This window comes from Jiella pacifica (assembly GCF_010500815.1).
Lineage (GTDB): Bacteria > Pseudomonadota > Alphaproteobacteria > Rhizobiales > Rhizobiaceae > Jiella > Jiella pacifica.
The window spans coordinates 55,407-109,825 of record NZ_JAAAMG010000016.1; the positions used below are offsets into that span (position 1 = coordinate 55,407).

At 67.7% G+C, this 54,419-nt stretch carries 62 protein-coding genes and 2 pseudogenes (2 of these 64 cut by a window edge); 46 read left to right on the forward strand and 18 right to left on the reverse strand.

What is annotated here, in order from left to right; all coding sequences use genetic code 11:
• Together lspA and GTK09_RS18095 are read right to left on the reverse strand one after the other, a co-directional pair.
• Window positions 1-30 carry the start of a signal peptidase II gene (lspA, locus tag GTK09_RS18090; protein ID WP_123194466.1) on the reverse strand. Its footprint begins 471 nt before the window's first position, so the window shows 30 of its 501 coding nt (coding positions 1-30); the start codon lies at window positions 28-30; the stop codon falls past the left edge of the window.
• The gene (locus GTK09_RS18095) at window positions 27-719 is read right to left on the reverse strand and encodes a cation efflux transmembrane domain-containing protein (protein ID WP_246217984.1); all 693 of its coding nucleotides are present in this window, start codon (window positions 717-719) and stop codon (window positions 27-29) included. The genes lspA and GTK09_RS18095 overlap by 4 nt, the downstream gene beginning before the upstream one ends.
• A 218-nt stretch (window positions 720-937) precedes the next feature.
• Here GTK09_RS18095 and GTK09_RS18100 point away from each other — a divergent pair, with 218 nt between their 5' ends.
• From GTK09_RS18100 to GTK09_RS18110, 4 genes and pseudogenes are all read left to right on the forward strand, one after another.
• A complete protein-coding gene (locus tag GTK09_RS18100) occupies window positions 938-1,282 on the forward strand; it encodes an ArsR/SmtB family transcription factor (RefSeq protein ID WP_123194468.1) in 345 nt (114 codons plus the stop codon).
• 213 nt (window positions 1,283-1,495) lie between these two features.
• Window positions 1,496-1,660: pseudogene (locus GTK09_RS28165) on the forward strand (rhodanese-like domain-containing protein); the annotation flags it as partial.
• A 29-nt stretch (window positions 1,661-1,689) separates the two neighbouring features.
• Window positions 1,690-1,869, forward strand: coding sequence for a rhodanese-like domain-containing protein (locus GTK09_RS27535; RefSeq protein WP_197717489.1), 180 nt, complete (start codon window positions 1,690-1,692; stop codon window positions 1,867-1,869).
• A 193-nt stretch (window positions 1,870-2,062) separates the two neighbouring features.
• Entirely contained in the window at window positions 2,063-3,493 is a 1,431-nt protein-coding gene (locus GTK09_RS18110; protein WP_246217985.1) for a multicopper oxidase family protein, read from the forward strand.
• A 243-nt stretch (window positions 3,494-3,736) separates the two neighbouring features.
• On the opposite strand, the gene GTK09_RS18115 is transcribed toward GTK09_RS18110, so the two are convergent.
• The 3 genes from GTK09_RS18115 to GTK09_RS18125 are packed head-to-tail and all read right to left on the reverse strand — an operon-like array spanning window position 3,737 to window position 5,894.
• A complete protein-coding gene (locus GTK09_RS18115; RefSeq protein WP_163464876.1) occupies window positions 3,737-4,120 on the reverse strand; it encodes a ParB/RepB/Spo0J family partition protein in 384 nt (127 codons plus the stop codon).
• Window positions 4,117-5,442 carry a recombinase family protein gene (locus GTK09_RS18120; protein ID WP_163464877.1) on the reverse strand — a complete coding sequence of 442 codons (1,326 nt, stop codon included), beginning with the start codon at window positions 5,440-5,442 and terminating at the stop codon, window positions 4,117-4,119. The genes GTK09_RS18115 and GTK09_RS18120 overlap by 4 nt, the downstream gene beginning before the upstream one ends.
• A complete protein-coding gene (locus GTK09_RS18125; RefSeq protein WP_163464878.1) occupies window positions 5,439-5,894 on the reverse strand; it encodes a DUF2924 domain-containing protein in 456 nt (151 codons plus the stop codon). The genes GTK09_RS18120 and GTK09_RS18125 overlap by 4 nt, the downstream gene beginning before the upstream one ends.
• 394 nt (window positions 5,895-6,288) lie before the next feature.
• Here GTK09_RS18125 and GTK09_RS18130 point away from each other — a divergent pair, with 394 nt between their 5' ends.
• From GTK09_RS18130 to GTK09_RS18215, 19 genes and pseudogenes are all read left to right on the forward strand, one after another.
• Window positions 6,289-8,463 carry a hypothetical protein gene (locus GTK09_RS18130; protein WP_163464879.1) on the forward strand — a complete coding sequence of 725 codons (2,175 nt, stop codon included), beginning with the start codon at window positions 6,289-6,291 and terminating at the stop codon, window positions 8,461-8,463.
• A gap of 76 nt (window positions 8,464-8,539) precedes the next feature.
• Complete coding sequence (locus GTK09_RS18135; RefSeq protein WP_163464880.1) at window positions 8,540-8,785, forward strand: hypothetical protein; 246 nt, start codon at window positions 8,540-8,542, stop codon at window positions 8,783-8,785.
• 99 nt (window positions 8,786-8,884) lie between these two features.
• The gene (locus GTK09_RS18140) at window positions 8,885-9,595 is read left to right on the forward strand and encodes an RNA polymerase sigma factor (RefSeq protein ID WP_163464881.1); all 711 of its coding nucleotides are present in this window, start codon (window positions 8,885-8,887) and stop codon (window positions 9,593-9,595) included.
• A gap of 96 nt (window positions 9,596-9,691) precedes the next feature.
• Entirely contained in the window at window positions 9,692-9,886 is a 195-nt protein-coding gene (locus GTK09_RS18145) for a hypothetical protein (protein ID WP_163464882.1), read from the forward strand.
• 38 nt (window positions 9,887-9,924) lie between these two features.
• Entirely contained in the window at window positions 9,925-10,221 is a 297-nt protein-coding gene (locus tag GTK09_RS18150) for a hypothetical protein (protein WP_163464883.1), read from the forward strand.
• The gene (locus tag GTK09_RS18155) at window positions 10,221-11,096 is read left to right on the forward strand and encodes an ATP-binding protein (protein ID WP_163464884.1); all 876 of its coding nucleotides are present in this window, start codon (window positions 10,221-10,223) and stop codon (window positions 11,094-11,096) included. The genes GTK09_RS18150 and GTK09_RS18155 overlap by 1 nt, the downstream gene beginning before the upstream one ends.
• 101 nt (window positions 11,097-11,197) lie before the next feature.
• Window positions 11,198-11,821: a hypothetical protein gene (locus tag GTK09_RS18160; protein ID WP_163464885.1), complete on the forward strand. Its 624-nt coding sequence runs from the start codon at window positions 11,198-11,200 to the stop codon at window positions 11,819-11,821.
• A 14-nt stretch (window positions 11,822-11,835) separates the two neighbouring features.
• Entirely contained in the window at window positions 11,836-13,524 is a 1,689-nt protein-coding gene (locus GTK09_RS18165) for a DEAD/DEAH box helicase (protein ID WP_163464886.1), read from the forward strand.
• A gap of 207 nt (window positions 13,525-13,731) precedes the next feature.
• Window positions 13,732-13,938: a DUF6511 domain-containing protein gene (locus GTK09_RS18170; RefSeq protein WP_050474573.1), complete on the forward strand. Its 207-nt coding sequence runs from the start codon at window positions 13,732-13,734 to the stop codon at window positions 13,936-13,938.
• A complete protein-coding gene (locus GTK09_RS18175) occupies window positions 13,935-14,336 on the forward strand; it encodes a hypothetical protein (RefSeq protein WP_163464887.1) in 402 nt (133 codons plus the stop codon). The genes GTK09_RS18170 and GTK09_RS18175 overlap by 4 nt, the downstream gene beginning before the upstream one ends.
• The gene (locus GTK09_RS18180; RefSeq protein WP_163464888.1) at window positions 14,323-15,090 is read left to right on the forward strand and encodes a hypothetical protein; all 768 of its coding nucleotides are present in this window, start codon (window positions 14,323-14,325) and stop codon (window positions 15,088-15,090) included. The genes GTK09_RS18175 and GTK09_RS18180 overlap by 14 nt, the downstream gene beginning before the upstream one ends.
• A complete protein-coding gene (locus tag GTK09_RS18185) occupies window positions 15,087-17,408 on the forward strand; it encodes an AAA family ATPase (RefSeq protein ID WP_203561090.1) in 2,322 nt (773 codons plus the stop codon). Before GTK09_RS18180 ends, GTK09_RS18185 begins: the two co-directional genes overlap by 4 nt.
• 340 nt (window positions 17,409-17,748) lie before the next feature.
• Window positions 17,749-18,288: a crossover junction endodeoxyribonuclease RuvC gene (locus tag GTK09_RS18190; RefSeq protein ID WP_246217986.1), complete on the forward strand. Its 540-nt coding sequence runs from the start codon at window positions 17,749-17,751 to the stop codon at window positions 18,286-18,288.
• Window positions 18,285-18,485, forward strand: coding sequence for a hypothetical protein (locus GTK09_RS18195; protein ID WP_028720215.1), 201 nt, complete (start codon window positions 18,285-18,287; stop codon window positions 18,483-18,485). Before GTK09_RS18190 ends, GTK09_RS18195 begins: the two co-directional genes overlap by 4 nt.
• Window positions 18,478-18,858 carry a DUF6362 family protein gene (locus GTK09_RS18200; protein WP_018303644.1) on the forward strand — a complete coding sequence of 127 codons (381 nt, stop codon included), beginning with the start codon at window positions 18,478-18,480 and terminating at the stop codon, window positions 18,856-18,858. Before GTK09_RS18195 ends, GTK09_RS18200 begins: the two co-directional genes overlap by 8 nt.
• A gap of 193 nt (window positions 18,859-19,051) precedes the next feature.
• Entirely contained in the window at window positions 19,052-20,638 is a 1,587-nt protein-coding gene (locus tag GTK09_RS18205; RefSeq protein ID WP_246217987.1) for a site-specific DNA-methyltransferase, read from the forward strand.
• 1 nt (window position 20,639) lies between these two features.
• Window positions 20,640-21,149, forward strand: a pseudogene (locus GTK09_RS27540) (DNA cytosine methyltransferase); the annotation flags it as partial.
• A 202-nt stretch (window positions 21,150-21,351) separates the two neighbouring features.
• Window positions 21,352-21,834, forward strand: a complete 483-nt coding sequence (locus GTK09_RS27545; RefSeq protein WP_177208252.1) for a hypothetical protein — start codon at window positions 21,352-21,354, stop codon at window positions 21,832-21,834.
• Window positions 21,831-22,055, forward strand: coding sequence for a DUF7220 family protein (locus GTK09_RS18215; protein WP_028720220.1), 225 nt, complete (start codon window positions 21,831-21,833; stop codon window positions 22,053-22,055). The genes GTK09_RS27545 and GTK09_RS18215 overlap by 4 nt, the downstream gene beginning before the upstream one ends.
• Window positions 22,056-22,108: 53 nt before the next feature.
• Here GTK09_RS18215 and GTK09_RS18220 read toward each other — a convergent pair whose 3' ends face one another.
• Entirely contained in the window at window positions 22,109-22,681 is a 573-nt protein-coding gene (locus GTK09_RS18220; RefSeq protein ID WP_028720221.1) for a DUF3489 domain-containing protein, read from the reverse strand.
• Between the two features lie 95 nt (window positions 22,682-22,776).
• Window positions 22,777-23,049, reverse strand: a complete 273-nt coding sequence (locus GTK09_RS18225) for a hypothetical protein (protein ID WP_028720222.1) — start codon at window positions 23,047-23,049, stop codon at window positions 22,777-22,779.
• A gap of 111 nt (window positions 23,050-23,160) precedes the next feature.
• Between GTK09_RS18225 and GTK09_RS18230 the strand changes: the two genes are divergently transcribed.
• The 8 genes from GTK09_RS18230 to GTK09_RS18265 all read left to right on the forward strand — a co-directional run bounded on the left by GTK09_RS18230 (window position 23,161) and on the right by GTK09_RS18265 (window position 30,895).
• Window positions 23,161-23,757, forward strand: a complete 597-nt coding sequence (locus GTK09_RS18230) for a hypothetical protein (RefSeq protein WP_028720223.1) — start codon at window positions 23,161-23,163, stop codon at window positions 23,755-23,757.
• A complete protein-coding gene (locus GTK09_RS18235; RefSeq protein ID WP_083548831.1) occupies window positions 23,705-25,708 on the forward strand; it encodes a phage terminase large subunit family protein in 2,004 nt (667 codons plus the stop codon). Before GTK09_RS18230 ends, GTK09_RS18235 begins: the two co-directional genes overlap by 53 nt.
• Window positions 25,709-25,710: 2 nt before the next feature.
• On the forward strand, window positions 25,711-25,920 hold the full coding sequence (locus GTK09_RS18240) for a phage head-tail joining protein (protein ID WP_177208251.1): 210 nt from the start codon (window positions 25,711-25,713) through the stop codon (window positions 25,918-25,920).
• A complete protein-coding gene (locus GTK09_RS18245) occupies window positions 25,920-27,488 on the forward strand; it encodes a phage portal protein (protein ID WP_123644170.1) in 1,569 nt (522 codons plus the stop codon). The genes GTK09_RS18240 and GTK09_RS18245 overlap by 1 nt, the downstream gene beginning before the upstream one ends.
• Before the next feature lie 5 nt (window positions 27,489-27,493).
• Window positions 27,494-29,548: a prohead protease/major capsid protein fusion protein gene (locus GTK09_RS18250; RefSeq protein WP_062563542.1), complete on the forward strand. Its 2,055-nt coding sequence runs from the start codon at window positions 27,494-27,496 to the stop codon at window positions 29,546-29,548.
• Window positions 29,549-29,622: 74 nt separating this feature from the next.
• Window positions 29,623-29,958, forward strand: a complete 336-nt coding sequence (locus GTK09_RS18255) for a DUF2190 family protein (RefSeq protein ID WP_062563543.1) — start codon at window positions 29,623-29,625, stop codon at window positions 29,956-29,958.
• The gene (locus GTK09_RS18260; RefSeq protein ID WP_062563544.1) at window positions 29,958-30,269 is read left to right on the forward strand and encodes a head-tail joining protein; all 312 of its coding nucleotides are present in this window, start codon (window positions 29,958-29,960) and stop codon (window positions 30,267-30,269) included. Before GTK09_RS18255 ends, GTK09_RS18260 begins: the two co-directional genes overlap by 1 nt.
• A complete protein-coding gene (locus tag GTK09_RS18265; RefSeq protein WP_062563545.1) occupies window positions 30,266-30,895 on the forward strand; it encodes a DUF6441 family protein in 630 nt (209 codons plus the stop codon). Before GTK09_RS18260 ends, GTK09_RS18265 begins: the two co-directional genes overlap by 4 nt.
• Window positions 30,896-30,945: 50 nt before the next feature.
• On the opposite strand, the gene merA is transcribed toward GTK09_RS18265, so the two are convergent.
• The 4 genes from merA to GTK09_RS18285 are packed head-to-tail and all read right to left on the reverse strand — an operon-like array spanning window position 30,946 to window position 33,326.
• Entirely contained in the window at window positions 30,946-32,370 is a 1,425-nt protein-coding gene (gene merA / locus GTK09_RS18270; protein ID WP_228189482.1) for a mercury(II) reductase, read from the reverse strand.
• 4 nt (window positions 32,371-32,374) lie between these two features.
• Window positions 32,375-32,608 carry a mercury resistance system transport protein MerF gene (gene merF / locus GTK09_RS18275; RefSeq protein WP_123644184.1) on the reverse strand — a complete coding sequence of 78 codons (234 nt, stop codon included), beginning with the start codon at window positions 32,606-32,608 and terminating at the stop codon, window positions 32,375-32,377.
• 4 nt (window positions 32,609-32,612) lie between these two features.
• A complete protein-coding gene (locus GTK09_RS18280; protein WP_062563548.1) occupies window positions 32,613-32,918 on the reverse strand; it encodes a heavy-metal-associated domain-containing protein in 306 nt (101 codons plus the stop codon).
• 18 nt (window positions 32,919-32,936) lie between these two features.
• On the reverse strand, window positions 32,937-33,326 hold the full coding sequence (locus GTK09_RS18285) for a mercuric transporter MerT family protein (protein WP_062563549.1): 390 nt from the start codon (window positions 33,324-33,326) through the stop codon (window positions 32,937-32,939).
• 76 nt (window positions 33,327-33,402) lie between these two features.
• Between GTK09_RS18285 and GTK09_RS18290 the strand changes: the two genes are divergently transcribed.
• The 14 genes from GTK09_RS18290 to GTK09_RS18355 all read left to right on the forward strand — a co-directional run bounded on the left by GTK09_RS18290 (window position 33,403) and on the right by GTK09_RS18355 (window position 46,601).
• Complete coding sequence (locus GTK09_RS18290; protein ID WP_163464890.1) at window positions 33,403-33,828, forward strand: MerR family transcriptional regulator; 426 nt, start codon at window positions 33,403-33,405, stop codon at window positions 33,826-33,828.
• A complete protein-coding gene (locus GTK09_RS18295; protein WP_083548833.1) occupies window positions 33,825-34,241 on the forward strand; it encodes an acyl-CoA transferase in 417 nt (138 codons plus the stop codon). The genes GTK09_RS18290 and GTK09_RS18295 overlap by 4 nt, the downstream gene beginning before the upstream one ends.
• A 24-nt stretch (window positions 34,242-34,265) precedes the next feature.
• Window positions 34,266-35,207 carry a phage tail tube protein gene (locus tag GTK09_RS18300; RefSeq protein WP_083548834.1) on the forward strand — a complete coding sequence of 314 codons (942 nt, stop codon included), beginning with the start codon at window positions 34,266-34,268 and terminating at the stop codon, window positions 35,205-35,207.
• Window positions 35,207-35,644: a phage-derived protein YdaY family protein gene (locus GTK09_RS18305; protein ID WP_083548835.1), complete on the forward strand. Its 438-nt coding sequence runs from the start codon at window positions 35,207-35,209 to the stop codon at window positions 35,642-35,644. Before GTK09_RS18300 ends, GTK09_RS18305 begins: the two co-directional genes overlap by 1 nt.
• A gap of 68 nt (window positions 35,645-35,712) precedes the next feature.
• A complete protein-coding gene (locus tag GTK09_RS18310; protein WP_419181863.1) occupies window positions 35,713-35,871 on the forward strand; it encodes a DUF7697 family protein in 159 nt (52 codons plus the stop codon).
• On the forward strand, window positions 35,864-38,278 hold the full coding sequence (locus tag GTK09_RS18315; protein WP_163464891.1) for a phage tail tape measure C-terminal domain-containing protein: 2,415 nt from the start codon (window positions 35,864-35,866) through the stop codon (window positions 38,276-38,278). Before GTK09_RS18310 ends, GTK09_RS18315 begins: the two co-directional genes overlap by 8 nt.
• Entirely contained in the window at window positions 38,278-38,904 is a 627-nt protein-coding gene (locus tag GTK09_RS18320; RefSeq protein WP_163464892.1) for a DUF2460 domain-containing protein, read from the forward strand. The genes GTK09_RS18315 and GTK09_RS18320 overlap by 1 nt, the downstream gene beginning before the upstream one ends.
• Window positions 38,901-39,785 (forward strand): phage/gene transfer agent baseplate hub protein, encoded by an 885-nt coding sequence (locus GTK09_RS18325; protein WP_163464893.1) that lies wholly within the window; start codon window positions 38,901-38,903, stop codon window positions 39,783-39,785. The genes GTK09_RS18320 and GTK09_RS18325 overlap by 4 nt, the downstream gene beginning before the upstream one ends.
• A complete protein-coding gene (locus GTK09_RS18330; protein ID WP_093359544.1) occupies window positions 39,782-40,228 on the forward strand; it encodes an NlpC/P60 family protein in 447 nt (148 codons plus the stop codon). The genes GTK09_RS18325 and GTK09_RS18330 overlap by 4 nt, the downstream gene beginning before the upstream one ends.
• A gap of 9 nt (window positions 40,229-40,237) precedes the next feature.
• The gene (locus tag GTK09_RS18335) at window positions 40,238-44,203 is read left to right on the forward strand and encodes a baseplate multidomain protein megatron (protein ID WP_163464894.1); all 3,966 of its coding nucleotides are present in this window, start codon (window positions 40,238-40,240) and stop codon (window positions 44,201-44,203) included.
• A gap of 10 nt (window positions 44,204-44,213) precedes the next feature.
• Complete coding sequence (locus GTK09_RS18340) at window positions 44,214-45,290, forward strand: DUF2793 domain-containing protein (protein ID WP_093359542.1); 1,077 nt, start codon at window positions 44,214-44,216, stop codon at window positions 45,288-45,290.
• A gap of 19 nt (window positions 45,291-45,309) precedes the next feature.
• A complete protein-coding gene (locus GTK09_RS18345) occupies window positions 45,310-45,597 on the forward strand; it encodes a DUF6127 family protein (RefSeq protein ID WP_075784372.1) in 288 nt (95 codons plus the stop codon).
• A gap of 75 nt (window positions 45,598-45,672) precedes the next feature.
• Window positions 45,673-46,347, forward strand: a complete 675-nt coding sequence (locus GTK09_RS18350) for a YcbK family protein (protein ID WP_062563563.1) — start codon at window positions 45,673-45,675, stop codon at window positions 46,345-46,347.
• A complete protein-coding gene (locus GTK09_RS18355; protein ID WP_203561091.1) occupies window positions 46,347-46,601 on the forward strand; it encodes a hypothetical protein in 255 nt (84 codons plus the stop codon). The genes GTK09_RS18350 and GTK09_RS18355 overlap by 1 nt, the downstream gene beginning before the upstream one ends.
• Window positions 46,602-46,793: 192 nt before the next feature.
• On the opposite strand, the gene GTK09_RS18360 is transcribed toward GTK09_RS18355, so the two are convergent.
• From GTK09_RS18360 to GTK09_RS18390, 7 genes are all read right to left on the reverse strand, one after another.
• Window positions 46,794-47,273, reverse strand: coding sequence for a DUF411 domain-containing protein (locus GTK09_RS18360; protein WP_045685040.1), 480 nt, complete (start codon window positions 47,271-47,273; stop codon window positions 46,794-46,796).
• A gap of 39 nt (window positions 47,274-47,312) precedes the next feature.
• Window positions 47,313-49,646, reverse strand: a complete 2,334-nt coding sequence (locus tag GTK09_RS18365) for a heavy metal translocating P-type ATPase (RefSeq protein ID WP_163464895.1) — start codon at window positions 49,644-49,646, stop codon at window positions 47,313-47,315.
• 66 nt (window positions 49,647-49,712) lie between these two features.
• Entirely contained in the window at window positions 49,713-51,023 is a 1,311-nt protein-coding gene (locus tag GTK09_RS18370; RefSeq protein WP_163464896.1) for an APC family permease, read from the reverse strand.
• On the reverse strand, window positions 51,020-51,565 hold the full coding sequence (locus GTK09_RS18375) for a TVP38/TMEM64 family protein (RefSeq protein ID WP_203561092.1): 546 nt from the start codon (window positions 51,563-51,565) through the stop codon (window positions 51,020-51,022). The genes GTK09_RS18370 and GTK09_RS18375 overlap by 4 nt, the downstream gene beginning before the upstream one ends.
• Before the next feature lies 1 nt (window position 51,566).
• Complete coding sequence (locus GTK09_RS18380; RefSeq protein ID WP_163464897.1) at window positions 51,567-51,953, reverse strand: DUF302 domain-containing protein; 387 nt, start codon at window positions 51,951-51,953, stop codon at window positions 51,567-51,569.
• A 266-nt stretch (window positions 51,954-52,219) separates the two neighbouring features.
• On the reverse strand, window positions 52,220-53,734 hold the full coding sequence (locus tag GTK09_RS18385) for a multicopper oxidase family protein (RefSeq protein WP_163464898.1): 1,515 nt from the start codon (window positions 53,732-53,734) through the stop codon (window positions 52,220-52,222).
• A gap of 75 nt (window positions 53,735-53,809) precedes the next feature.
• Entirely contained in the window at window positions 53,810-54,190 is a 381-nt protein-coding gene (locus tag GTK09_RS18390; protein ID WP_203561093.1) for a hypothetical protein, read from the reverse strand.
• Window positions 54,191-54,341: 151 nt separating this feature from the next.
• On the opposite strand from GTK09_RS18390, the gene GTK09_RS18395 reads away from it, so the two are divergent.
• Window positions 54,342-54,419, forward strand: the 5' end (the start) of a protein-coding gene (locus GTK09_RS18395; protein WP_163464899.1) for a c-type cytochrome. It continues 324 nt past the right edge of the window; only the first 78 of its 402 coding nucleotides appear in the window; the start codon lies at window positions 54,342-54,344; its stop codon lies off the right edge, out of view.

The window sequence follows — 54,419 nt, forward strand, 5'->3', positions numbered from 1 at the left end:
GCAGAGCCCGCCCAGAACGCGGCTATTCATGCCGCCGCCTTCAGATCGGCCCGCGCATCGCGAATGATCGCCCAAGCGGAGTGCAGGAACAGTCCGGCGATACCGAAGGCGACGATAAGGTCGGGCCACGCGCTGCCCAGCCACGCTACGAGACCGGCGGCGATGACGACCGCCGCATTGCCGATGGCGTCGTTGCGCGAGAATAGCCAGACGGCCCGCATGTTCGCGTCGCCCTTGCGGAACCGCAGCAGCGGCAGAACGGAGACGACATTGACGACAAGGGCGATCATGCCGAGCAGGCCCATGAGACCTGCATCCGGCGTCGTCCGTTCGAAGACCCGGACGATCGTCGTGCCGAGGACGCCAAGACCGAGGAGCCCGAGGAAAATGCCCTGGATCAGGGCCGACCGAGCCCGCCAGGCGAGGCTCCAGCCAATGGCCAGCAGGCCGAGGAAGGTGATCGCGCCATCGCCGATGAAATCGAGCGCATCGGCCTTCACGGCCTGTGATCCGGCGATGAATCCGCCGATCATTTCAAGGACGCCGTAACCCACGTTCAGGATCACGACGATCCAGAGAGCGCGTCGGTAGGCCGGATCCTGATGAGCCGGATTCGGCGGAATATCTCCATCGCCCTCGATCCGGTCGAAGCCGTAACCGGTCACCGCAACGGCCTTTTCGATATCTGGCAGGCGCGCCTCGGAGGCGTTCAGTGTCATGATGTGCGTTGCGGCCGACACCTTCACATCGTCGGGCGCTACTCCGGCCGACTGCGCCGCCCGTTCAATCTGCGCGGCATCCTTTGCGCAATCCATACCGGAAACCCGGTAACGGAAGGGCGGGGCATCAGCCGTCGATCCGGCTCTTTCGGTGTTGGCCATGGTCGCGCTATTCCTGCTAGGATGAATCGAAGAACAACATATCAGCGAGGAGTGATATGGTGCAAATCGTCGATGACCGCAAGAGCGCGACCATCGAGCGACGGGCGAAATTGTTCCGCGGCTTCGCGGACCCGAGCCGCCTGGCCATTCTCGGTGCACTTTGCAATGAGCCATTGGCCGTTCACGAGATCGTCGAGCGGACGGAACTATCGCAACCCAACGTCTCCAACCACCTGAGGTGCCTGCTGGACTGCGGGCTTGTCGCCAGCGACCGCGATGGGCGCTTCATCCGCTACCGTATCAGCAGCCCGCGCATCACGGTCCTTCTGAGCGATGTGGACGCACTTCTCGACGTGGTCGCGGAAGGCGTTGAGGCGTGTGACAATTATCGTGGGGCGTAAAAGGTCGAATTTTGACCGGCACACGCAGCATCGCGAACCTTAGCGCTTTGTCGGCACAGCTTGCCGACAAGTAGAACAGTCGGTTCGCGATCGCCACGCCAGTCCGATCCTTGAGCCTCATAACCCGACTAGAATACCGCCCCCTAGCAACACATAGGCGATCATGGCGAGCCAGAATAGCACCTTCTCGACAGCGCCGCCGGTCGAAAATCAATGAGAGACCTCGTCGCGGACGCAAGACTGCGCGTCGATGGGATCAATCCCACTGACGCTCATCGGGCGATGGGGCGTGGCGATGTCATTTTCGACGTGCGCGAACCGGCAGAGCTGGAGAGCGAAGGCGCAATTGAAGGCGCGGTTCACATTCCGCGCGGCCTGGTCGAAGCGCAGGCCGATCCGACACCTGCGTGGCGAACGAGGCTCTGGCCGCGCAGCGCGATGGCGAGGGCCGTGTTCACGCTCTCTGTGCGTCCGGCGCGAGCGCGGCCCTTGCCGCCGACAGCCTGCGCCAGATGGGCTATGGCACCACCGTGATCGAAGGCGGTCTGGCGGGCTGGAAAAAGGCGGACCTGCCGCTTCGCGCCTGACACTGATACAAACGCTGAAGCGATGTTTTCCGGGCCTCGGCTGGGAACGACGCAACCCTTTTAATGACGGAGTATCACTATGAGACGCCGAAAGTTTCTTACCCTCGCCGCAGCCTCCCTCGCGACCCCTGCACTTAATATCAGCCGGGCGTGGGCCGCCGAGCCCGGCGCGCCCTTGCGGATACCGGAGGTCATGGAGATCGGCCCCGGCGCAGGCAACACACTCGATGCGATACGCGGAACACGCGACTTCATCGCAGGCGCGGCGTCGGAAACCTGGGGCTACTCGCAGGATTACCTCGGGCCGCTGCTGAGGTTCCGGCGCGGGCGCACCGCAAACATAAGTGTCACGAACCGTCTCGATGAACCGATCACGGCTCACTGGCACGGCATGCACGTGCCGGGCTATCTCGACGGTGGGCCGCAACTTGCTTTCGGCCCGGGCGAGACTTGGGCGCCGGAATTACCGGTCGATCACCCGGCGGCAACGCTGTTTTACCACAGTCATGTTCACGGGCGAACAGGCCCGCAGGTCTATCGCGGGCTGGCGGGCATGATTGTCATCGACGACCCCGAGATCGACGATCCGCTGCCGCACGACTATGGCGTCAACGATTTTCCACTCATCGTGCAGGATCGACGCTTCGACCGGTCAGGCCGCGTGACCTATAGTCTTGGCATGATGGACCGGATGCACGGGTTCCAAGCGGACCAGATCCTCGTCAACGGTGTGATCCGTCCCAAGCTTACAGTTCCGGCGGGTCTGGTACGCCTGCGTATCCTGAACGCGTCGAATGCGCGCGTGTACGATTTCCGTTTCACCGATGGCAGGCAATTCCACCAGGTCGCGAGCGATGGCGGCCTACTAGATCGCCCGCTGGCCATGGCCAGCCTCCAACTCAACGGCGCCGAACGGGCCGAGATCGTGGCCGATTTTTCGGACCGGTCACCTGTCTCTCTCGCCTCGCGCGACATCGGGATGGGTGGCATGATGAACGAGGGCACGATGGGTGACAGGGGCGGCTCCATGATGATGGGCGATAGAGGCATGATGGGAGATCGCGGTAGGATGGGCGACCGCGGTATGATGGGGATGGGTGGAAACAGTGGTGCGCCGATCGAGATCATGTCGTTTGATGTGGGCGCAGCTGCGCCCGCCGGCCCCACCCGCCTACCCACCTCGCTGCCTTCGGATGCGCCCGCACTCGGCGATCCAGTCCGCAGGCGCAATTTCACCCTCAACATGCACACCGGGGGTATGATGCGCGGCGGCATGATGGGTGGCGACGGTCAGACGATGGGGATCAACGGCGAACCTTACGTCATGGATCGCATTGATGAGACCATCCGCGCAGGCGAAACCGAGCTTTGGCGCATTAGTACCGACATGATGATGCGGCACACGTTCCACGTTCACGGGACTTCTTTTCGGGTCGTGAGTCAGAACGGACGACCGGTCGACTCAGCGCGGATCGGTTGGAAAGACGTTGTTCGTGTGCAGGGCTCGACCGAAATCCTGCTGAGGTTCGACAAGCTGGCTTCGGAAGAGACGCCATTCATGTATCACTGCCACATCCTCGAACACGAGGATGCGGGCATGATGGGACAGTTTACGGTCACATAACAGGACCCCACCCGCTCGACACCGGGTGTCGTCAAGAGCTTACGTCTTCTTGCGGCGTTCTATCAGGTGTCGGTGTCGCCTTGTTGAAACGCATTACGGAGTATGTCTAGACCCGAACGGAGAACACCTCGCTAAGCTGCGGGTCCGCCGAAGCGGCCGTTCAGTCGCTCGGCAGCATTCGTCAAAAAGGGGCTCAGGTGCAGTCGATTGCCGCACAGATCACGAACGGCCGTTCTCGCTGTTTCAACCAAGGTGTTCGGTCTGGATCGCCCACTCCACTGGAAATGGCTCGAGCACTCGCGCCAGCGTGACCTCCGGCCCCTGCTTCCCGTTTAGTATCGCTTCGACGATGTCGGGGGCGAGCAAGGTCAGGCGCAGGACGCGTGTCATGTAGGAGGGCGCGATCCCCTCGCGTTCGGCAAGTTCGGCGATGGTGGCATACTCACCAGACTCCAGCATCCGCTTCCAACGAAAAGCGCGGGCCAGCGCCTTGACCAGTGAGCTGTCGGCCCTGTGCGGCTGGGTGGCGCCCTCCGGCAACTGCATTTCCTTCCGGCCGCCGCGCTTCACAATGCGGAACGGCACGTGGAGCGTCACCGTCTCAGGGATCGGCGTCGCGCGGGTCATGCTGCTGCGCCCATATCGCCGGCCAGCATCTCGCGCGCGAGGTAGCCGAGGCCGTCAATGCGCAGACGAACGTTCAGCCCGCCCTCTCCAATATCCACACGCTCGACCAGCAGCGCCACGATGCGCGTCTGCTCTGCGGGGAAGAGTTCGTCCCACAGCGGATCGAAGTGCTGCAGGGCCGCGCGGGCGTCTTCCTCGGTGATGTCGTCGGCATTGGCGCGTGCCGCCTTCCGTGTCCCGGCCACGATCTCGGGTTGGCGGAACACTGCGCGGAGCTGATCAATGACGGCGGTTTCGATCTCACCAGCCGAGACACGGCCCACGGGACACGATCCGGCGCCGTGCTTCAGCACCGTCTGGCTGACATAGTAGCGGTACAGTCGGTCGCCCTTCCGGGTGTGCGTCGGCGAGAACGCGGCGCCATCGGGCCCGAACAGCAGCCCCTTCAGCAACGCCGGGGTCTCGGCGCGGGTGCGCGCGGCGCGCTTGCGCGGGCTCTCCCGCAGGATGGAATGCACCCGGTCCCATGTCTCGCGGTCGATGATCGCATCGTGCTCGCCGGGGTAGCTCTCGCCCTTGTGGACCGCCTCGCCGATGTAGGCGCGGTTGTTCAGCATCCGGTAGAGGTACTTCTTGTCGATCCGGTTGCCGCGCGGCGTGCGGATGCCGCGCTTGGCCACCCCGCGCGCCAGTTCCGTCCCCGAGCCAATCTCGAGGAAGCGCGCGAAGATCCAGCGGACGTGTTCGGCCCGTTCCTCGTCGATGACCAGCTTCCGGCTCTCGACGCGGTAGCCATAGGGCGGCACCCCGCCCATCCACATGCCCTTCTTTCGGCTGGCGGCGACCTTGTCGCGGATGCGCTCGGCCGTCACCTCCCGCTCGAACTGCGCGAACGAGAGCAGGATGTTCAGCGTCAACCGGCCCATGGACGTAGTCGTGTTGAAGGACTGGGTGACCGAGACGAAGGTCACGCCGTTCCTGTCGAACACCTCGACCAGCTTGGCGAAGTCGGCAAGCGACCTGCTGAGGCGGTCGATCTTGTAGACCACCACCACGTCGACCAATCCGTCCTCGATATCCTCCTGCAGCCGCTTCAATCCGGGCCTGTCGAGCGTCCCGCCCGAGATCCCGCCGTCATCATACTGATCGCGGACCAGCACCCAACCCTCGGAGCGCTGGCTGGCGATGTACGCCTCGCAGGCCTCGCGCTGTGCATGCAGGCTGTTGAACTCCTGCTCCAGCCCTTCCTCGGAGGATTTCCGGGTGTAGACCGCACAGCGCAGCTTGCGGACGACCTTCGATTTTTCCGGCGGCTTCGTCATGTCCGCCCCCTGTGGTTCTTCAGGCCAAAGAAGGTCCATCCGTTCCAGCGCGTGCCGGTGATGGCGCGGGCGATGGCGGACAGCGACTTGTAGGGCCGCCCCTGCCACTCGAAGCCATCGGCGGTGACTGTGACGATCTGCTCGACACCCTGCCACTCGCGCAGCAGCCGTGTGCCGGTGATCGGGCGGTCGCGATCGGCGCGGATACCGCGCTTCTTCCGGTCGCCGCCGTCGAGTTCCTCGCCCAGCCGTTCAAGCCGCCGGATCGTCTCGGGTTTCAGCCCGCCATAGGCGAGTTCTTGGATGCGATACGCGATGCGGCTTTCGAGATAGCGGCGATTGAAGGGCGGCGGCTCGCTATCGAACAGGTCGCGCCACTGTTGCTTCAAGTCGGGCGTCGGCGTGGTCTTGAGCGCGGCCAGGCGCACGGGGATGGGATCGGGCTTGTTCATGCATTTCTCCGGTGAGTTGGAGTTGCATGACGGCATTGGTCGGGCGGATAGTGTAGGCAACGTTCTCCAGTATCGTCAGATACTTCGCCCTTCTCCCGCATGCGCAACCGAACCAGCCCGAGCGCCAGCAGGCCGCACAGCTCAGTGCGGCGTTCTGCGGGCGTCATCTGGTCGGGCGGCAGCGGATTGGGGCGTTTCATGCGGGGCGGGTCCGGGCTGCAGGGGCTTCATCCGTAAAAAGCCACCTGCCGCGCGGGATCGGGACAGCGCTCCAGAAACGATCATGATGGATACCACTGCCGCTTCAGGTTGCGCTTCGGTCTTGTTTTGTTCGGTTGAATCGTCAGACTGGCGTTCCGCAAAGTCTAGTGAGGGCAGCAAGTAGGAGGGCCAGGTGGCTAGGTCATTGTTTCGCGGGGCGCCGGAGCTTTCGCGCCTGTTTATTGAATCTCCAATCCAATTGATCAGCGAATTTCTTTCGCACTCGCAGTTTTCGGTATTCCTAAGCGATGCAATGGCCGCTGTGCCCGCCGATGCTGAAGATCAGATCCGCACCGAAAGAATGGCGGAAGCTCTGAAGGCTCTGAAGAGTGACAGAATTAACCTGATCGAGATCGAGGCCCGTCGCGTCATGCTGATGACCGACACGACGCCTGATGCGATGCTCCGTCGGCTCGCCGAAGACCCGCGCTTCGCTGCGAAGGAAGGGTTGAAGGGGCAGCGCGACGCGGTCGCCAGAAGCCTTTGGGCTTACCTCCATGCCATAGCACTGTTCGAAGCCGCTGAGCGTGCGATGCAGGTGCGGGTCTACCGCGAGCATGGAACGCTATACGAGGCGTGGTCGATAGATGCCTCAATTCCCCTAGCGGCAGCGGGTGTCGACCATGATGCGCTCTCGAAAGAGATCGCCGAGCGCCTGCAGCATGACGATGGCTGTAAAGTGGAGGCTGTCGACCTACCCGCCGAAAACGGTGAGAGTCAGGACGTCTTGCTGGCTGTGACCTTCTTCGGCGCCTATGCGAGCCAGAAAACCGTCCAGCCGGACAAGTCGACGAAGCTGCTCTATTTCCGCCCACCTGATGAGATGCTGCTGGTCTATTCGCATGCCCGGCGACGGATCGAGGTGTGTTCGCGCGACAGGGTGGAACGCAAGATCGTCGCCAATCTGTTCGCCGCAGATACTCTGAAGCACGACATTTCGAACAAGCCCCTGACCCAGAAGACTTACAACCTCTCTCGCTTCCGAAACTCGCTCAAGCTGCCGATACCCGATGAAGAAGCGCATCGGGTCAAGAAGGCAGGCATCATCGAAGTTCAGGTCGCGCTGGGCGACTGGTCTCGGAAGGTGACCCTCAGTGTCGCGCCGGAGGACGACATCGACGCGATCGCGAGGAGCGTCTTCGGGGCGATCATCCCGAAAGCGGGCGGCGGCTATGTCACGAAGGTCCGCTTCCGGATCGAGCATGTGGACGGGCGCGGGCGAAAAGGTGTCCTTCAGTTCGACGTCTTCGGAAGGAACAAGTCGAACATCCAGAGCGAACGGGACCCCGCCAAGCGAGAGCTGGGCTACGATCTCCTCGAAGCCTGGGGTGTGCTTGAACGCATAGGCGACCTTTCGAAGCCGCAGCGCAAGGAGAAGCTTCCGCAGCTGTTGACGCTCTACGACCTCGCTTCCGAGAAGGCGTCCGGCCAGAACCTCGATGAACTTGGTGTTGCCGCCGACGAGTTGACCGGCGCCGGTTTCCTGACACGCAAGGGATGGTCGGATGTCATCCTGTTCGAGGACGATGAGCTTGGTGAAGTCGTTCACAACGTCGAGCGGGACGGCACGAGCGACGAGGCCACGCTGACGCTGGTCGAAGGCGGAACGGGGTCGACGGTCCCGGCAGAGGATGTCTCCGAGTACGAGATCCGTTTCGATTACCTGCGAGATGCGCTGCGTGACTTGCTCAAGCCGATGGGCCTGAAAGGTCGCGTGCGGGAACTCGCCGATCATCTCCATCAGTTGGGTGTCGCGACCATCGGCCTGGCCGAGGCGCCGATCTACCTCGCACGGGCGACATCGGTCGACAAAGTGCTTGATGCGTCCGACCGCCTCGCCCGGGGCGAAGGCAACCGAATTCGCGGGATCGTCTTCGTGCCACAGGACGTGCGGTTTCCCTATTTCGGTTGCCATGTCGTCCTGAGCCTCAGAGATCATGTCGATGCCGATACCGGCATGATCGACGCGGATGCGGTCCGCTCCTCCTATGAGGCTGCGATCGATCCGGCTGCGCGCGGAGCCGCTGTGCACTTCCGCAGGCAAGACGATGGCGCCGCTCAGATCACCGTTCCCGGTCAGGATCCGTGGATCGTCACTGGCGCGAAAAAAGTGAAGCTGTTCGAGCGTCTCTACATGGCTCACCGTGATCGGGAAGGCGGTGTGAAGCTCGCGGTTTTGAAGACGTACGCCGGGTTTTCTCAGCTGCCTCAGTTGTTTGGCGATGAATGGGATGAGGTGAACAACCGGTACCTGTATTCGCCCCGGCATGGCCACTGGGCCCTTTGCGAGGAACCCATCTCCGTTTGATCTCCGTTTGGGGGGTCTGACCATCTCCGATTCGGGCCGTCACTAGGGGTGCTCACTCAGTCAGAGGAGCACCCCGATGCCGACTCCCTTCCCCTCGCGCCAGGCGGCCCAGACGAGCTGGTCCGGCGCCGCGAACACCAAGCTCACCACCTCCAATGCGGAATGGCGCTGCACGCGCTGTGACAAGCTGCTCGGCGTCAGCCGGGACGGCCGCATGCACCTGCGCTTCGCGCGGGGGCACGAGTATCTCGTGGGCTTCCCGGTTCAGGCGACCTGCCGGGGCTGCGGCACGCTGAACCACGCGACCGCACCCGCGCGCTGACGCGCGCATCCACCCAACCCCCTGAAATCGCAGAGACGCGCGACGTCCTGACCTGGCCACGAGAAGGCGCCGGACGCCTGGCCGCAAGGCAGGCGTCCGATGTCCTTCGCGTGGCACGAGATCCGTGATCACCTCATGCATTCATCCTCCAACCTTCACTTTCAGCGCAGTTTCGACGCCATCCGGCGTGCGCAGGCCGCCCTCGCGCCGTTCCGCGATCCGGCGGCCCTGCTGGACGGGCTGCACCGCACGCCCGGCGATCAGGGCCAGAAGAACGTGATCCTCTCCGCGCTCGTCAGGGCGGCGCAGGGCGACGGGCCCGCGTCCGACTGCGCTCTGACGCTGCTGTTGCTGGCACTCTGGCCCGGCCTCGACGCCATCCGCCGCCGGTCGATCTGGCGCAGGATCGGCACCGCCGACGAGATCGCGTCCGACGTGCTGGCGCGCACCACCGAGGCGGTCCGCGGCCTCGACCTCGGGCGCGTCAACTGGATCGCGGCCACGGTGCTTCGGAACGTCGAGCGCGACATGATCCGCGTGCGCCAGCGCGACACGGCGCGCGAACATCTCGCCAGCAGCGCCGATCCCGATGAAGTGGCGGACAGCGGCGACAGCGGGATCGGCGCGGCCGGATACGCGCGGCTCAACGGCGCCGTGCGGAAGCTGCTCGGCGACGACGCCCTGCTGGTGATCCGCGTGGCGATCGAGGGCTTCTCCCAGGCCGAGGTCGCCGTCGAACTGGGCCTGACCGAGGCCGCCGCCCGCAAGCGGTACCAGCGCGCGATGCGCCGGCTGCACGCCGCCCTCTAGGAAATCCCCTGAACGGATGTCCCGATCCGGTCCCGCCATTGGCTTTTCCCATTCGAGCGCCCCGAGCGCCTTCCCTCCAACCGAAAGCAGACACGCATGAACCGCACTGCCGATCTGTCGCTCGAGGATTTCAGGCGTCTTCCGGGGCTCTATCGCCGCTGGGAGCTGACCGAGGTCTGCGAGCCCAACCGCAACTATCAGATCGAGGACGCCGGCATGCACGCCGACGGGACGCCGCTGCTGGCGATCTACGTCGCCGAGCCCGCGCCCGACGTCCGCGAGGCCGCGTGATGCGCCTCCTCGATCACATCATCTCACGGAGAACCGCCATGCCGGACCAGCCGGACGACATCACCCGTCTTCGCAAGGCGAGCTACGCGCTCGAAGACCTCCCCGAAACCATCGCCTTCCCGCAGCGCGCGGGTGACGAGCCGCGCGAGCCGCTACCGGTCGTCGAGGCGACCGTCGACGAGATCGCCTTCGCGATCGTGGAGGCGGAGCGCGAGAGCTCGGCCGCCTACCGCCGCGCCGATGCGCTGAAGCGGCTCTACAAGCTCGCCCGCGAGGCGGGGTGCATCGGCGCAGATCGCGCCGCCACGGCGGTGATGAAGAAGGAGGGCCAGTGATGGCCCTTCCCATCATCGGCGCCGACGAACGGCTCGCGCAGCGCAAGGGCATCAAGGGCGTCATCTTCGGCCGGTCCGGCATCGGCAAGACCAGCCTGCTCTGGACGCTGAACGCCTCGACCACGCTCTTCCTCGATCTCGAGGCTGGCGACCTGGCTGTCGAGGGGCTGGAGATCGACACGCTCCGGCCCCGCACCTGGAAGGAATGCCGCGACTTCGCGGTGTTCATCGGCGGGCCGAACCCGGCGCTGCGCGAGGACCAGCCCTACAGCCAGGCGCATTTCGACGAGGTCTGCGGGCGCTACGGCGATCCGGCGGTGATCGAGAAGTACGAGACGGTTTTCATCGATTCGATCACCGTGGCCGGGCGGCTCTGCTTCCAGTGGTGTCGCGGCCAGCCCGAGGCTTTCTCGGAGAAGACCGGCAAGCCCGACATCCGCGGCGCCTACGGGCTGCACGGCCGCGAGATGATCGGGTGGCTGACCCATCTGCAGCACACGCGCGGCAAGCATGTCTGGTTCGTGGGCATCCTCGACGAGCGGCTCGACGACTTCAATCGCAAGGTCTTCCAGCCGCAGATCGATGGCTCGAAGACCGGGCTCGAACTGCCGGGCATCGTCGATCAGGTCATCACCATGGCCGACATCCCGGACCCGGGCGGCCAGCCGCAGCGCGCCTTCGTCTGCCAGACGCTGAACCCTTGGGGCTATCCGGCCAAGGACCGCTCGGGCCGTCTCGACATGGTCGAGGCCCCGCATCTCGGCCGGCTGATGGAGAAGATCCAGCGCCCCGCGGCGCCTGCCTCCGAACGCCTGACCTGGCCGCCGGTGACGCCCGCCGATCCCGCGCCCGCGCAGGAGCCCGGCCATGGCTGAGCGCCTCTCGCCACGCCCGGTGTCCCGATCCGGTCGCCGGGGTGGCTTTTCCCTTCTGACGCCGCTGCGCGTCCCATCCTCCAACTGAAAGGAGCCGCGCAATGTCCGGACCCTGGAACGACTTCAACTCCGCCCAATCGAACACCAACGTCATCCCGAAAGGCACGCTCGCCAAGGTGCGGCTCACCCTGCGCCCGGGCGGCTTCGACGACCCCTCGCAGGGCTGGACCGGTGGCTGGGCGCGCCGCGCCGCCACCGGCGCCGTCTATCTCGACGCCGAATACACGGTGCTGGAAGGGCCCTATGCCCGCCGCAAGGTCTGGTCGCTGATCGGCCTCTACAGCCCCAAGGGTCCGGACTGGGCCAACATGGGGCGCGGCCTGATCCGCGGCATCCTCAACTCGGCGCGCGGCGTGTCGGACAAGGACAACTCGCCCGAGGCGCAGGCCCGCCGCCGCATCAACGGCTTCGGTGATCTCGACGGCGTCGAGTTCGTCGCCCGCATCGACATCGGCACCGACACCAACGGCGAGGACAAGAACGAGATCCGCGCTGCCGTCACGCCCGATCACCGCGACTACGCAGCGCTGATGGGCGCGGTCGCGCCGCAGTTCACCGCCGCCCCGGCCCAAGGCCATTCCCCGCAGCAGCCCTCCACGGCCACCCAGCCCAGCCAGCCCGCGTCCGCCCCCGGTGCCGCCGGTCGGCCGAGCTGGGCGCAGTAAAGGGGAGATCGGCCATGCGCCTGCGCCCCCGCCAGAAGACCTTCGTCGAGCGCAGCGTGGCTGCGCTCGCTTCCCGCGGCAACACGCTGGGCGTGGCGCCCACCGGTGCGGGCAAGACCATCATGCTCTCGGCGGTCACCGGCGAGATGATCGCAGACGGCGCGAAGGCCTGCGTGCTCGCCCATCGCGACGAGCTGACCGCGCAGAACCGCTCCAAGTTCCAGCGCGTGGTGCCGGGCGTCGCCACCTCGGTGATCGACGCCACGGAGAAGTCCTGGGGCGGCCAGGTCGCCTTCGCCATGGTGCCGACGCTGGCGCGCGCCTCGAACCTCGCCGACATGCCGCGTCTCGACCTGCTCGTCGTAGACGAGGCGCACCATGCCGTCGCCGACAGTTATCGCCGCATCATCAACCGGGTGCGCGAGGTCAATCCCGACGCCCGCATCTTCGGGGTCACGGCGACGCCGAACCGTGGCGACAAGAAGGGCCTGCGCGAGGTCTTCGACAACGTGGCCGACCAGGTGCGGCTGGGCGAGTTGATCGCCTCGGGCCACCTCGTCCCGCCGCGCACCTTCGTCATCGACGTGGGCGTGCAGGACGAGCTGCGTTCGGTCCGCAAGACCATGGCGGATTTCGACATGGCGGAGGTGGCGGGCATCATGGATCGCGCCCCCGTCACCGACGAGGTGATCCGCCACTGGAAGGAGAAGGCGGGCGACCGGCAGACCGTGGTGTTCTGCTCCACCGTCGCCCATGCCGAGCACGTCACCGACGCCTTCAGGGCGGCGGGCGTTTCCGCCGCGCTGATCCACGGGGATCTGGCGGCCGAGACCCGAAAGGCGATCCTCGCCGACTACGCGGCGGGCGACATCCGCGTCATCGTCAACGTGGCGGTGCTGACGGAGGGCTGGGACCATCCGCCCACTTCCTGCGTCGTGCTGCTGCGCCCCAGCTCCTACAAGTCCACCATGATCCAGATGGTCGGGCGCGGCCTGCGCACCGTCGACCCCGAGGAACACCCCGGCATCGTCAAGACCGACTGCGTCGTGCTGGATTTCGGCACCTCAAGCCTGATCCACGGCACGCTGGAACAGGATGTCGATCTCGACGGCAAGACCGAAACCGGCGAGGCGCCGACCAAGACCTGTCCGGCCTGCGAGGCGGAAATCCCGCTGGCCGCCACCGAATGCCCGCTCTGCGGCGAGGCTTTCCCGCGCGAGGATGAAGGCGCTGGTGAAGGTGGTGGCACCGCGCCGCTGTCGGGCTTCATGATGACGGAAATCGACCTGCTGAAGCGGTCCAGCTTCGCGTGGGTCGACCTCTACGGCACGGACGACGCGCTGATGGCCACGGGCTTCGCGGCCTGGGGCGGCATCTTCTGGCTGGACGGGGTCTGGTACGCCATCGGCGGCGCGAAGGGCGAACGCCCGCATCTGCTGGGCGTGGGCGAGCGCACCGTCTGCCTCGCGCAGGCTGACGACTGGCTGAACACGCACGAGACCGACGAGAGCGCCTTCAAGACCCGTTCCTGGCTCCGCCAGCCGCCGACCGAGAAGCAGCTCCAGTACCTGCCGCCCGAGTGCCGCCATGACTTCGGCCTGACGCGCTACCGCGCCTCCGCGCTGATGACCTTCGGCTTCAACAAGCGCGCCATCCGCCAGCTGATCGACACGGCGGCCTCTCCCGAACGGAGGGCTGCATGACCCATGCCCACATCCACCCCCATCACCGCCGAGGACCGACGGCCGCTCTGGCATCCGCGTGGAACGCTCTGTGCTGTCTGCCGGCAACCCACCCGTGGTTTTGGCTGGTTCGATCCGCACCGGTCGAAGCGGCCCCGGCCCTCGGTCTGGTTCTGCTCAATGCCCTGCCAGTCCTTCTGGACGCGCTTGGCGCGGGAGCGTTTCGCCATGGTTGACCTGACCGAGGAGGAGCGCGCCGCGATCACCGCCACCATGAAGCGCGTCGCCCTGCTGATGGACGAGATCGGCTGGGCCACCCCGCTCGCCGATCTGACCGAGCCGCAGGTGCGCGCGCTGATCGAGGAAGCCGTCGAGGGCTTCCGCGAGGCCATGTCCGACATCGCCCGGGCGCAGACGCCGGAGGTGCCGTTTTGACCAAGCTCTGCACGAAATGCGGCGTCGAGAAGGACGTCTGCGAGTTCGGACGCCGCCGGCTCAGTCCCGATGGTCGGCAGACCTGGTGCCGCGACTGCCGCCGGGAATACCAGCGCGCCTACGCGCAGAAATTCAGGAACCCCGAGAAGCATCGGGAGGCGCAGCGTCGCTATCGCCTGCGCCACGCCGAGAAATATCGGGCCCACAGCATCGTCCGGCATGCCGTCAAGGCTTGTCGGATCGTCGTGCCGGTCTGGTGTCAGCGATGTGGCTGCGTGACCGACCTCGAAGCGCATCACCACGACTATGACGCGCCGCTCTCGGTCGAATGGCTCTGCTCGACCTGCCACGGGCTCGCCCACCGCAGCTACGAGGGAGGCCAGCATGCTGGACTATAACCGCCGCCCCAGCTTTGCCGACAAGGTCAACGCCGCCGTCGATCGGGCGCTCACGGCCGATCAGGCGACGCGGCCGCCCCGCGACTATCTCGGCGGCTCGCGCCTCGGCCATGCCTGCGAGCGCGCCCTTCAGTTCGAGTTCACGGCGACGCCGAAGGACGAGGGCCAAGACTTCAGCGGCCAATCGCTGCGCATCTTCGCCATCGGCCATGCGCTCGAGGATCTGGCCGTCGCCTGGCTGCGCGGCGCGGGCTTCGACCTCTACACCCGGAAAGGCAACCGGCCCGATGGCGGCCAGTTCGGTTTCTCGGTCGCTGGCGGGCGCATCCGCGGTCATGTCGACGGCATCATTGCCGCCGGGCCCGAGGGCTTCGGTCTGGCCGTTCCCGCACTCTGGGAATGCAAGACGATGAACGCGAAGAACTGGCGCGCCTGCGTCAAGGACGGCGTGACGAAATCCAAGCCGGTCTACGCCGCCCAGATCGCGCTCTACCAAGCCTACATGGAAGGGACGGTCCCCGGCATCTCGGCCGCGCCCGCGCTCTTCACCGCGATCAACAAGGACACCGCCGAGCTTCATCATGAGCTGGTGCCTTTCGACGCCGATCTCGCGCAGCGCATGTCGGACCGCGGGGTGCGGATCCTTCAGGCGACCGATGCGGGCGAGCTTCTGCCGCGCGTCGCCACCACGCCCGACTTCTTCGAATGCCGCTTCTGCCCCTGGTCCGAGCGCTGCTGGGGGCTTCCCGCATGAGCGACGACGGCATCCTGCACTTCAACCCGTGGATGGACTTCAACGACGGGCCACCGTCCGAGAACCCGTTCGGCTGCGACCCTGATCCCGAGCAGATCGCCGTGTTCCTCGACACCGTGTTCAGCTGGTGCGAGGGGCTGATCCCGCTACGCGGCTTCGTCGACAAGGGTCAGGGCCGGGACGGCAAGCCGCACAACATCTGGATCCCGGCCGACGACACTGCGCCCGAGAAACTCACAACCTTCGCCGGATGGGCGAACCGCGAAGGTGCCGCCGTCTATGTCATTCCCGGCACGGTCGAGGAACAGGGCCAGGCCCGCGCCGCCGATGTGCTGCAGATGCAGGCCATCGTCGTCGATCTGGACGCGGGTGACATCCCGGCCAAGCTGGACCATGTCACCCGCCACCTCGGAACGCCGACGCTGATCATCGAAAGCGGCGGGCGCACGCCCGAGGGTGCCGCGAAGCTCCATGTCTGGTGGAAACTGACCGAACCCGCCGAGGGCGAGGATCTGGCCACCCTCTGCCGCCTGCGCGGCGAGATCGCCGTGAAGGTCGGCGGCGACACGCATTTCCGCTCGGCGCACCAGCCGATCCGGGTGCCCGGCACGGTCTATCACAAGCATGGCCATCAACGCCTCGTGCAGATCCGCGAACATCGCGACGTCGAGGTGGATCTTGCGGATTTCGCCGAAAAGGTCGGCGAGATGCCGCCGCTGCCCGGTGTGGGCTTTGCCAGCGACGTTGCCGCGCCGACCGCGAAGCCCGGCATCGACGCCGTGCTCACCACGCCGGTGCGCGAAGGCGCGGTGGACGACTGGTCCCGCTTCCAGGGGGCAAGCGCCGCCATCGGCCATTACGTACGCCTGGTGCACGAGGGCCGCCTCGACCCCTTCGCGGGCTGGGAGGCGATCTGCGGCTACAACGCCGCCATGTTGCGACCGTCCTGGCCGCTCGATCGGCTGATGGCCGAGTCCGAACGGCTCTGGGCGTTGCATGTGAAGCGCAACGGTCCGCCGCTCCTGCGCGCGGCCCACGCCGGTGCCCCGGCCAGCCCGCTGCCGACATTCAGCCTCGGCGCGCTGCTCGACGACACGAGCCCGATGCCCGAGGACATCATCGGTCCGCGCGTGCTGACGCCGGGCGGTCTCCTGGTGCTGGGGGGCGCGCCCAAGGTCGGCAAGAGTGACTTCCTGATCTCCTGGCTCGTGCACATGGCGGCGGGCGTGCCGTTCCTCGGCTTCACGCCGCCCCGGCCGCTGCGCGTGTTCTACCTGCAGGCCGAGATCCAGTATCACTACCTGCGCGAGCGCATGCAGCAGATCGCTCTGGCCGCCGCCGTGATCGCCGCCGCGCGCGACACCTTCATCGCCACGCCCAAGCTGAAGCTGCTGCTCGACGCGGAGGGCGTCGCCCGCGTGGCCGAGGCGATGCGGGCCGCATTCGCCGACGCGCCGCCCGACATCATCGTCATCGACCCGATCCGCAATCTCTTCGACGGCGGACCTGAGGGGGGCGGCGAGAACGACAACACCGCCATGATGTTCTTCCTGAAGGACCGCGTGGAGCTCCTGCGCGAGGCGGTCAATCCGGATGCGGGCGTCATCCTCGCTCACCACACCCGCAAGGCCAGCAAGCACCAGGTCAAGGACGATCCCTTCCTCGCGCTCTCCGGCGCCAGCGCGCTGCGCGGCTTCTACACCTCAGGTCTGCTCATGCACCGACCAGACGAGGATAGCACCGTCCGCAGGCTGGAGATCGAGCTTCGGAACGGCCCTGCGCTGCCGGGCAAGCTCATCGACAAGGTGAAGGGCGAGTGGGTCGAGCTGAATCCGATGAACGAGCGCCTGGTGCGCAAGGAGGTCGGCGCCAAACTCGATGCCGAACGGCTGCGCAAGCACGATGTCATCCTCGGCATGTTGCTGGATGAGGCGGCGAGCGAGCGCCTCTACACCGCGATGCAGTTCGCCGAGACCTTCGAGAACCGGGGAGGTCTGGGCAGCAAGCACACGATCCGCGAGCGCCTCAGCGTGCTGGCGACCAAGGGCTTCGTGAAGTTCCTGCGCGACGCCTCGGGGTTCGGCTTCCCCGTCACCCGGTCGCGGTTCGGCTATCTCTGCGTCGAGGGCATGCAGTTCGGCGCGCCCGTCGAGCATGTCGATCCGGACACCGGCGAGGTCGCCACAACCGCCCGTCCGGTCCTGCCCAGCCACTTCAAATGCCCCCAGTCCGGACTCTGCCTGCAGGTCGAAAACCCCGCCGTCTGGGTCTACCCGGAGGGGCTCGAGGACGACCTAACTCATATGAGTGAGGCCTGACTCATATGACAGCGCCAACTGTGCACTCAACGAAATCAACGGGTTACGGGCAAATAAGAGTTAGGTCCCTAACTCATGCCCGAAGACTTCATGAAGTCTTATTCCGCAATGATTCCAGCCACTTGAACGCCCCGGAACAGTTAGGTGTCAAACCCCCATACTACGTATGGGAGGGCCACCCCACAGGGTTGGCCACTCCTCCCATACGTCCGGGTCAGCCGCGCGCGCCGCCGTGACGCTCCCTTGTGCTCTCCGATCCGACGACGGCGGGCCCGTACCGCCAAGCACCAGACCGCCGTCGTCTTCCACCACCACAGGCCACCGGCAAAGGAGACCCATCATGGCTCAGCCGACTCTGATCCCGAATTGCGACGGCGCAAGGTTTGAATCGCTGCCGCTCGACACCTCCCGCAACCGCTGCATCCTCGCCCTCGACCTCGGCACCACGACTGGCTGGGCGATCCGCGGCCATGACGGTCTGATCACCAGCGGCACCGTCTCGCTCCGCCCCGGCCGCTTCGATGGCGGCGGCATGCGCTACCTGCGCTTCACCAACTGGCTGACCGAGATCGACCGGCTGTCCGGTCCTGTCGCCGCCATCTGGTTCGAGGAAGTCCGCCGCCACGCGGGCACCGACGCGAGCCATATCTACGGCGGGCTTATGGCCACGCTGACCGCATGGGCGGAACTTCGCGGCGTGCCGTACGAGGGCGTGCCGGTCGGCACGATCAAGCGCCACGCCTCGGGCAAGGGCAACGCCGACAAGGCCACCATGGTCGCCGCCGTCCGCGCCCGCGGCTTCAGCCCGGCCGACGACAACGAGGCCGACGCCATCGCCATCCTGCTCTGGGCGATCGAGACGAAAGGGGGTGTCGCATGAGGTGGCACCCCCATGGCTACGGCGGTCGGCGCCGGGATCCCGAACAGGTCAAGCGCGAGGGCTGGCAGGAACAGGGCGTCCTCGCGGTCTCCGCTGATGACGACCGCCTCACCTGGCCCGAGCGTGAACTGGTCCGCCAGCTGGGCGAGAAGCTCTACGGCCCGCGCCCTTCCGACAGGGAGGCGCGGCATGGCTGATCGCGAATGGACCGCCGACTGCGTCGCCGATCATTTCGAGGAGGCATTCCGCACCCTGCGCAAGCTGCCGCCGGTGAAGGCACAGGGCTACTTCAACACCTGGCCCGACATCGTGCGGACCAGCCGCGAGATCGCCGCGATGGAGCCGCAGCCGATGCGGGTCTGGCCCTCTGCCGCCGCGATCACCCGGCTTGAGCAGACCTTCGACTGGGTGCTCTGGATCGAGGAGGCGGAGCGCAAGCTGGTCTGGTCGCGTGCGGCCCGGGTGCCGTGGAAGCAGATCAGCGGCGAGCTGGGGTGCGACCGCACGACCGCCTGGCGGCGCTGGCAACTGGCGCTGACCAAGATCGCCGCGCGGCTGAATGCACAGTGACTCCAATGTGTTGCAACACTTTTTCCTTCGACATCTGCAACATGATCGTGCTATTCCGAAGGCAAGATGGGGAGAGTGCGCTGGAAGCTCGCTCTCCCTTTTGCGTTGACGGGGGCCTTCTGGACCCCGGTATCCAGCGAGGGTCCGGCCGGGGTCCAGCCCACGGCAGTTTCTGGTTCCTTCCTGGCGACATTTGTATGCTGGCGGGCGAAGCGCGGAACATCGCCAGCGACAGGGCCGGATTTTTGGGAAGCCACCCGGAAGCCGGAGCCACGCGCGCCCCGCGCAAACACCAATGAACGCTGGCCTTCCGACCGGACACCGCTGGTGGCCGCTGGACCCCGTGTGGAGTCCGGCCCGGCATCCGGAGTCCGGAAGCCACCGGCATCCACCCGACCGAGGAACCGTGCCCATCATGACGTTGAGCTTCGCCCCGGACGCGATCGAGACGTGGCCGCTGTCGCGCCTCCAGCCCTACGCGAAGAACGCGAAGGCGCATGGCGCGGATCAGGTCGCGAAGATCGCCGCCAGCATGGCCGAGTTCGGCTGGACCGTGCCCTGCCTCGTCGGCGAGGACGGCGAACTGATAGCAGGCCACGGGCGCGTGCTGGCCGCGACGCAGCTCGGGCTGACCGAGGCGCCGGTGATCGTGCTCGGGCACCTGACCGAAGCGCAGCGCCGGGCGTACCGGATTGCGGACAACAAGCTGACGGAACTCGGCACCTGGGACGAGGCGCTGCTGTCGGCGGAACTGAACGACCTGCTGGCCGAAGACTTCGACCTGTCGCTGGTCGGGTTTTCCGATGGCGAACTCGACAAGCTGCTGGCCTTCGATCTCGACGGTGGCGGCGAGGAAGAGGGCGCCGGGGGCTCCGTGCCGCCGGTGACCATCCCCGAACCCCCACGCAATCCGGCGTCGCGGACGGGCGATCTCTGGATCCTCGGCGATCACCGGCTGCTCTGCGGCGACAGCACCAGCGCGGCCGATGTGCGCCGCCTGATGAACGGTGAGCGCGCGATCCTTTTCGCGACCGATCCACCGTATCTCGTCGACTACGACGGCTCGAACCATCCGACCCGCAACAAGGACTGGTCGGCGTCCTACGGCACGACTTGGGACGACAGTTCGCAGGGCGCGGAACTCTATGACGGGTTCATCGCTGCAGCCGTGGCGGAAGCCATCGCCGAGGATGCTGCCTGGTACTGCTGGCACGCCTCGCGCCGCCAGGCGATGCTGGAAGCCTGCTGGGAGAAGGCAGGCGCCTTTGTGCATCAGCAAATCATCTGGGTGAAAGACCGGGGCGTCCTGACCCGGTCGCATTACCTCTGGAAGCACGAGCCCTGTTTCATGGGCTGGCGTCGCCCGAACCGCCCGCCGAAGGTGGCCGAGGAAACGCTGCCATCGACATGGGCGCTTCCCAGCTTCGCCAAGGATGACCGGCCTGACCATCCGACGCCGAAGCCGCTCGACGCCTTCGGGATCCCGATGCGCCAGCATGTGGCGCGGGGCGGCCTCTGCTATGAGCCGTTCTCCGGCTCCGGGTCGCAGATCATGGCGGGCGAGGCCAATGGCCGCCGCGTCTTCGCAATGGAGATCAGCGCGGCGTATGTCGATGTCGCCGTGGAGCGTTGGCAGGCCGAAACCGACAAGGACGCGATCCTCGACGGCGACGGCCGGACCTTCGCGCAGGTGAAGGCGGAGCGGCTGGGCGACGTCACCGATACGCCGGACACGGACGCCGAACCCGAACCCGCGCGAAAGCGCCAGACCGCCGCGTGACATGCATGACCTGGCTCTACCTTCCTCCGGAGACGCTTCCGGAGCCGGAGACGCATGTCTGTTCGGCCTCTCCCTCTGCTCCGGCGCGGGCGGTATCGACCTCGGGCTCACCATCGCCATCCCCGGATATCGTGCTGTGGGCCATGTCGAACGGGAAACCTTCGCCGCAGCCACTCTCGTGGCGCGGATGGAAGACGCGTCCCTGGATCAGGCTGTTGTCTGGGACGATGTTGCAACTTTCGACGGCCGCCCGTGGCGCGGCGCGGTGGACATCGTCACTGCGGGCTATCCGTGCCAGCCGTTCTCCGTCGCGGGCAAACGCCGGGGCGCCGACGACCCGCGCCACCTCTGGCCGCATGTCGCCCGCATCATCGGCGAGGTCGAACCGCCCTTCGTCTTCCTCGAGAATGTCGCCCATCATCTCCGCCTCGGCTTCCCCGAAGTCGCCGCAGGACTGGTCGGCATGGGCTACCGCCTTGCGGCAGGCCTCTTCACGGCGGCGGAAGTCGGCGCGCCCCACAAGCGCGAGCGGCTCTTCATCCTCGCCATCCGCGAAGGGGACGAGCTGGCCGACCCCGCGCGCCTGCTCTGGCACCCGGTCGAGTGGCGGGAACCGGACGGAACTGCTGCGGCTCTGGCCGACGCCAAGGGCCAGCGCCAACGAGAACAGGCAGACAATACCGACGCCGTCGCAGAAAGCGGGCCAGCACGGCATGAACCTGGCGACCACGGCTGCGATGTGGCCCACGCCGCAGACCGACAGTTTCCGCAGCCGGGGCGGCGAACGACGAGACGAGAAGGGTCTGGACCGCATGGCGCGGGACTGGCCGACGCCGATGGCGAACGACGGCTGCAAGCCGAGCGCGGGCAACCGCAAGACGGCCGATCTGACCCATGCGGTGGGATTGTGGATGACGCCGACGGCGCGGGATCACAAGGACGGGGCGACGACACTCGCGAACACGCCGGTGAACGGCCTGCTTGGCCGCCAGGTCCTGGTGACGCCGATGGCTGGGAGCGATACCTCCGAGCCGCGCCGGACCTTGAACCCGCTGTTCGTCGAGGCACTGATGGGTTGGCCCACCGGGTGGACCGGCTTCGCCTCTGTGGCAACGGCGTGGTCCCCTTGGTTGCGGCGCATGCGCTGCGAACTCTCGCGGCTGAACTGCTGGCCGATGGATGAGGCAGCGGCATGAAGCAGACCCGCCTCATGTCGCTGGTCGAGTCCGTCGCCAACGTGATCGTCGGCTACGGCGTCGCGGTCGTGACGCAGATCCTGATCTTCCCGATCTTCGGGCTGCACACGACGCTGGCGCAGAACCTGAAGATGGGCGCCATTTTCACCGTCGTCTCGATCGCCCGTTCCTTCGCCTTGCGGCGGGTGTTCGAGGCGATCCGGATGCGGAGCGCCAAATGATCGACCGCCGCCCCGTAGGGACGGCGGTCATCAGCTTGTCGGGGTCCGGCGCGTCAGGCGGCGGGGAGTTTGTACACGCGCCCCCGATCCTCGACCTTCTCCGAGGTCACCTCGAGCCCGAGCTTCTTCTTCAGCGCCCCCGCCATCGCGCCGCGCACCGTGTGCGACTGCCAGCCCGTCGCGGCCATGATCTCCTCGATGGTCGCGCCGTCCGGTGCGCGCAGCATGGCGATCAGCGTGGCCTGCTTGGTGCCCTCGCGCGGTGTGCGCGTCTTGGGCGCGGTTTCGGCTACGGTGGGGGTGTCCGGCGCGGCCTCCTCGGTAGGCGCGTCCGTCGCGCCCGCAGGCGCGGGGTTCGCGTCCTCGGTCTCGATCCCGATGGCGGCAAGGCCCGCGTCGGTGGCAACCAGCGTGACGCCGTGGCCGTCTCCGGTCTCGCGCCACATAAGCTCGCCCTTGCGCGTGTCGGCGTCGACCTCCTGCAGGAAGTTCTTCGCGAGCATCGCGCCGACCACCTTGGCAGCGGCGCCGCCGCGCAGGCTCTCGGGCAGCGGCAGTGCGATGCGGTCCTCGCGCTGTGCGGCGGCGCTGAGGATGATGGCTTGGGTGTCAGAAAGCTTGGTCATGGGATCGTCTCCGTATTCGGGCCCGCGTCATGCGGCGCCTCCTACGACCCCGAGCCGCGCAGGGCGCGCGGCGGGAGTTCCGGCAGTGCCGGAGATCAGCGGGCGTGCTCGCCCTCGCCGAAGGCGCTGTCGGTGATGCGCTTCAGGAGGCTGGCGTAGTGTTCGAGGGTGCCGACATGGCCCCAGTTGATCTCGTCGGGGTGGGCGTTGAAGTGGTCGTCGCTCAGCGTCTGCAGCCGGGCGAGCATCTCGTCGATCTCGGCCTTCTTGCCGATGAAGGCCGCGAGCGCGGCTTCCTTATTCCGGCGCGCCTTCTCGGCGCGGAGTTCGTGGCGCGGGGTGGTGATCGGGTTCAGGCGCGTGGTCATCGTGATGGCTCCTTGGTGAGTTGCATCGTCCTTCTGAACGGACGTTCGCTCCGGTCGCGCTGCTTATCAACTCGATAAGAACATGATTTCGATAGATAATCGGAGCCGTCGATGCAGGGCATGAGCGAGCGCCAGTACGCCGCGCATGTCGGGCTGTCGCGGGGCGCGATCCAGAAGGCCAAGGCCGCCGAGCGGCTGGTCCTCTATCCCGACGGCAGCATCAACGCGGCCGCCAGCGACGCCAGACGTGCCGAGACGACCGACCCGTCCAAGACCCGCAAGCCGCCCACGCCGAAGCTGAAGCCCGTCCCCGAGGCGGCCGTGGCCGCTGTTGGCGACACGCTGCGTGAACAGGGGCTGGCAGTCCCGGCCGTCGGCGGCGGCACGACCTTCCTGCAGGCGAAGACCGCGAACGAGGTGCTGAAAGCGCAGGAGCGGCGCATCCGGCTCCAGAAGCTGAAGGGGGAGTTGATCGAGCGGGCCCGCGCGCTGGCGCTGGTGTTCCGGCTGGCGCGGGAGGAACGGGACGCGTGGGTGAACTGGCCTGCACGCGCGGCGGCGCTGATGGCGGCCGAACTGTCAGCCTCGTGCGCCGACGTGACCGGCCAGCAGATCACCGTGGAGCCAGCCGCGATGCAGAAGGTCCTGGAGAAACATGTACGCGCCCACCTCGACGAACTCGCCGAGGTCCGGCCCGACTTCCGGTGACGATGATGGCCTGATCGACTTCGACGGCGCGGGCGAGATCCTCCGCGCCTGGGGCAACGGGTTGCGGCCCGACCCGGACCTGACCGTTTCGGAATGGGCGGACCGGCACCGGATGCTCTCGGGGCGGGCTTCAGCCGAACCGGGGCGGTATCGCACCGTGCGCACGCCCTACATGCGCGAGATCATGGACCGGCTGTCGCCGGGGGATCCCACGCAGCGGATCGTGTTCATGAAGGCGGCGCAGGTCGGCGCGACCGAGGCGGGCAACAACTGGATCGGGTTCGCGATCCACCAGGCGCCGGGTCCGATGCTGGCGGTCCAGCCGACCGTGGAACTGGCCAAGCGCAACTCGCGCCAGCGCATCGACCCGCTGATCGATGAAAGCCCAGAGCTGCGGGAGCGGGTGAAGCCCGCGCGATCCCGCGATGCGGGCAACACGATGCTCTCGAAGGAGTTCGCGGGCGGCATCCTGATCATGACGGGCGCGAACTCGGCGGTCGGGCTTCGGTCCACCCCGGCGCGCTACATCTTCCTCGACGAGGTCGACGCCTATCCCGCCTCGGCCGACGAGGAAGGCGATCCGGTCACGCTCGCCGAGGCGCGCTCCCTGACCTTCGCCCACCGGCGCAAGGTGCTGCTGGTCTCGACGCCCACGATCCGGGGGCTGTCGCGCATCGAGCGCGAGTACGAGGCCAGCGACCAGCGTCGGTTCTTCGTGCCGTGCCCACAATGCGGCCACGCACAATGGCTGAAGTTCGACCGGCTGCGCTGGCAAAAGGGCCGCCCGGAGACGGCCGAGTATCACTGCGAGGGCTGCGACGCGGCAATCGCGGAACACCACAAGACGGCGATGCTGGAGGGCGGCGAATGGCGGGCGACCGCCACGGCCGCCGATCCGACCACGGTCGGGTATCACCTTTCGGCGCTCTATTCGCCGATCGGCTGGCTGAGCTGGGAGCGGATCGTGCGGTCATGGGAAGCAGCCCAAGGGTCGGACGAGGCGATCAAGGCGTTCCGCAACACGATCCTCGGCGAGACATGGGTCGAGACCGGGGAAGCGCCCGACTGGCAGCGGCTCTACGACCGGCGCGAACGCTGGAAATCCGGCACGGTGCCAGCAGGCGGGTTGTTCCTGACAGCCGGAGCCGACGTGCAGAAGGACCGGATCGAGGTCGATGTCTGGGCCTGGGGTCGCGGCTTGGAAAGCTGGCTCGTCGATCACGTCGTCATCGAGGGCGGGCCCGACCGGCACGACGCCTGGTCGGAGCTGACCGCGCTGCTGGACAGGTCCTGGCCGCATGAACGCCGCGCGCATCTCAGGATCGCGCGGCTCGCCATCGACACCGGCTACGAGGCCCCGGCGGTCTATTCCTGGTCGCGGGCGCAAGGCTTCGCGCAGGTGTCGCCGGTCAAGGGCGTCGAGGGGTTCAACCGCTCGAGCCCGGTGTCGGGGCCGACCTTTGTCGACGCGACCGAGGGCGGCAAACGCCTGCGGCGCGGGGCGCGGCTCTGGACCGTGGCGGTCTCGACCTTCAAGGCCGAAACCTACCGCTTCCTGCGGCTGGCACGCCCGACCGAGGAGGAGATGGCCGACGGGGCGGCGTTCCCGCCCGGCTCGGTGCACCTGCCGCACTGGGTCGAGAACGAATGGCTGAAGCAGTTCGTGGCCGAGCAGCTGGTGACGGTGCGCACCAAGCGCGGCTTCGCCCGGCTGGAATGGCAGAAGCTGCGCGAGCGCAACGAGGCGCTGGATTGCCGGGTCTACGCCCGCGCAGCCGCCTGGATCGCGGGCGCGGACCGCTGGCCCGACGAGAAATGGCGCGACCTCGAGGATCAGCTCGGGGCCGCCCCCACCGACACCGATCCCGCCGGGCAGATCAACCGGCCGGGACAGGCCCCGCAGGGCAAGCGCCGCTCCGACTGGCTCGGGCGGCGGGAGGGATGGTTCTGAACATGATCGACTGGACGGAAACCGAGCTTTCGGCGCTGCGCCGGGCCTATGCCAGCGGCACGACGCGCGTCAGCTATGACGGCAAGTCGGTGGATTACGGCTCGGCCGAGGATCTGCTCGCCCGCATCCGGACCATCGAGCGCGCCATCGCGGGCTTCAGCCGCCCGCTGCCCGTGGCGGGGCTCGCTGGCTTCTCGCGCGGGGATCGCTGATGTCGGCGACCTGGTTCGACCACGCCATCGCCACGGTGGCGCCGCGCATGGCGGCTCGGCGCGTGATGGCGCGTCAGGCATTCGAGACGCTGACGCGTGGCTATGACGGCGCGGCGCGCGGGCGACGGACGGACGGCTGGCGCGCGCCGGGATCCTCGGCCGACACCGAAATCGGCGTCGCCGGGGCGCTGCTGCGCGACCGCATGCGCGATCTGGTGCGCAACAACCCGCATGCGGCCAAGGCCGTGGCGGTGCTGGTCAACAACATCATCGGCGCGGGCATCATGCCCCGCGCCGCTAGCGGCGACGACAAGCTGGACCGGAAGGTCGATGCGCTCTTCGAACGCTGGACGGCGGACTGCGACGCCGATGGCCAGCTTGACTTCTATGGCCTGCAGACGCTGATCTGCCGGGAGATGGTCGAGGCGGGCGAGGTTCTGGTGCGCCGCCGCCTGCGGCGCGCGAGCGACGGCCTGCCGGTGCCGCTGCAATTGCAGGTGCTGGAAGCCGACTTCCTCGACGCCACCAAGTCCGGAGCCCTCGGCGCAGGGCGCCTCGTGCAGGGGATCGAGTTCGACCCGGTCGGGAAGCGCCGGGCTTACTGGCTGCATGCCGAGCATCCGGGCGACGCCTACGGGGCCTTGCAGAACGGGTTGCAGAGCCGCCCGGTCCCCGCGACCGAGATCGCCCATGTCTACGAGAAGCAGCGCACGCAAGCGCGCGGCGTCCCCTGGGGCGCGCCGGTGATCCGGTCGTTGCGTGATCTCGACGACTATGAAGTGGCCGAACTGGTTCGCAAGAAGACCGAGGCCTGCGTCACCGCCATCGTCTTCGGCGACGACGAGGCGCAACAGGGCATCGCGCCCTCCGTGGTCGATGCCGACGGCAACCGGGTGGAACAGTTCGAGCCGGGGCTGATCGCCTATGCCCGCGGCGGCAAGGACATCCGCTTCAACCAGCCCTCGGCGACGGGCGGCTACGGCGAATACAAGCGCGCGAGCCTGCACACGATCTCGGCAGGCTTCCGCGTGCCCTACGAGCTGCTGACGGGGGACCTGTCCCAAGTGAACTACTCCTCGATCCGGGCGGGTCTCGTGGAGTTCCGCCGCCAGATCGACGCCGTCCAATGGCAGCTGTTCATCCCGATGTTCTGCGCCCCGGTGTGGCGGTGGTTCACGGAAGCCGCATGGGCGGCGGGGCAGATCCCGTCGCCGATCGTGCCTGTGGAATGGTCGCCGCCGAAGTTCGAGGCGGTCGATCCGCAGAAGGACGCGATGGCGAACCTGCTGTCCATCCGCTCGGGCACCATGACGCTGGCCGAGGTGATCGCCCGGCAGGGCCGCAACCCCGACGCCGTGCTGGCCGAGATCGCGGCGACCAACGCCAAGCTCGACGCGCTGGGGTTGGTCCTCGACAGCGACCCTCGCCGCGTCACCAAGACCGGCAGCGCACAATCCAAAGACGGGGCCAGCGATCCGGCGAACGATCCGGCCGCCGACGAACCAGACGCCGACGACCCGACCGCCGACGCGGATACAGACCCGGCGCAGGCCGACCAACAGGACTGACCTTCATGGACACGATGATCGAACTGCCGGCCATGCGCCGGTCGGCGGAGCTTGCGCCGAACACGGCCGATGCCGACAACCGCACCGTCGAGGTGGTCTGGTCGGCCGGGGCTCGCGTCCGCCGTGCCACCTTCTTCGGCGAGCCTTATGACGAGGAACTCAGCCTCGACCCGGCCCATGTCCGGCTCGACCGGCTGAACGCGGGCGCGCCGTTCCTGAAGGTGCACGAGCTCGACACGCTCGACGCGGTGATCGGCTCGGTCGTGCCGGGCTCGGCCCGGATCGAGAACGGTCGCGGCATCGCCTTGGTCCGGATCAGCGAGCGTGCCGATGTCGAGCCGATCTGGCGCGACATCCAGGCGGGGCACATCCGCGCCGTCTCCATCGGCTACCAGGTCCACCGGTTTGATATCTCGAAGCCTGATGGCGCCCGCGAGCTCTGGCGCGCGGTGGACTGGACGCCCTTCGAGGTCTCCGCCGTCGCGGTCGGAGCCGACCCAGCAGCGGGCTTCCGCGCCCAGCACCCCCTTCACGACTGCGTCCTCCACCGCCGGGACGCCCCTTCCACCACGAAAGGACCGATCCCGATGACGGACACGACCCAGACCCCGGCGAGCGACGCCGCAACCCCCGCCAACACCCAGCCGACCGCGCCGGTCGAAACCGAGGACACCCCCATGACCGAGCCGAAACCGGCTGCGCCCGACCCGAAGGTCGCGGCCAGCGAGACGCGCAGCCAGAAGACGCAGGTAACTCCCGCGCCCGATACCGAAGTGGTCGCCACCCGCGCCCGCGAGGCCGAGCGCGACCGCGTCTCCACCATTTACGATCTGGCCGGGCGGCTGAACCTCGAGCGCGGCTTCGCCGAGGATCTGGTCAAGCGCGGCGTCAGCATCGACGAGTCCCGCCGACTGATCCTCGACCAGGTCGCCGCGAAATCCGACGAGACCCGGAACTTCCCCCATGTCTCCGTCCCGCTCGGCGGCCGAGACGAGTGCATCACCCGCCGTGACGCGGTGGCGAACGCACTGCTGCACCGCTACAGCCCAACGCTGTTCCAGCTCGAGGACGCCGCGCGCCAGTATCGCGGCATGACGCTGCTGGAGCTCGCCCGCGAAAGCCTCGGCAATGCCGGGGTCAACACGCGCGGCCTGTCGCGTGACGAGGTGGCGACGCGCGCGCTGCACTCGACCTCGGACTTCCCCGAGATCCTGTCGGCCGTCACCAACAAGACGCTGCGGCAGGCCTACGAGGCCTATCCCCGCACCTTCATGCTGTTCTGTCGCCAGGTGCTGGCGACCGACTTCAAGGCGATGCATCGCGTCCAGCTCGGCGAAGCCCCGCAGCTGCTCGAGGTCGGCGAAAGCGGCGAGTTCAAGCGCGGCACGCTGGGCGAGAGCAAGGAGAGCTACAAGGTCAAGACCTATGGCCGGGTGGTCGCCATCACCCGTCAGACGCTGATCAACGACGATCTCGACGCCTTCACCCGCATCCCGGCGATGTACGGCAACTCCATCGCCCAGCTGGAGTCGGACGTGGTCTGGGGCATCATCACCGCCAACCCGGCGATGGCCGACGGCAATGCGCTCTTCCACACCACCCACAAGAACCTGGCAGGCACCGGCGCGGCGCTCGATGTCAGCAGCGTCGGAGCGGCGCGCGCGGCGATGGCCAAGCAGACCGGCCTCGACAAGAAGACGGTGCTGAACGTCCGGCCTGCCTTCCTGATCGTGCCGGCCTCACTGGAACTGAAAGCCGAACAGCTGGTGGCCCAGAACCTCGTGCCCGCCGCGACGTCCAGCGTGGTGCCGCAGTCGATCAGGACGCTGGCGCCGATCAGCGAGCCCCGGCTCGACGCCGCCAGCGAGACCGCCTGGTATCTGGCGGCCAGCCCGAACCAGATCGACACCATCGAGTACGCCTATCTCGAGGGCCAGCAGGGCGCCTATATCGAGACGCGCAACGGCTTCGACGTCGACGGGGTCGAGATCAAGTGCCGCCTCGACTTCGGAGCCAAGGCCATCGACTGGCGCGGCCTCTACAAGAACCCGGGCGCGTAAGGCGCGCTTCCTGAACCCTGACACACGGGCGGTCCTGACGGGCCGCCCTTCGTCTTTCCACGAGGATCCCCATCATGAAAACCTACGTCCAGCCCGGCAACACCATCACCCTGACCGCGCCCTATGCCGTCGCCTCCGGCGATGGCCTGCTCGTCGGCTCCATCTTCGGCATCGCCGCGGGTGCCGCCGCCATTGGCGAGCCCGTCGAGACCGCGCTCGTCGGCGTGTTCGACATCACCAAGGTCGGCTCCCAGGCGTGGACGGTTGGCGCCAAGGTCTATTGGGACGACACCAACAAGCGCACCACGACCGTCGCGACCGACAACACCCTCATCGGCGCGGCCGTCGAGGCGGTGGCGAGCGGCGCCGGCGACACCATCGGCCGGGTGCGCCTGAACGCGACGTTCTGATGTCGGCCTTCGCCGCCGCCATCGGCGCGCTCTTCGCCGATCCGAACATCGGCCGGGACGCGGTCTACATCGCCGACGGCGGTACACCCGTGCTGGTGCGTGCCGTCGCCCGTCGCGCCGACGCGGTCACCGACTTCGGCGACGCGCGGCTCTGGTCCGAAACCACCCGGATCGACCTGCGCGTGGCCGAGGTGGCGAACCCGCGTCCCGGCGACCGCATCGAGATCGACGGCGACGCCTTCCTCATACAGGGCGAGCCGGTCCGCGACCGCGAGCGGCTGGTCTGGACCGTCGACCTGAGGCCCGCGTGAAACTGAAGCTCGACATCGATCCCGACATCGTCGCGATGATGGCGGCCGAGGTCGCGGCGGGTGAACGGGCCGTCACCGCCGCCATTCGCGAGGCCGGGACTGGGCTGAAGACGGCGTGGCGGTTGCAGATCACCGGCGCGGGGCTTGGTACACGGCTCGCCAACTCGATCCGGAGCCAGAACTTCCCGAGGTCGGGCGAGAGCCTTGAGGCTGCGGCGCTGGTCTGGTCGAAGGCGCCGGTAATCGTCGGTGCGCATGACACCGGGCCGCTGATCCGATCGAAGAACGGGTTCTGGCTGGCGATCCCGCTGCCCGCGGCGGGCAAATCCCTGCGCGGCGGCCGGATCACCCCCGGTGAATGGGAGCGGCGACGCGGCCTCCGCCTGCGTTTCGTCTATCGCCGGACGGGCCCCAGCCTGCTGGTCGCCGAGGGGCGGCTGAACACGAAAGGCCAGGCGGTGGTGTCGCGGTCGAAGACCGGGCGCGGAAAGGTCACTGCGCCGATCTTCCTGCTGGTGCCGCAGGTCAAGCTGCCGAAGCGGCTGGATCTGGCGCGGGATGCAGACCGGGCGTTGGACAGCGTGCCGGGGCTGATCGTGGCGAACTGGGTGGGGGGTAGGTTGTGATCGCATCGATGCGCAATCTTGCTCGGCAGCCACGAAACCGACGGCTCGGGTTACCCCGCGCAGCACGACAGCTTCGCGACATCCTTGTCGAAGGTCTGCGCGGCGAGCTTCAGCCCCTCTACCGTGGTCAGATAGGGGAAGATCGTCTCGCCGAGCGCCTTTGTCGTCATGCCGAACTTGAGCGCCATGGCGAGCGTCTGGACACTGTCGGCTCCCTCCGGCGCCATGATCACGCCGCCCAGGAGGCGGTCGGTCGCCCGGTCCGCGACGAGCTTGATCAGGCCGCGCGTGTCGCGGGCGGCGAGCGCGCGGGGCACGTTGTCGAGCGTCAGCACACTGGTCTTGACGTCATGACCCGCGGCGCGCGCCTGCGCCTCGGTCAGCCCGACGCCGGCGACCTGCGGATCGGTGAACACCACCCACGGCATCGCGGCGTTGTCGTAGCGCTCCGCCCCGCCCAGAACGGCGTTGCGGGACGCGAGCTTGGCGCCATAGGCGGCCATGTAGACGAACTGGTCGCGGTCGGTCACATCGCCCGCCGCGAAGATGCCGGCCTTCGTGGTCTGCATGTCGTCGCCCACCCGGATCGCGCCACGCGCGTCGGTCTCGACGCCCATCTCCGCGAGGCCCAGCCCCTCGGTGTTGGCTGCGCGTCCCGTCGTCAGGACGAGGCGGTCGGCCGTCAGATCGCGGTCTGCGCCGTCCACCGTCACCGTCAGGACCGCACGGGCCCCGTCGCGCCGTGCGGCGTCGTAGGTCGCGCCATCGACAACCGCGACGCCCTCGGCGCGCAGCGTCTCCGTCAGCGCCCGGGACACCTCCGGCTCTGTGCGCGGCAGCAGGCGCGAGCGGCAGACAATGGTGACGCGGGTGCCCATCCGCGCCATCATCTGCGCCAGCTCCACGCCGATGTAGCCGCCGCCGAGGAAGATCAGGCTTTCGGGCAACCGGTCCAGCTCCAGCAGCGACGTGCTGTCGAGCGTTGGTGCGTCCTGGATCCCAGGGATGTCGGGCACGGCGGGTCGGCCACCGGTCGCGACGATCACCTTGGGAGCCGTGATCCTGCGCCCGCCGACCTCGACCCCGCCGAGGACGAGACGCGCCGGACCCTCGTCGAGATAGGTCACACCGCCGTAGCCCGGCAGCAGATCGGCGTACTTCTTCTGGCGCAGTGTCGCGACAAGATCGTCCTTGGCCGCAATCAGCGCCGACCAGTCGGCGACCTGCGCCTCGCTGTTCAGGCCCGGGAACCGATGTGCTGTCTGCGCACCGTGCAGGGCTTCCGCGGCCCGGATCATCGTCTTGGAGGGCACACAGCCCACGTTCACGCAGGTCCCGCCGATGGTGCCATGGCCGATCAGCGCGACGCGCTTGCCTCCCTCGGCGGCGGTGATCGCGGCCGAGAACCCGGCCGATCCGGCGCCGATCACGGCAAGGTCGAAATCGCCCTTGGGCGCGCAGCAATCGTCTTTCATCAAGTCATCCATCCGTTCGAGTGGTCTGGCGCCGCTGCCGTCTCCAGACCGCGTACACGGTCAGCGCGACGAAAAAGGCGAGCGCGGGCAGCAGAACGTAGTCGAGCCAACCCAGCCAGGCCGACAGGCCCACGGCACCCAGAAGCACCACCAGCACCGGAGTGAAGCAGCAGAGCGCCGCGATGACGGTGCCGACGATCCCTGTCGCGATCAGCTTGCGGTCGGACTGCTCGGTCATCTCGTCAGCCCGCGACACGCGCCGGGTAGCCTGCATTGGCCGACGCGGTCGCGATGGCGTCGGCGCTCGTCGCGGCGGTGTCGAAGATCACCGTGGCGGTGCGGGCATCGAAGTCGATCTCGACGGCGCGCACGCCCGCGACGCCCTCCATCGCACGCTTCACGGTGACTGGGCAGAGCGCGCAGGTCATGTTGTCCACCGCGAAGGTGACGGTCTGCTCGGCGGCGACGGTCTGCGCGGCAACAGGGATGGCGGTGATCGGCACAACGGCGGTCAGGCCGAACAAGGCGAGTGCAAGGATCTTCTTCATGTGGATGTCCTTTCGGGGTCAGTAGAGAAGCGGGGCCCACCAGTCGATGGTGAGGGCTGCGAGAACGAGGATCAGGGAGGCCCAGAGAGCCGACTTGGTGATGCGCGCCGATGCTGGCCTTGCGCAGTAGGAACCGGGTTCGCAGACGGTTGGCTTGCGGAAATAGACCTGCCAGAAACCCGCCGCGATGAAGCCGAGCGCGATCACGGCGAAGATCGGCTTGTAAGGCTCCAGAGCCGTCAGGTTGCCGATCCAGGCGCCCGAGATGCCGAGAGTCAGAAGCACCAGCGGCCCGATGCAGCAGGCCGAGGCGAGAAAGGCGCCCACCACACCGCCCGCCGCGAGCCAGCCCTTTCGGGCGGGGCGATCCGCGCCCGTGCTGTCCGTTCTGTCGTCTGTCAGCGCCATGTCGCGCACCTCTCGTCTGTGATTGACGATGGGTGTAGGGTCTGTAGCAACTACAGGCTCAAGAGGAAACTTGCCCATGACCGATCACGAGCGCGAGAGCGGCTTCACACGCGGCGACCTGGCCCGGGCGACCGGCTGCAACATCGAGACGATCCGCTATTACGAGAAGACCGGCCTGCTGCCCGACCCGCCCCGCACGGACGCCGGCTACCGGGTCTATTCCGCCGCACACGCCACACGCCTCCGCTTCATCCTGCGCGCCCGCGAACTCGGGTTCTCGATGGAGGACATCCGCGGGCTGATGGGGCTCGGCGACGGCGCCGCGCCGGCCTGCGCCGAGGTCAAGGAACGGACGGAGCGGCACCTTGCCGATGTCCGCGCGAGGATCGCGGATCTTCGGCGTATCGAATCCGTCCTCGCTACAACTGCATCCAGGTGTTCGGGCGCCGAAGTCCCCGATTGTCCGGTGCTCGACGCGATTTCCAACTCGGCCGACCCATGACACCTCGCGAAACCATCCTCGTCGCGCTGCACGCGCGGCTCTCGGCGCTGCCCGCCACCGCTCTGCGCGGGGACGTGCTGCCCGAGCGCATGCCGGTCGAGGGCCTGATGATCCTGCGCGATGGCGAACCAGGTGCGCCCGAAGTCACGCTGTCGCCGCTGCGCTATCACTACCAGCACCGAGCCGAGATCGAGGCGGTCGTTCAGGGTGCCGATCGCGACGCCGCCTTTGACACGCTGACCGCCAGCATCGGCGCAGCGCTCGCCGCCGACCGGACGCTGGGCGGGTTCTGCGACTGGGTCGAGGCCGAAGCCCCGCGCCCGGTCGATCTGCCGGTCGAGGGCGCGGCGAGTCTGAAGGCCGCCGTTATCCCGGTCGTGCTGCACTATTCCACGGCCGACCCGCTGGCCTGACCCAACCGACCACAGGAGACGAACATGGCACGAGCCCAAGGGGCGCGAGCGCTGATGGCGCTTGCGTTCGAGACGACCTATGGAACGCCGCCCGTCAGCGGCTTCACCCGCATGCCCTTCGCCAGCACGTCGCTCGGCGCGGAGCAGCCGCTGCTGAATTCGGAGCTTCTCGGCTACGGCCGCGATCCGCTAGCGCCGATCAAGGACGCCGTGACGGCCGACGGCGACGTCGTCGTGCCGCTGGACGCCGAGGCGTTCGGCTTCTGGCTGAAGGCAGCCTTCGGCGCGCCCACGACCACGGGCGCGGAGGCCCCGTACAGCCACGAATTTCAGTCGGGGTCCTGGACGTTGCCCTCGATGTCGATCGAGACCGGCATGCCCGAGGTGCCCCGCTATGCGATGTACTCGGGCTGCGTGCTCGACCAGATCACCTGGCAGATGCAGCGCTCGGGCCTGCTCACCGCGACCGCGCGGCTGGTGGCGCAGGGCGAGACGGTCGGCACCACGACCAGTGCCGGAACGCCCGCCGCACTGGAGTTGAAGCGCTTCGGCCATTTCAACGGGGCGATCACCCGGAACGGCACCGCCCTCGGCAATGTGGTCTCGGCCGAGATCACCTACGCCAACAACCTCGACCGGATCGAGACCATCCGCTCGGACGGCCGCATCGATGGCGCGGATCCATCCATTGCCGCGCTGACGGGCCGGATCGAGGTGCGCTTCGCCGACCAGACGCTGGTGACGCAGGCGATCAACGGCGAGGCCTGCGAGATGGAATTCGCCTACGTCCTGCCTTCAGGCGAAAGCTTCTCCTTCACCGTGCACGCCGTCTACCTGCCGCGTCCACGGATCGAGATTTCCGGGCCGCAGGGCGTCCAGGCGACATTCGACTGGCAGGCCGCGCGCGACAGCGTCGTCGGCCGGATGTGCACCGCCACCCTCGTGAATGACGTGGAGACGTATTGATGCTGACGCTCGACCTGACCAACGCGCCGCGCTGGCATGACCTCGCCCCCGGCGTCCGGGTGCAACTGCGCCCGCTGACGACCGCCCTGATGGTCGCGACGCGCAGCGACCCCGCCGTCGAGGCGGTGCCCGAGGAGGCTTCCGACGAGGAGCGCGCCGTCGCCTTCGCCAAGGCGCTGGCGCGACGGGCTGTGCTCGGCTGGGAGGGCATCGGCGATGCCGACGGCAACCCGATCGATCCCACCCCCGAGGCCATCGACGCGCTGCTCGACGTCTGGCCGATCTTCGAGGCCTTCCAATTGACCTACGTGTCCAAAGGCCTGCTGCTGGAACAGGAAAAAAACGCCTCCGCGCTCTCGCCGAGTGGTCCTTCGGCGGGGGCGAGCGCTACTGCGAAGCCTGCGCGCAAGCGTGCGAAGACTGCCCGACGCGCCTGAACCGGCCGCTTACCCATGAGGGCTGGCAGGTCTGGGATCTCGTCGGCCGCCTCGGCGGTCAGTTGCGCGTGCTGCCCGGCGCGGTGGTCGGCTGGGACCTGTCCGCGGCCCTCGCTCTGGGAAATGCGCTCGGCGTCCCGCCCGCTGCTGCGGGTGAACTCTTGCCCGTCATCGAAGCGGTGATGGTGGCCAAGCTCAACGAAAAGATGGATCATTCCCATGGCTGAGAAGAGGGTCAGCGTCCGCCTCGCGGCCGTGGGCGGACGGCAGGTGCGCGCCGAACTCGAAGGCGTGGGCGAGGCCGGGTCGCGCGGCTTCGGACGGCTGAGCCGGGAGATGGAAGCCGCGAACGCCCGGCTCGCGGCCTTCTCGCGGCGGGTGCGGGTCGCGGCTGCCGCTGCCGTGGCCGCCGCAGCCGCTGCTGGCGTGGCGATGATCCGGTCCAGCCTGCAGACGGTCGATGCGCAGGCGAAGCTGGCGCAGTCGCTCGGCACCACCGTCGCCTCGATCCAGACGCTGGAGCGCGCGGGCGATCTGGCGGGCGTCTCCATGTCCGGCATCGAGCAGGCCACCAAGGATCTGACGCGCCGTCTCAGTCAGGCGGCCGCCGGGACCGGCCCTGCTGCCGACGCGCTCGACCGGCTGGGGCTTTCAGCAAATGAGCTGATCGCCTTGCCGCTGGACCAGCGCGTGGGCGCGATCAACGCGGCGATCGAGAGCTTCGTGCCTGCCGCCGAGCGCGCGGCGGTCGCGGGCCAGCTCTTCGGCGAGGAAGGCTCCATCGCGATGAGCCGGATCGACACCGCGACGCTGCGCCAGGCGACAGAGGACGTCCTCGCCTTCGGGGTTGTCGTCTCCGAGCAGGACGCCGACCAGATCGAGCGGACGAACGACGCCATCTCGCGGCTCGGGTTGGTCTGGCGCGGGCTCTCGAACCAGTTGGCGGTCGCAGCGGCACCTGCGCTGGAAGCCGTCGCCGATGCCATGGCGGCGGTGGCCAGCCGCACCGGGCCGCTCGGCATCGCGATCCGCGGTCTCTTGGACAACATCGGCCGCCTGACCACCTATGCCGCCACCTTCGCGGCGTTCCTCGCGGGACGTTGGGTCGCCGGCATGGCGGCTGCGGCGCTCTCGGTCCGGGGCCTCGCCACGGCGCTCGTTGTCCTGCGCGGGGCGCTGATCCGCACCGGCATCGGCGCGCTGATCGTCGGCGCGGGCGAGCTCGTCTACCAGTTCACCCGGCTCGTCTCCGGCGCCGGCGGTTTCGGAGAAGCGATGTCGCTCCTGAAGGACCTCGCGGTCGAGGTCTGGGAACGCATCAGTATGGGCGCGGCGGCGGCGGGCGCGGCCGCCACGGCGATGTTCTTCGACCTGAAGGCGGATGCCGCATCGGGCATGCAGAGCGCCATCGAGAGCGTGGTGGGCTTCGGCAACACGGCCGCGAACACCTTCGAAGGCGCCTACGAGGCGATCAAGGCGATCTGGGGCCTGCTGCCCGCCGCCATCGGCGATCTCGCGTTCCAGGCGGCCAACAGCCTGGTCGATGGCGTCGAGGCGATGCTGAACGGGGTGGTCTCGCGGATCAACGGCTTTATCGGCGGCATCAACCAGGGGCTCGAAGCGCTCGGGTCGGAGCGGCGCATATCGCTGGTTCCGGACCTCGACCTCGGCGAGATCGAGAACCGCTTCGAGGGAGCGGCGACTGCCGCAACCACGGCAGCTCAGGCGGCCTTCGATCGGGCCTTCGAGGACAATCCGCTCTCCGCGCCCGATCTCGGTCTGACCGAGGCGGCGAACAGGGCGCTCGAGTCCGCCAACCTTTACCGCGGCGCGGCGCGCGACCTGGCGGAGGGGGCCCGTGCGCCCCTCGAAAGCTGGCAGGCGCTGCGCGATGCCGTACGCGGCACCGACGAGGACGGCGCCGACGCACTGGCCGAGACCACCGCTGCGGCGGAGCGCCTGGAGACGTCCCTCGGCGACGCCGGGCGCGCCGCAACAGATGCAGGTGTGGCGGCCGGAGCTGCTGCTGCGGTAGCGGAGCCCGCGACCGACGCGGCCGTCACCGGCTGGCGGGCGGTCACCGCCGCGCTCTCCGACTACGCCAGCAAGGCCCGCGAGATCGGTGGCGACATCGGCCAGAGCCTCGTCGGCGCCTTCCAGTCGGCCGAGAACGCGGTGGGCCAGTTCGTGAAGACCGGCAAGCTCGACTTCCGCGATCTGGTGACGTCGCTGCTGGCCGATCTCGCCCAACTGGCGGCGCGGCGGTTCATCCTCGGGCCGATCGCCAACGCGCTCTCCGGCGTGTTTGCCGGTGCTGGCGGCATCTTCGCCAATGTCCTCCACGCAGGCGGGATGGTCGGATCGGCCGGACCTTCGCGGATGGTCCCGGCCATCGCTTTTGCTGCTGCGCCGCGAATGCATGGCGGCGGCATGGCCGGGCTTCGTCACGACGAGGTGCCCGCGATCCTGCAACGCGGCGAGCGCGTGCTGTCGCGTCGCGAGGCGCAGAGCTACGGCGGTGCCGGCGTCAACGTGACCATCATGGCCCGCGACGCCGAAAGCTTCCGGCAGTCGCGCACGCAGGTCGCGGCGGACATCGCCCGTGCCGTGTCCCTCGGGCGGAGGGGCATGTGATGGCGTTTCACGAGCTCCGGTTTCCCGACAACATCAGCCGTGGCGCACGGGGCGGGCCGGAGCGGCGCACGCAGATCGTCGAGCTCGCCTCGGGCGACGAGGAGCGGAACGCCAGCTGGGCCAACTCACGCCGCCGCTACGACGTCGCCTATGGCATTCGCCGCGCCGACGATCTGGCGGCGGTCGTCGCCTTCTTCGAGGCGCGCAACGGGCGACTCTACGGCTTCCGCTTCAAGGACTGGGGCGACCACAAGTCCTGCCTGCCTTCGGGCGCGCCGTCGCCAACCGATCAGGCCATCGGCACCGGTGACGGTGCGACGACCGCCTTCCAGCTGGTGAAGCGCTACGCCTCCGGGGCGCAATCGTGGTCGCGCGCCATCGCCAAGCCGGTGGCGGGCACCGTGCGCATCGCGCTGGCTGGGATCGAGCAGCCCTCCGGCTGGTCCGTCGACACCGCCACCGGTGTCGTCACCTTCAGCGCCGCGCCAGGCGCTGGCATCGCCATCACCGCGGGCTTCGAATTCGACGTGCCCGTCCGCTTCGACGCCGACGTGCTCGACGTGACGCTCGACCTCGAGCGGCTCGGCTCGATCACCTCCATTCCGCTTCTGGAACTGCGCCGATGAAGACCCTCGCTCCCGACCTGCAGGCCCATCTCGACGAGGGCACAACCACGCTCGCCTGGTGCTGGCGGATCGCGCGCGCCGATGGCGTCACCTTCGGCTTCACCGATCACGACCGGACACTCGCCTTCGATGGCACCGACTTCGAGCCGGAGAGCGGGCTCACGGCGTCCGAGGTGCGCTCGGGCTCGGACCTCTCGGTCGACGCGCAGGACGCCGAGGGCGTGCTGACCTCGGACCGCATCACCGAGACCGACATCTTGGACGGTCGCTGGGACAACGCCGAAGTCGAGGTCTGGCGCGTGAACTGGGCCGACACCGGCCAGCGCATCCTGATGCGGCGCGGCGCCATCGGCCAGATCCGGCGCGGGCGGCTGGCCTTCGTCGCCGAGGTCCGCTCGCTCGCCCATGTTCTCGGTCAGACGGTCGGGCGGACCTTTCAGGCGACCTGTGACGCCGCGCTCGGCGATACGCGCTGCGGCGTCGATCTGGAGAACCCGGCGTTCAAGGGCACGAGCGTCGTGATCGACCTTCTACGCGACCGCGCCTTCACCGCTTCGGGCCTCGGCGGCTTCGCCTCCGGCTGGTTCACCTTCGGGACCATCGAATGGACCAGTGGCTCCAACGCGGGGCGTCGGGCCGAGGTTCTCGGCCATGATGTGACGGACGGCATCGCCGTGCTGACCCTTCTCGAGGCGCCGGTGCGCGAGATCTCCGAGGGCAATGCCTTCACCATCCGTGCGGGCTGCGATAAGCGGATCGAGACCTGCGGCGCCAGGTTCGCCAACACGGCCAACTTCCGGGGGTTCCCGCACATCCCCGGCCAGGATGCCGTGCTGCGCTACGCCACCAAGGATGGCGGCCACGAGGGAGGCGTGCTGTGACGCAACCTCTCGCATCGGCCGACCCCGCGCGTGTCGTCGCCGTCGCACGCTCCTGGCTCGGCACGCCGTACCACGACCAGGCCAGCCTGCGCGGCGTCGGTTGCGATTGCCTCGGGCTCGCGCGGGGGGTCTGGCGCGACGTGGTGGGGCCGGAGCCGTTCCCGATTCTGCCTTACAGCCGCGACTGGGGCGAGACCGGCCCGCGCGAGGTTCTGGCCGAAGGCGCGCGGCGCATGATGATCGAGGTGTCGCCTGCCGAGGCCGGTCCCGGCGCGCTGGTCCTCTTCTGCATGAGGCCCCGCGCCATCGCCAAGCATGTCGGGATCCTCACCGGTCCTGCCACCTTCCTCCACGCCTATGAGCGGCTCGGCGTGATCGAGGAACCGCTCACCAATGCCTGGCGGCGGCGCATCGCCTTCGCCTTCCTCTTCCCGCAACGCTGAGACCCCGACATGGCAACGCTTGTTCTCGGTGCAGCCGGCGCCGCCATCGGCGGTTCGATCGGCGGGGCGATCCTCGGCGTGAGCGCCGCGAGCATCGGCGGCTTCATCGGCTCGAGCATCGGCTCGGTCGTCGACAGCTGGATCATCTCGTCGCTGGCGCCGACCCAGCGCATCGAGGGCGCGCGGCTCGACACGCTGCGCATCACCTCGGCCACCGAGGGCGCGGTGATCCCGCGGCTCTATGGCCGGATGCGGATGGGCGGCAACATCATCTGGGCGACCGATTTCCGCGAGGAGACGAAGACCACGACGCAGGGCGGCGGCAAGGGCGGCGGGGGCGGCAAGGTCAAGACCACCGAGTATCTGTACTACGCCAGCTTCGCGGTGGCCTTGTGTGAAGGCCCGATCACCGGCATTGGCCGGATCTGGGCCGACGGCAAGCCGATGGACCTCTCCGGCGTCACCTGGCGCTGGTATCCCGGCGACGAGGCGCAGACGGCGGACCCGTTCATTGCGGGGAAGATGGGCGCAGCCAACACGCCCGCCTATCGCGGCACCGCCTATGTCGTCTTCGAGGAACTGGCGCTTTCGACCTACGGCAACCGCCTGCCGCAGCTGTCCTTCGAAGTCTTCCGGCCGCTCGCCGATCCCGACACCGCCGAGGGGCTGACCCGCGCCGTCACCATGATCCCGGCCTCGGGCGAGTTCACATATGCCACGCAGGCCATCCGCAAGACCGATGGCGGCGCGACGATGCCCGAGAACCTGAACGCGCTGGCCGACTCCACCGACATGGTGGAGGCGCTCGACCGGCTGCAAGCGATGGCGCCTGCGGTCGAGAGCGTCAGCCTCGTCGTGGCCTGGTTCGGCGACGACCTGCGCGCGGGCTCCTGCAAGGTGCGGCCGGGCGTCGAGGTCTCGGCCAAGTCGACCACGCCCGCCAGTTGGTCGGTGAACGGCGTGAGCCGTGCCAACGCCTTCCTGGTCAGCCGCGACGACCAGGACCGCCCGGTCTATGGCGGCACGCCGTCCGACTTCGCCGTGGTGCAGGCGATCCAGGAGATGAAGGCGCGCGGGCTGCGCGTGACATTCTACCCATTCATCCTGATGGACGTGCCGCCCGGCAACACCCTGCCGAACCCCTATTCCGACAACGCCGCCGAGACCGGCCAGCCCGCTTTCCCCTGGCGGGGCCGGATCACCTGTTCTCCAGCGGCAGGCTACGCGGGATCGGTCGACAAGACTGCCACGGCCGCAAGCCAGGTCGCGGCGCTGTTTGGCGCGGCGACACCTGCGAGCTTCAGCGTGGCGGGTCAATCGGTTTCGTGGACAGGCACGCCCGGCGACTGGGGCCTGCGCCGCATGGTGCTGCACTATGCCCATCTCTGCGCGGCGGCGGGCGGGGTCGATGCCTTCCTGATCGGCACCGAGATGCCGGGGCTGACGACGGTCCGCTCGGGCGCGGCCACCTATCCGGCGGTGCAGGGCTATCGGGACCTCCTTGCCGATGTGCGGTCCATTCTCGGGGCCGGGACGAAGATCGGCTACGCCGCCGACTGGTCGGAATACTTCGGGCACCAGCCGGGCGACGGCTCGGGCGACGTGTTCTTCCACCTCGATCCGCTCTGGGCGGACCCGGAGATCGATTTCGTCGGCATCGACAATTACATGCCGCTGTCGGACTGGCGCGACGGGTTCGAGCACGCGGATGCGCAGGCGGGCTGGCCTGCGATCTACGACCGGGCCTATCTGCAGGGGAACATTGCGGGCGGGGAAGGCTTCGACTGGTTCTATGCCAGTGCGGCTGATCGGGTGGCACAGGTGCGCACCCCGATCAGCGATGGCGCGGCGGGCAAGCCATGGGTTTTCCGCTACAAGGATCTTCGCGCCTGGTGGTCGAACGCGCATTACGACCGCCCGGGCGGGGTGGAGAGCGGCACGCTGACGGCGTGGGCGCCGGAGTCGAAGCCGATCTGGTTCACCGAGCTCGGCTGTCCCGCCATCGACCGGGGCACGAACCAGCCGAACGTCTTCTTCGACCCGAAGTCGTCCGAGAGCTTCACGCCGCATTTCTCGCGGGGCTGGCGCGACGACGCGATCCAGCGCGCCTATCTCGAGGCGACGTACCTCTGGTGGGGCGTCCCGGCGAACAACCCGGTGTCATCGGTCTACGGCGGCCGGATGGTGCATGTGCCGGAATGCGCCGCCTGGACCTGGGACGCGCGGCCGTACCCGTTCTTTCCGGCGCTGACCGATGTCTGGACGGACGGGGCGAACTGGCGGCTGGGGCACTGGCTGACCGGACGGCTTGGCGCGGTGTCGCTGGCGGCGCTCGTGCGGCACCTCTGCCTGCGCGCCGGGCTGCCCGAGTCCCGGATCGACGTCACCGGCCTCTGGGGCGCGGTCGAAGGCTACGCCATCACGGCGCTGGAAAGCCCACGCGCCTCGATCACAACGCTGTCGCGGCATTTCGGCTTCGACGCCGTCGAGACAGAGGGGGGGATCCGCTTTGTCATGCGCGGCCGGGCCTCCGTCGCCACCCTCGCGCCCGACGATCTGGTGGCCACCCGCGAGGGCGATGTGCTGGAACTGACGCGCGGCCAGGAGACCGAACTGCCGCAGGCCCTGAAATGGCAGGTCGCCCGCGCCGACGAGGATTACGACGCGGCCCTCGTCGAGGCCCGGCGCATCACCGTGGACACGACCCGGATCGCGTCCGAGTCCTTTCCAATGGCGGTGCCGCCCGAGGAGGCCGAGAGGCGCTGCCGCCGCGCGCTGATGGAGGCGTGGGTGGGCCGCGAGACGGCGGCGTTCCGTTTGCCACCCTCGCGCCTCGCGTTCGATCCGGCCGATGCGATCCGGCTCGCGCATGACGGGCGTCTGGTCGATCTGCGGCTCGTCTCCATCGCCGACGCGGCAGCGCGCGGCATCGAGGCGGTGCGGCAGGACCGTGCGACTTACGATCTGCCGCCCGGCGATCCCCGCGCGGCGTCGCTGACGCGGGCCGTGGTGTTCGGCGCGCCGGACGCGGTGCTGATGGACCTGCCGCAGCTGACCGAGGACCAGCCCGCGCATCGACCGTTTGTCGCGGCGCACGCTCTTCCCTGGCCGGGCGAGATGGCGGTGTTCCGCAGCCCCTCGACGGACGGGTTCGAGTTGCTGACCACGTTCGGCAGCCGCGCCCGGATCGGAGCGCTGGTCTCGGACTTCTATCCGGGCCCCACCTCACGCTTCGACCACGGCAATGCGCTTGTGGTCGATCTGCTCACCGGCACGCTGGAGAGCGTCACCGACCTGACGCTGTTGGGCGGCGCCAATGCGCTGGCTATCGAGAGCGCGCCCGGCACCTGGGAGATCGTGCAGGCGGGCGCGGCCGAGCTGCTGGCGCCGGGTCGATACCGGCTGACCCGGCTCCTGCGCGGCCAGCGCGGCACCGAGGGCGCGATGGGCAATCCGGCGCCCGCTGGCGCTCTTGTCGTGGTGCTGGACGCGTCGCTGGCGTCCCTGCCGATTGCCGAGGCCGATCTCGGATTGCCGTGGAACTGGCGCATCGGTCCGGCGAGCCGCCCCGTCAGCGACGAGACCTATGTGGCGCAATCCTTCACGCCCGCGGGCGTCGGGCTGCGGCCGTTCTCCGGCGCCCATGTCGAGCAGCCGTGGCGCAGGCCGCGCACGCCCGGCGATCTGACGATCCGCTGGACGCGCCGGTCCCGAGCTCTCGCGGCCGACAGCTGGGGCGGGCTAGAAGTGCCGCTCGGAGAAGAGCTCGAAGCCTACGAGGTCGAGATCCTTGATGGCGCGACCGTTAAGCGGGTGCTGAGCACCGCCACCACCAGCGCGGTCTACACCGCCGCAGACCAGACCGCCGATTGGGGCGCGCCGCTCGGCCCCGGTGACACGCTCGACAGCCGCATCTACCAGCTCTCCGCCCTCGTCGGGCGGGGCGCGCCCAAGACCCTCACGCTGATACTCTGAAGGCCATCCCATGTCCGACGCCACGACCCATCTCCTGCTGCCCTACATCCTGGCGGCGCAGGCCCAGAAGCACGTCACCCACAACGAGGCGCTGCGGCTGCTCGACGGGCTCGTGCAGCTCTCCGTGCTCGACCGCGATCTGACAGCGCCGCCCGGCAGTCCCGCCGATGGCGATCGCTACATCGTCGCCTCGGGCGCGACGGGCGAATGGTCCGGATGGGACCTGAACGTCGCGCTCTGGACCGATGGCGCCTGGCTGCGACTTCCCCCGCGGATCGGCTGGCGCGCATGGGTCGAGGACGAGGGCCTGCTGCTGGTCTACGATGGCGCGGGCTGGCTCGGGACCACACCGGCGGCGCTGCAGAACATGGCGCTCCTCGGGGTTGGCACCACGGCGGATGCATCGAACCCGTTCTCGGCCAAGCTCAACGCCGCGCTCTGGACGGCGAGGACCGTGGCCGAGGGCGGCACCGGCGACCTGTTCTACACCATGAACAAGGAGGCGGCCGGCGACGATCTCGGTTTGACCCTCCAGACCGGCTTCGTGACCAAGGCGCTGGTGGGGCTGTTCGGGTCGGACCGCTTCCGGCTCGCGGTCTCCGCCGACGGCAGCACCTTCTTCGACGGGCTGAGCGTCGACAACGCCACCGGCATTGTCGATCAGCCCCGGCTGCCGCGGTTCAAGGCTTACACGAACTACGACAACTACGTCGGCGTCGGCACCTGGACCAAGATCGGCCTTAACAACACCGACTACAACGATCAGGGCGCGTTCGACGCCGTGAACAACCACTTCGTCGCCCCCGTGGACGGCACCTACCTCTTCGGCGCGACTCTGCTGTACAAGATCAACGCCAGCGCCACCGCCCGCATGCGCGGGCGGCTCGTCCTGAACGGCACGACCGAAATCCGCGGCTCCCTCGGCGAAATCTCCGCCACTCATGTCTCGCTCGCTACCGCGATCTGGCTTCAGACCATGGTGCCGCTGACGGCAGGCGATACCGTCGAGCTGCAGGGGTATTTCCGGGTCGCGGACGGCTACTTCGCCGCCGACCACACGTCCTTCTGGGGCTGCAAGGTCGGCTGAGCGGCGGAAGGAGGATCCGATGAACCCACCCCGATCCGAGGGCTTCGTGCGCATGCCCGACGCCGAGTTCGAGGCGATCTTGACCCGGGCGGCGGAGGAAGGCGCCAAGCGTGCGCTGGCCGATGTCGGCCTCGACGGCGACGAGGCCGCGCTCGACATCCGCGATCTGCGCTCCCTGGTCGACTGCATCCGGCTGGTCCGCCGCACCGCGATGCAGACCGCCGTCCGCATGATCACCACCGGCGTCATGCTGGCGCTGCTCGCGGGTATAGCGATCAAGCTGAAGATCTTCGGCGGCGGCCCGTAGCCGCTCAACACCCCCGTTCACCAGCCCAACCGCACCCGCCCTCGAGGCGGTTTTTTTTCGTTTCGGAGGACCCTCATGACCACGACCTTCCACCGCCATTGGCGTGATGTGCCGGAGAGCGCCTGGCGCTGGCCGAATTTCTCGCCCGCCGAGATTGCATGCCGGGGCACCGGCAAGCTGCTCGTGAACGAAACCGCGCTCGACAAGCTGCAGGCGCTGCGCGACCGGCTGGGCAAGCCGCTGATCGTCCGCTCCGCCTACCGCAGCCCAGAGCACAACCGTGCCGTGGGGGGCGCGGGCCGGTCGAAGCATCTCGACGGCGCCGCCTTCGACATCGCCATGGCGAACCACGATCCGGTGGCCTTCGAGGCTGCGGCGCGCGAGGTCGGATTCCTCGGCTTCGGCTTCTACCCGCGATCGGGGTTCATCCATGTCGATCTCGGGCCCGCGCGGCAGTGGGGCGAGCGGTTCCCGGTCCGGGCGACGGCATTTGCAGCCGAGACGCCGCCCGCGCGCGAGGTGCTGGCTGACAGCCGCACCATGAAGGGCGGCGGGGCAGCCGGTGTGGCGACGCTGGGCGCGGCGGGCGTCGAGGTGGCGCAGCAGGTGCTGGCCGAGACCCAGACCGCGATCTTGCCGCTTGTGCCGTATCTCGACACGTTGCGTTGGGTATTCATCGCCGTGGCGCTTGGCGGCATCGCGGTCACGATCTACGCGCGTCTCGATGACTGGCGCCGAGGGCAGCGGTGATGGCCCCGCTCCTGATCGGGTTCGCCGCCAGCCCATGGATGCGGGCCGCTTTGCGCTACGGCGCCATCATCCTCGCCCTGCTCCTGTTCCTGCTTTCGCTTCGGCGGTCCGGCGAGCGAGCGGGACGCCTCGCTGAACGCCTTCAGACCACGGAGAAAGCCAATGATGTCCAACGCCAGATGCTCGAGGCGACGGCTCGTCGTCCTAGGTCTCGCGACGAGCTTGCTGAGCGGCTGCGCAACGGTCGGTTCTGAGCCCGGCATCGCGACCGTCTGCCCGCCCGTGGTAGAGTACAGCCGCGAGTTCCAGGCGCGCGCAGCCGAGGAGCTCGCGCGGCTGCCGCACGGGTCGGCCATCGCCGAGATGCTGAGCGACTACGCCGTGATCCGGGATCAGGTCCGTATGTGTTCTCGCCCCTGATCAAGAGCCGAATTGGAGCCTCAAGGTCAGGCAGCAGCGTAGCTGGTAAAGACCTCGTTCGATCCGTCGCGCCGGATCAGAAACACGTCGTAGGCCTCGCGCTGGCTTTCCGGTCCCATCCCGGGCGAGCCGTAGGGCATGCCTGGCACTGCGAGGCCGACCGCGTCGGGGCGTTCCAGCAGGAGACGGCGAATGTCGGCAACAGGGACGTGACCCTCGATAATGTAACCATCCACACGACCCGTATGGCAGGAGACCATCTCCTGCGGGATGCCGTTGTCCAGCTTGTAGCGCATCAGAAGCGTCCCGGCGCTCGCCTCGGTCGTGACGGCGAAGCCGTCGTTCTCGAGGATCTCGATCCAGGCCGAGCAGCAGCCGCAGTTGGGGTCCTTCATCACGTGGATCGCCGGACCGGCGCCTTGCGCCAGAGCCCTCAAGGGCGACGCAGCCGCCAGCGCAGCTGTGCCGATCAGGAGCTTGCGGCGGGAAAACATGTCTTGGGTCATCTGATGTTCCTTTCGAGGTTGGATGTGTGGGCTGGCAGATCAGAGGTCGACCCGCCTGAGCCGCAGGGCGTTGGTGATCACCGAGACCGACGACAGGCTCATCGCCGCCGCCGCGATCATCGGCGAGAGCAGAAGTCCGGTGACAGGGTAAAGCAGCCCGGCGGCGATGGGGACGCCAAGCGCGTTGTAGGCGAAGGCGAAGAACAGGTTCTGCTTGATGTTCCGCAGGGTGGCGCGGGCGAGCTTGCGCGCCCGCACGATGCCCATCAGGTCGCCGCCCAGCAGGGTGATGCCTGCGCTTTCCATCGCAACATCGGCCCCGGTGCCCATGGCGATGCCGACATCGGCGGCGGCGAGCGCGGGGGCGTCGTTCACCCCGTCGCCCGCCATGGCGATCTTGTGGCCGTCGCGGCGCAACTGGTCGATCAGGTCCTTCTTGGCCTCGGGCAGGATGCCTGCGCGCACCTCGTCGATGCCGAGCTTGCCCGCCACCGCCTGCGCCGTGCGTTCGTTGTCGCCCGTCGCCATGATCACCCTTAGCCCTTGGGCATGAAGTTCCCGAATGGCCTGCGCGGTACTCTCCTTGATCGGGTCGGCGACCGCCACGATGCCGACGAGCGCGCCGTCAAGCGCGACGAACATCGCCGTCTTGCCCTCGGCGCGCAGGGTGTCGGCCTTTGACTCGGCCTGCGCGGTGTCGAGCCCCATCTCCCGCATCATCGCCGCGTTGCCTAGCGCCACCGCGCGCCCACCGACCCGGCCCTGTACGCCCTTGCCAGTGACGGCGTCGAAGTCCGTGGCCTCCTGACGCGGCGCACCCTGCGCCTCGGCTCCCTCGACAATCGCCTCAGCCAGCGGGTGTTCCGAGCCACGCTCCAGCGCTGCGGCCAGCGACAACAGGTCGGTCTCGGTGACGTCCCCGAGCGCAACCGTATCGGTCAGCTTCGGCTTGCCCATGGTCAGCGTGCCGGTCTTGTCGACGATGAGCGTATCGACTCCTGCCATTCGCTCCAGCGCCTCGGCGTCCTTGATCAGCACGCCCGCCTGTGCGCCGCGCCCCGCCGCCGTGGTGATGGAGATCGGTGTCGCCAGCCCCAGCGCGCAGGGGCAGGCGATGATGAGGACCGACACGGCCGAGGCGATTGCGAAGACCAGCGCGGGCTCCGGGCCGAAGATCAGCCAGACCACGAAGGCGACGATGGCGATGACCACCACCGTCGGCACGAATATCGCCGACACCCGGTCGGCCAGCCCCTGGATCGGCGCGCGGGACCGCCGCGCGTTCGACACCATCGCCACGATCTGCGCCAGCACGGTATCGGACCCGACCTTGCCTGCCTCCATGACCAGAGAGCCGTTCTTGTTGATCGTGGCGCCCGTCACCTCATCCCCCGGCCCCTTTTCCACCGGCATTGACTCGCCGGTCAGCATGCTTTCGTCCAGCGACGAGCGGCCCTCGATCACCGTGCCGTCGACCGGAATGGCGTCGCCGGGACGGACCCGCAGCCGGTCGCCCTCCATGATGTTCTCCAGCGGCGCATCGTATTCAGTGCCGTCCGGCAGGATGCGCCGCGCGGTCTTCGGCGCCAGATCCAGAAGCGCGCGGATCGCATCCCCGGTGCGTTCTCGCGCTCGGAGTTCCAGCACCTGGCCCACGAAGACCAACGCGACGATCACCACCGCCGCCTCGAAATAGGTGCCGACGCCGTGGCCCATCCGGTACTGTTCCGGAAACACCCCCGGCAGGAACGTCGCGACGAGCGAGTAAAGGTAGGCCGCCGCCACGCCGATGCTGATCAGCGTCCACATGTTTGGGCTGCGGTTCACAATGGAGTCCCAGCCGCGCCGGAAGAAAGGCAAGGCGGCCCAGAGGATGATCGGCGTTGCCAGCACGAACTCGAGATAACTTGCGGTCTGATGCCCGATCCAGTCGCGCACTGGCAGCGCGACCAGTTCACCCATCGTCAGGATGATGAGCGGCACCGCCGCCGCCGCCGAAATCCACATCCGACGCGTGAAGTCGGTCAGCTCCTCGCTGGGCTCATCCGACGGCACCATCGGTTCCAGCGCCATGCCGCAGATCGGGCAGGACCCCGGCGCATCGCGGACGATCTCGGGATGCATCGGACAGGTGTACTGGACGTTGGCCGGAGCAGCCTTCTTCTGTCCGGCGGCCCGGCCCGAGGCGTAGAACCACGGATCCGCCTTGAACTTCGACTGGCATTTCTCCGAACAGAAATGAAAGGTCTCTCCCTGGAACGCGGCGTGACGCCCGTCCGTCTTGACCGCGACCGTCATCCCGCAGACCGGGTCCTTCGCCGTCTCTGTCCCCGCCGGGATATCGGGCGCCGCGTGTTGGTGATCATGCTCCATGTTTTGCCAGCCTTTCAGTATTTCGTTTCAGCTTGCAGCCTCCAGCCGTTGGAAGCTCAAGCTCTTTCATTGGTGGTCGTGAGCATCTTCCGGGGCGGGATTGCGTGCGAGGAAGATCCCGACAAACAGGAACACCAGCGCCATGCCGATCGCACCCAGGACGACGATCAAGGGGTCGGACTGCCACTTCATCCCGGCAAAGGCGGCTAGGACCACGGAATCGAAGGCGATTGCCGTCAGCAACACCCAGCCCCGAGCGCCGATTTCCTCGCGCAGATGCCGGAACACGCCGAAGTGGATGATCATGTCCATCACCAGATAGAAGAAGGCCCCGAGCGAAGCGATCCGGCTGAGGTCGAAGAAAATTGTCAGGAATCCTGCGATCACGACGGTGTAGACGAGCGTGTGGTCCTTGATTGCGCCCGGCATCCCGAAATGACTGTGCGGGATCATTTTCATGTCGGTCAGCATCGCCAGCATCCGCGAGACCGCGAACACGCTGGCGATCAGACCTGACGCCGTGGCCACCAGCGCCAGCGCCACCGTCAGGTAGAAGCCGGTCTGACCGAGGGAGGGCTGGGCCGCTTCGGCCAACGCGGAGTCCTTCGCCGCCACGATACGGTCGAGCGGCAGGCTGGAGCCGACCGCGAAGGCCACCAGCAGATAGACGACGACGCAGATGGCAATCGACCAGATGATGGCCCGGCCCACATTGCGGTGCGGGTCGGTGACCTCTGCGCCGCTGTTGGTGATGGTGGTGAAGCCCTTGAAGGCCAGGATCGACAGCGCAACCGACGCCACGAAGCCGGTGGCGCCCATGTCTCCACCCGTCGCCTCGAACGAGATGCCGCTCGCCCAGAGGCCGGCTGCCCCGAACAGCGCGATGCCGCCCACCTTGAGTACGGCCATGACGATGGAGAACAGCCCGACGGACCGGTTGCCCGACACATTCACGAGCCAGGCGAAGACGATCAGCCCGACGCCGAGGATTGGGACGAGAACGCTGTCCGGATCACCGCCGAAGGCTCGCAGGGTGTAGGTTCCGAAGGTGCGCGCGACGAGGCTTTCGTTGATGACCATCGATAGCGCCATCAGGAGAGCGGCGCCCGCCGCGACCGTCGTTGGTCCGTAGGCTTTCTTCAGGATCATCCCGATGCCGCCCGCAGACGGGTATGCGTTCGACATCTTGATGTAGGTGTAGGCGCTGAAGGCTGTCACGATGGCGCCGACGACAAACGAGAGCGGGAAGAGAGGCCCGGCCAATTCGGCGATCTGCCCGGTCAGCGCGAAGATGCCCGCGCCGATCATCACGCCGGTGCCCATGGCGACCGCGCCAGGCAGGGTGATGCTGTTCTTCTCGTAATCGCTTTTCGTCATGGATTTTCCTTTTCAGGCTTTTGCCGCAGCGCCACCCAGAGCAGCGGCAGCCCCGTCACAAGCCCGAGTCCGAGCACCGCCCATGTCGCGCGGCCGAGGTCTCCGCTAACCGCCTCACCGCCGAAATGTGCCAGCAGGAAGCTTGCCGGGATGATCCCCGCCAATGTTGCGAGGGCGAAAAGCCAGGCGTGCAATCGGCTCAGTCCGGCCGCGTAGCTGATCATGTCGAAGGACACGAAGGGCATCAGGCGGCTGGCAAAAACCGTCGCCGTCAACGCGGTCTGCGAGCCGAGAAGCCCGGCATCGACGCGATCACCGAACACCCGCCGCAAGACATCATGCCCCAGAACCCGTGCGAGACCGAAGGCGATCAGCGCCCCGAGCTCGGCGCCGATGACGACCTGCACGGTCCCCCAGAGATGTCCGTAGGCCGCTCCGGCCGCCAGTGCGATCGGCGCGCTCGGGATGGGGCTGGCCACGACCGCAAGGGTCATAAGCGTGACGATCAGGACCGGCCCCCAGAGACCGGCGCGCAGGCTCATCTCAGATCGCCTCGACGGCTTTCGCCAGCAGGTCGCGCACCTCGCCTGCCACGGCCGTCAGCTCGGCGTTCTCGATCGCCTGCATCGACGCCACAGGATCGATAGCGCTGACCTCGACGCCGTCCTCGACTTCGCGCAAGATGACGTTGCAGGGCAGCATCGCGCCCACCCTAGGCTCGATCCCGATCGCCTGATGTGCCATCTTGGGGTTGCAGGCACCGAGGATGCGATAGGCCGGCATCTCGACATCCAACTTCTTTTTCATCGTCGCTTTGACGTCGATCTCGGTCAGGACGCCAAAGCCATTATCAGCAAGCGCCTTTCGCGCCCGAGCGTCGACGTCGTCGATACCCGCGTCGGGGATAATTCGATTGATCGTGTAGGCCATTGCGAACTCCTTTCTTTTATTTACGAAGATATTTTATCAGCGCTGCTATGATCAAAACAATGAGCGCCAAGCAAAGCAGACCGAACAGCCAGCCAAACCCCATCCCGAAACCCATTCCGGGGCCCATATCATTCCAGTTCATCACCTCATCCTCCTTGTTTCCTGCTGAGTGGTGCGCCCTGCAACCGGCCCTTGCGACAACATCGCGCAGAACAACACGGCACGGAGCCAGTGTCCGGGCGCTCCATCCGAACGCCCCGCCCCAATTAAACCGACGCTGTGACCGCGAGTTCGGTCATCATGCCGGTCGCCAAATGCGGCATGTGATGGCAATGCAGCATCCAGCTCGCGGCCTCGCCGGCGTCTAGGGCGACGTCGACCATCGACATTGGCGGCACGTGAATCGTGTCTCGAAGTGCGCCGGCAACGCGTCGCCCGTTCAACCCGACGACCTGGAACACATGGCCATGCAGATGCATCGGGTGGGCCATCATCGACATATTGTGGAACGACAGCACGACTCGCTCGCCGCTGCGCGCGATGATCGGCTGGTGCTGTCCCCAGACGGCCCCGTTGATCGTCCAGACGTAAGGCTGCATCGAGCCGCCCAGCATCAGCATCTGGCTGCGATCCACCGGCCGATCAGGCAGGGCATCGCGGGCGATCAGGCGCGATTCCTGCGCAAGATCGGTGTCGAACGCCGGTGCCTCGGTCTCCGCCATGGCATCTAGACGTCGGACATCGGCACCCTGCGTGGCGAGGATCAGGCCAGTGCGCTCCCGCGCGCCTTCCCGCAGTGCGAGGATCGGCCAGGCGCCGCCTTCGTTCGGCAGGTCGATCTCGATGTCCAGGCGCTGGCCCATCGCCAGCCCGAACCGCGTGCCAGCGAGAGGCTGGACGGCGTGCCCGTCTACCGCGACCAGCCGCGCCTCGGCACCGCCGGTCTCGATCCAGAACACCGTCGCCGCGGCGGCGTTGATGACCCGAAGCCGGATACGGCCACCGCGCTCGACCTGCACCACCTCGGGATCCGAAAGCGTGCGGTCGTTGGCGAGATAGGCGTCCCAGTCGTAGTCGTTGAGGTCCATCGCCATGCCGTCCATGGCGCCCATTCCCGTCATGCCACCCATGGCGCCGTGATCCATGCCACCCATCGGCATGTTCCCCATCGCGCCGTGGTCCATGGCCGCCATGCCGCCCATGACCGCGCCGTGGCCGCCTCCATGACCGCCGGCGGTCCCGTGGCCGCCAAGGATCTCGGCCATCACCTCCTCGGGTGCCTTGAACGAGAAATCATGCAGGAACAGCACCACCTCCTGCCGGTCGGCGGCGACATCCTCGGCGCTGCGCACGATCAGCGGCGCGGCCAGAAGGCGCATCTCGTGCAGCGGCACATGCGCGTGCATCCAGTAGGTGCCGGGCAGCGGCGCGAAGTCATAGGCGCGAGTCTCGCCGGGGGCGAGCATCGGCAAAGGCATGTCGGGCACGCCATCCTGTGCGTTGGGCGGGATCTGGCCGTGCCAGTGGATCAGCGTATCAGTATCGAGATCGTTGCGCAGATCCACCCGGAACCGCGCGCCGGGATCGAGTGTCAGCCCCTGTCCGGCTGGCCCGGCAAGACCCCAGACGGTGGCGGCGCGACCGTCGATGTCGAGCGTCCGGGTGGCGGCGTGCAGCGACAGCGGGGCGGCGCCCTGCGCTGCCGCGATCCGGGGCAGATGCGCATAGGCCAGCATGGCGGCGCCAGCGGCAAGAAAGCCGCGTCGTGAAAGGGTATTCATGGTCGTCTCCTCGGGACAGCTCGTCCCGTTCATCAAAACCGACAGGACGCCGCGGGCCTCGGCCCGGACGCGCGATCAGAGGAGACGGTGCTTGGGAGGTCGTTCGTTCAGTCCAGGTGCCCGACCGGCAAGCACTGCACCGGTGGGCAGGTCATGGCTGGCAGGCGCGTAAACGCTGGGCGAGTCTTCCCTCGGAAATGTCAGAAAGACCAAAAGACCTGAACAAAGCAACTCACAGCTTCCAGCATCCATCGATCCGCAGTGCTGTTCGCCGTCACAGGAACGGTCGCTGCCGGCCGCAACCTGCATCATCTCGCCGACATGCACCGAGTGATCCGGCTCTGCGCTCAAGCGCGCCGCATGCGCGGAGGTCACCGTCGTCATGACGGCGATCGCGAGTACGGCAAGCATGGTGACGAGGCGCGAGAACATGCCGGAAAGATAGGCGCTGGTCACGGGAATGTCCATTGCCTCCGGCGTCGCGCCTCTGGCAGAAATTCATCCTCGGCATGTAGCCAATAGAAATTCCTCGCCACCAATCATGCAACTCATGCGAAAAGAACTCCGTAATATCTTGTGGCCCGGGTTGCTCGTCGGAGGCCTGGTCATGGCGGTCTTCGCTGGCAGGCACTATGCCCAGACCGCATCCAACGCCGCGTCATCTGCAGAAGTCATCGAACAGGGC

Excerpts from the sequence above, each read along its gene's own strand:
- GTK09_RS18095 (WP_246217984.1), bottom strand. The coding sequence starts at position 719 with ATGACACTGAACGCCTCCGAGGCGCGCCTGCCAGATATCGAAAAGGCC.
- GTK09_RS18100 (WP_123194468.1), top strand. The coding sequence starts at position 938 with ATGGTGCAAATCGTCGATGACCGCAAGAGCGCGACCATCGAGCGACGG.
- GTK09_RS18110 (WP_246217985.1), top strand. The coding sequence starts at position 2,063 with ATGGAGATCGGCCCCGGCGCAGGCAACACACTCGATGCGATACGCGGA.
- GTK09_RS18115 (WP_163464876.1), bottom strand. The coding sequence starts at position 4,120 with ATGACCCGCGCGACGCCGATCCCTGAGACGGTGACGCTCCACGTGCCG.
- GTK09_RS18120 (WP_163464877.1), bottom strand. The coding sequence starts at position 5,442 with ATGACGAAGCCGCCGGAAAAATCGAAGGTCGTCCGCAAGCTGCGCTGT.
- GTK09_RS18125 (WP_163464878.1), bottom strand. The coding sequence starts at position 5,894 with ATGAACAAGCCCGATCCCATCCCCGTGCGCCTGGCCGCGCTCAAGACC.
- GTK09_RS18135 (WP_163464880.1), top strand. The coding sequence starts at position 8,540 with ATGCCGACTCCCTTCCCCTCGCGCCAGGCGGCCCAGACGAGCTGGTCC.
- GTK09_RS18140 (WP_163464881.1), top strand. The coding sequence starts at position 8,885 with ATGTCCTTCGCGTGGCACGAGATCCGTGATCACCTCATGCATTCATCC.
- GTK09_RS18145 (WP_163464882.1), top strand. The coding sequence starts at position 9,692 with ATGAACCGCACTGCCGATCTGTCGCTCGAGGATTTCAGGCGTCTTCCG.
- GTK09_RS18150 (WP_163464883.1), top strand. The coding sequence starts at position 9,925 with ATGCCGGACCAGCCGGACGACATCACCCGTCTTCGCAAGGCGAGCTAC.
- GTK09_RS18155 (WP_163464884.1), top strand. The coding sequence starts at position 10,221 with ATGGCCCTTCCCATCATCGGCGCCGACGAACGGCTCGCGCAGCGCAAG.
- GTK09_RS18160 (WP_163464885.1), top strand. The coding sequence starts at position 11,198 with ATGTCCGGACCCTGGAACGACTTCAACTCCGCCCAATCGAACACCAAC.
- GTK09_RS18165 (WP_163464886.1), top strand. The coding sequence starts at position 11,836 with ATGCGCCTGCGCCCCCGCCAGAAGACCTTCGTCGAGCGCAGCGTGGCT.
- GTK09_RS18170 (WP_050474573.1), top strand. The coding sequence starts at position 13,732 with ATGGTTGACCTGACCGAGGAGGAGCGCGCCGCGATCACCGCCACCATG.
- GTK09_RS18180 (WP_163464888.1), top strand. The coding sequence starts at position 14,323 with ATGCTGGACTATAACCGCCGCCCCAGCTTTGCCGACAAGGTCAACGCC.
- GTK09_RS18185 (WP_203561090.1), top strand. The coding sequence starts at position 15,087 with ATGAGCGACGACGGCATCCTGCACTTCAACCCGTGGATGGACTTCAAC.
- GTK09_RS18190 (WP_246217986.1), top strand. The coding sequence starts at position 17,749 with ATGGCTCAGCCGACTCTGATCCCGAATTGCGACGGCGCAAGGTTTGAA.
- GTK09_RS18195 (WP_028720215.1), top strand. The coding sequence starts at position 18,285 with ATGAGGTGGCACCCCCATGGCTACGGCGGTCGGCGCCGGGATCCCGAA.
- GTK09_RS18200 (WP_018303644.1), top strand. The coding sequence starts at position 18,478 with ATGGCTGATCGCGAATGGACCGCCGACTGCGTCGCCGATCATTTCGAG.
- GTK09_RS27545 (WP_177208252.1), top strand. The coding sequence starts at position 21,352 with ATGAACCTGGCGACCACGGCTGCGATGTGGCCCACGCCGCAGACCGAC.
- GTK09_RS18215 (WP_028720220.1), top strand. The coding sequence starts at position 21,831 with ATGAAGCAGACCCGCCTCATGTCGCTGGTCGAGTCCGTCGCCAACGTG.
- GTK09_RS18220 (WP_028720221.1), bottom strand. The coding sequence starts at position 22,681 with ATGACCAAGCTTTCTGACACCCAAGCCATCATCCTCAGCGCCGCCGCA.
- GTK09_RS18225 (WP_028720222.1), bottom strand. The coding sequence starts at position 23,049 with ATGACCACGCGCCTGAACCCGATCACCACCCCGCGCCACGAACTCCGC.
- GTK09_RS18230 (WP_028720223.1), top strand. The coding sequence starts at position 23,161 with ATGCAGGGCATGAGCGAGCGCCAGTACGCCGCGCATGTCGGGCTGTCG.
- GTK09_RS18235 (WP_083548831.1), top strand. The coding sequence starts at position 23,705 with ATGTACGCGCCCACCTCGACGAACTCGCCGAGGTCCGGCCCGACTTCC.
- GTK09_RS18240 (WP_177208251.1), top strand. The coding sequence starts at position 25,711 with ATGATCGACTGGACGGAAACCGAGCTTTCGGCGCTGCGCCGGGCCTAT.
- GTK09_RS18245 (WP_123644170.1), top strand. The coding sequence starts at position 25,920 with ATGTCGGCGACCTGGTTCGACCACGCCATCGCCACGGTGGCGCCGCGC.
- GTK09_RS18250 (WP_062563542.1), top strand. The coding sequence starts at position 27,494 with ATGGACACGATGATCGAACTGCCGGCCATGCGCCGGTCGGCGGAGCTT.
- GTK09_RS18255 (WP_062563543.1), top strand. The coding sequence starts at position 29,623 with ATGAAAACCTACGTCCAGCCCGGCAACACCATCACCCTGACCGCGCCC.
- GTK09_RS18260 (WP_062563544.1), top strand. The coding sequence starts at position 29,958 with ATGTCGGCCTTCGCCGCCGCCATCGGCGCGCTCTTCGCCGATCCGAAC.
- merA (WP_228189482.1), bottom strand. The coding sequence starts at position 32,370 with ATGAAAGACGATTGCTGCGCGCCCAAGGGCGATTTCGACCTTGCCGTG.
- merF (WP_123644184.1), bottom strand. The coding sequence starts at position 32,608 with ATGACCGAGCAGTCCGACCGCAAGCTGATCGCGACAGGGATCGTCGGC.
- GTK09_RS18280 (WP_062563548.1), bottom strand. The coding sequence starts at position 32,918 with ATGAAGAAGATCCTTGCACTCGCCTTGTTCGGCCTGACCGCCGTTGTG.
- GTK09_RS18285 (WP_062563549.1), bottom strand. The coding sequence starts at position 33,326 with ATGGCGCTGACAGACGACAGAACGGACAGCACGGGCGCGGATCGCCCC.
- GTK09_RS18290 (WP_163464890.1), top strand. The coding sequence starts at position 33,403 with ATGACCGATCACGAGCGCGAGAGCGGCTTCACACGCGGCGACCTGGCC.
- GTK09_RS18295 (WP_083548833.1), top strand. The coding sequence starts at position 33,825 with ATGACACCTCGCGAAACCATCCTCGTCGCGCTGCACGCGCGGCTCTCG.
- GTK09_RS18300 (WP_083548834.1), top strand. The coding sequence starts at position 34,266 with ATGGCACGAGCCCAAGGGGCGCGAGCGCTGATGGCGCTTGCGTTCGAG.
- GTK09_RS18305 (WP_083548835.1), top strand. The coding sequence starts at position 35,207 with ATGCTGACGCTCGACCTGACCAACGCGCCGCGCTGGCATGACCTCGCC.
- GTK09_RS18315 (WP_163464891.1), top strand. The coding sequence starts at position 35,864 with ATGGCTGAGAAGAGGGTCAGCGTCCGCCTCGCGGCCGTGGGCGGACGG.
- GTK09_RS18320 (WP_163464892.1), top strand. The coding sequence starts at position 38,278 with ATGGCGTTTCACGAGCTCCGGTTTCCCGACAACATCAGCCGTGGCGCA.
- GTK09_RS18325 (WP_163464893.1), top strand. The coding sequence starts at position 38,901 with ATGAAGACCCTCGCTCCCGACCTGCAGGCCCATCTCGACGAGGGCACA.
- GTK09_RS18335 (WP_163464894.1), top strand. The coding sequence starts at position 40,238 with ATGGCAACGCTTGTTCTCGGTGCAGCCGGCGCCGCCATCGGCGGTTCG.
- GTK09_RS18340 (WP_093359542.1), top strand. The coding sequence starts at position 44,214 with ATGTCCGACGCCACGACCCATCTCCTGCTGCCCTACATCCTGGCGGCG.
- GTK09_RS18345 (WP_075784372.1), top strand. The coding sequence starts at position 45,310 with ATGAACCCACCCCGATCCGAGGGCTTCGTGCGCATGCCCGACGCCGAG.
- GTK09_RS18350 (WP_062563563.1), top strand. The coding sequence starts at position 45,673 with ATGACCACGACCTTCCACCGCCATTGGCGTGATGTGCCGGAGAGCGCC.
- GTK09_RS18355 (WP_203561091.1), top strand. The coding sequence starts at position 46,347 with ATGGCCCCGCTCCTGATCGGGTTCGCCGCCAGCCCATGGATGCGGGCC.
- GTK09_RS18360 (WP_045685040.1), bottom strand. The coding sequence starts at position 47,273 with ATGACCCAAGACATGTTTTCCCGCCGCAAGCTCCTGATCGGCACAGCT.
- GTK09_RS18365 (WP_163464895.1), bottom strand. The coding sequence starts at position 49,646 with ATGGAGCATGATCACCAACACGCGGCGCCCGATATCCCGGCGGGGACA.
- GTK09_RS18370 (WP_163464896.1), bottom strand. The coding sequence starts at position 51,023 with ATGACGAAAAGCGATTACGAGAAGAACAGCATCACCCTGCCTGGCGCG.
- GTK09_RS18375 (WP_203561092.1), bottom strand. The coding sequence starts at position 51,565 with ATGAGCCTGCGCGCCGGTCTCTGGGGGCCGGTCCTGATCGTCACGCTT.
- GTK09_RS18380 (WP_163464897.1), bottom strand. The coding sequence starts at position 51,953 with ATGGCCTACACGATCAATCGAATTATCCCCGACGCGGGTATCGACGAC.
- GTK09_RS18385 (WP_163464898.1), bottom strand. The coding sequence starts at position 53,734 with ATGAATACCCTTTCACGACGCGGCTTTCTTGCCGCTGGCGCCGCCATG.